Annotated in this window: 65 protein-coding genes and 1 pseudogene (2 of these 66 running past the window's edge); 5 read left to right on the top strand and 61 right to left on the bottom strand. The window is 39.4% G+C overall.

The window, feature by feature from the left end:
* The 8 genes from HMPREF9625_RS01770 to HMPREF9625_RS01735 all read right to left on the bottom strand — a co-directional run.
* On the bottom strand, positions 1–98 hold the 5' portion of the coding sequence (locus HMPREF9625_RS01770) for a YjgN family protein (protein WP_009534997.1). The gene continues 208 nt to the left of window position 1, outside the view; only the first 98 of its 306 coding nucleotides appear in the window; the start codon lies at positions 96–98; its stop codon lies beyond the left edge, outside the window.
* Between the two features lie 148 nt (positions 99–246).
* A complete protein-coding gene (locus tag HMPREF9625_RS01765) occupies positions 247–1,461 on the bottom strand; it encodes an iron-containing alcohol dehydrogenase (RefSeq protein ID WP_009534998.1) in 1,215 nt (404 codons plus the stop codon).
* Between the two features lie 516 nt (positions 1,462–1,977).
* Complete coding sequence (locus HMPREF9625_RS01760; protein ID WP_009534999.1) at positions 1,978–2,427, bottom strand: Hsp20/alpha crystallin family protein; 450 nt, start codon at positions 2,425–2,427, stop codon at positions 1,978–1,980.
* Positions 2,428–2,740: 313 nt separating this feature from the next.
* Entirely contained in the window at positions 2,741–2,977 is a 237-nt protein-coding gene (locus HMPREF9625_RS01755; RefSeq protein WP_009535000.1) for a thioredoxin family protein, read from the bottom strand.
* Between the two features lie 41 nt (positions 2,978–3,018).
* Positions 3,019–3,948, bottom strand: coding sequence for a CobW family GTP-binding protein (locus HMPREF9625_RS01750; RefSeq protein ID WP_009535001.1), 930 nt, complete (start codon positions 3,946–3,948; stop codon positions 3,019–3,021).
* A gap of 98 nt (positions 3,949–4,046) precedes the next feature.
* A complete protein-coding gene (locus HMPREF9625_RS01745) occupies positions 4,047–5,012 on the bottom strand; it encodes a permease (RefSeq protein ID WP_009535002.1) in 966 nt (321 codons plus the stop codon).
* A gap of 94 nt (positions 5,013–5,106) precedes the next feature.
* Complete coding sequence (locus HMPREF9625_RS01740) at positions 5,107–5,796, bottom strand: hypothetical protein (protein ID WP_009535003.1); 690 nt, start codon at positions 5,794–5,796, stop codon at positions 5,107–5,109.
* A 94-nt stretch (positions 5,797–5,890) separates the two neighbouring features.
* A complete protein-coding gene (locus HMPREF9625_RS01735) occupies positions 5,891–6,853 on the bottom strand; it encodes a helix-turn-helix domain-containing protein (protein WP_009535004.1) in 963 nt (320 codons plus the stop codon).
* A 183-nt stretch (positions 6,854–7,036) separates the two neighbouring features.
* Between HMPREF9625_RS01735 and HMPREF9625_RS01730 the strand changes: the two genes are divergently transcribed.
* Both HMPREF9625_RS01730 and HMPREF9625_RS01725 read left to right on the top strand, forming a co-directional pair.
* Complete coding sequence (locus HMPREF9625_RS01730; RefSeq protein WP_009535005.1) at positions 7,037–8,794, top strand: ABC transporter ATP-binding protein; 1,758 nt, start codon at positions 7,037–7,039, stop codon at positions 8,792–8,794.
* Positions 8,791–10,500 carry an ABC transporter ATP-binding protein gene (locus tag HMPREF9625_RS01725; RefSeq protein ID WP_009535006.1) on the top strand — a complete coding sequence of 570 codons (1,710 nt, stop codon included), beginning with the start codon at positions 8,791–8,793 and terminating at the stop codon, positions 10,498–10,500. Before HMPREF9625_RS01730 ends, HMPREF9625_RS01725 begins: the two co-directional genes overlap by 4 nt.
* 111 nt (positions 10,501–10,611) lie before the next feature.
* On the opposite strand, the gene HMPREF9625_RS11270 is transcribed toward HMPREF9625_RS01725, so the two are convergent.
* The 50 genes and pseudogenes from HMPREF9625_RS11270 to HMPREF9625_RS01480 all read right to left on the bottom strand — a co-directional run bounded on the left by HMPREF9625_RS11270 (position 10,612) and on the right by HMPREF9625_RS01480 (position 50,753).
* Positions 10,612–10,971, bottom strand: coding sequence for a DUF8612 domain-containing protein (locus tag HMPREF9625_RS11270; RefSeq protein WP_009535007.1), 360 nt, complete (start codon positions 10,969–10,971; stop codon positions 10,612–10,614).
* A gap of 166 nt (positions 10,972–11,137) precedes the next feature.
* Positions 11,138–12,523, bottom strand: coding sequence for an ApeA N-terminal domain 1-containing protein (locus tag HMPREF9625_RS01715; protein ID WP_009535008.1), 1,386 nt, complete (start codon positions 12,521–12,523; stop codon positions 11,138–11,140).
* 267 nt (positions 12,524–12,790) lie between these two features.
* On the bottom strand, positions 12,791–13,699 hold the full coding sequence (locus HMPREF9625_RS01710) for a nucleotidyl transferase AbiEii/AbiGii toxin family protein (RefSeq protein WP_009535009.1): 909 nt from the start codon (positions 13,697–13,699) through the stop codon (positions 12,791–12,793).
* Positions 13,692–14,297 (bottom strand): type IV toxin-antitoxin system AbiEi family antitoxin domain-containing protein, encoded by a 606-nt coding sequence (locus tag HMPREF9625_RS01705; RefSeq protein WP_009535010.1) that lies wholly within the window; start codon positions 14,295–14,297, stop codon positions 13,692–13,694. The genes HMPREF9625_RS01710 and HMPREF9625_RS01705 overlap by 8 nt, the downstream gene beginning before the upstream one ends.
* A 102-nt stretch (positions 14,298–14,399) precedes the next feature.
* On the bottom strand, positions 14,400–15,260 hold the full coding sequence (locus HMPREF9625_RS01700) for a CPBP family intramembrane glutamic endopeptidase (RefSeq protein WP_009535012.1): 861 nt from the start codon (positions 15,258–15,260) through the stop codon (positions 14,400–14,402).
* The gene (locus tag HMPREF9625_RS01695; protein ID WP_009535013.1) at positions 15,257–15,802 is read right to left on the bottom strand and encodes a DUF1697 domain-containing protein; all 546 of its coding nucleotides are present in this window, start codon (positions 15,800–15,802) and stop codon (positions 15,257–15,259) included. Before HMPREF9625_RS01695 ends, HMPREF9625_RS01700 begins: the two co-directional genes overlap by 4 nt.
* A gap of 18 nt (positions 15,803–15,820) precedes the next feature.
* Complete coding sequence (locus tag HMPREF9625_RS01690) at positions 15,821–16,204, bottom strand: hypothetical protein (RefSeq protein ID WP_009535014.1); 384 nt, start codon at positions 16,202–16,204, stop codon at positions 15,821–15,823.
* Between the two features lie 110 nt (positions 16,205–16,314).
* On the bottom strand, positions 16,315–16,728 hold the full coding sequence (locus HMPREF9625_RS01685; protein ID WP_009535015.1) for a DUF5301 domain-containing protein: 414 nt from the start codon (positions 16,726–16,728) through the stop codon (positions 16,315–16,317).
* An 86-nt stretch (positions 16,729–16,814) separates the two neighbouring features.
* Positions 16,815–18,203, bottom strand: coding sequence for a hypothetical protein (locus HMPREF9625_RS01680; RefSeq protein WP_009535016.1), 1,389 nt, complete (start codon positions 18,201–18,203; stop codon positions 16,815–16,817).
* A gap of 430 nt (positions 18,204–18,633) precedes the next feature.
* Positions 18,634–19,632: a PDDEXK nuclease domain-containing protein gene (locus HMPREF9625_RS01675; RefSeq protein WP_009535017.1), complete on the bottom strand. Its 999-nt coding sequence runs from the start codon at positions 19,630–19,632 to the stop codon at positions 18,634–18,636.
* 122 nt (positions 19,633–19,754) lie between these two features.
* Positions 19,755–20,330 (bottom strand): CPBP family intramembrane glutamic endopeptidase, encoded by a 576-nt coding sequence (locus HMPREF9625_RS01670; protein WP_009537871.1) that lies wholly within the window; start codon positions 20,328–20,330, stop codon positions 19,755–19,757.
* Complete coding sequence (locus HMPREF9625_RS11455) at positions 20,321–20,536, bottom strand: hypothetical protein (RefSeq protein ID WP_009537863.1); 216 nt, start codon at positions 20,534–20,536, stop codon at positions 20,321–20,323. Before HMPREF9625_RS11455 ends, HMPREF9625_RS01670 begins: the two co-directional genes overlap by 10 nt.
* A 374-nt stretch (positions 20,537–20,910) precedes the next feature.
* Positions 20,911–21,138, bottom strand: coding sequence for a hypothetical protein (locus HMPREF9625_RS11450; RefSeq protein WP_009535019.1), 228 nt, complete (start codon positions 21,136–21,138; stop codon positions 20,911–20,913).
* A 2-nt stretch (positions 21,139–21,140) separates the two neighbouring features.
* Entirely contained in the window at positions 21,141–21,365 is a 225-nt protein-coding gene (locus HMPREF9625_RS01660) for a hypothetical protein (protein ID WP_009535020.1), read from the bottom strand.
* A gap of 74 nt (positions 21,366–21,439) precedes the next feature.
* A complete protein-coding gene (locus HMPREF9625_RS01655) occupies positions 21,440–21,649 on the bottom strand; it encodes a DUF3791 domain-containing protein (RefSeq protein WP_009535021.1) in 210 nt (69 codons plus the stop codon).
* Positions 21,650–21,743: 94 nt separating this feature from the next.
* Positions 21,744–22,556 carry a DUF6630 family protein gene (locus HMPREF9625_RS01650; RefSeq protein WP_009535022.1) on the bottom strand — a complete coding sequence of 271 codons (813 nt, stop codon included), beginning with the start codon at positions 22,554–22,556 and terminating at the stop codon, positions 21,744–21,746.
* Positions 22,543–22,815, bottom strand: a complete 273-nt coding sequence (locus HMPREF9625_RS11445) for a hypothetical protein (protein WP_009535023.1) — start codon at positions 22,813–22,815, stop codon at positions 22,543–22,545. The genes HMPREF9625_RS01650 and HMPREF9625_RS11445 overlap by 14 nt, the downstream gene beginning before the upstream one ends.
* Positions 22,781–23,008 (bottom strand): hypothetical protein, encoded by a 228-nt coding sequence (locus HMPREF9625_RS11440; protein WP_009535024.1) that lies wholly within the window; start codon positions 23,006–23,008, stop codon positions 22,781–22,783. Before HMPREF9625_RS11440 ends, HMPREF9625_RS11445 begins: the two co-directional genes overlap by 35 nt.
* A gap of 32 nt (positions 23,009–23,040) precedes the next feature.
* Complete coding sequence (locus tag HMPREF9625_RS01640) at positions 23,041–23,778, bottom strand: CPBP family intramembrane glutamic endopeptidase (protein WP_009535025.1); 738 nt, start codon at positions 23,776–23,778, stop codon at positions 23,041–23,043.
* A gap of 61 nt (positions 23,779–23,839) precedes the next feature.
* Positions 23,840–24,460, bottom strand: coding sequence for a HEAT repeat domain-containing protein (locus HMPREF9625_RS01635; protein WP_009535026.1), 621 nt, complete (start codon positions 24,458–24,460; stop codon positions 23,840–23,842).
* An 81-nt stretch (positions 24,461–24,541) separates the two neighbouring features.
* Positions 24,542–24,613 (bottom strand): SdpI family protein, encoded by a 72-nt coding sequence (locus HMPREF9625_RS11740; protein WP_456319901.1) that lies wholly within the window; start codon positions 24,611–24,613, stop codon positions 24,542–24,544.
* Positions 24,614–24,774: 161 nt separating this feature from the next.
* On the bottom strand, positions 24,775–25,680 hold the full coding sequence (locus HMPREF9625_RS01630) for a ketopantoate reductase family protein (RefSeq protein WP_009535027.1): 906 nt from the start codon (positions 25,678–25,680) through the stop codon (positions 24,775–24,777).
* A 235-nt stretch (positions 25,681–25,915) separates the two neighbouring features.
* Positions 25,916–27,652: an ABC transporter ATP-binding protein gene (locus HMPREF9625_RS01625; RefSeq protein WP_009535029.1), complete on the bottom strand. Its 1,737-nt coding sequence runs from the start codon at positions 27,650–27,652 to the stop codon at positions 25,916–25,918.
* The gene (locus tag HMPREF9625_RS01620) at positions 27,636–29,363 is read right to left on the bottom strand and encodes an ABC transporter ATP-binding protein (protein ID WP_009535030.1); all 1,728 of its coding nucleotides are present in this window, start codon (positions 29,361–29,363) and stop codon (positions 27,636–27,638) included. The genes HMPREF9625_RS01625 and HMPREF9625_RS01620 overlap by 17 nt, the downstream gene beginning before the upstream one ends.
* A 31-nt stretch (positions 29,364–29,394) precedes the next feature.
* Positions 29,395–30,840, bottom strand: a complete 1,446-nt coding sequence (locus HMPREF9625_RS01615; protein ID WP_009535031.1) for an ABC transporter ATP-binding protein — start codon at positions 30,838–30,840, stop codon at positions 29,395–29,397.
* A 16-nt stretch (positions 30,841–30,856) separates the two neighbouring features.
* Complete coding sequence (locus HMPREF9625_RS01610) at positions 30,857–31,537, bottom strand: energy-coupling factor transporter transmembrane component T family protein (protein ID WP_009535032.1); 681 nt, start codon at positions 31,535–31,537, stop codon at positions 30,857–30,859.
* The gene (locus HMPREF9625_RS01605) at positions 31,537–32,115 is read right to left on the bottom strand and encodes an MptD family putative ECF transporter S component (RefSeq protein ID WP_009535033.1); all 579 of its coding nucleotides are present in this window, start codon (positions 32,113–32,115) and stop codon (positions 31,537–31,539) included. Before HMPREF9625_RS01605 ends, HMPREF9625_RS01610 begins: the two co-directional genes overlap by 1 nt.
* Positions 32,116–32,292: 177 nt before the next feature.
* Positions 32,293–33,252: a helix-turn-helix domain-containing protein gene (locus HMPREF9625_RS01600; protein ID WP_009535034.1), complete on the bottom strand. Its 960-nt coding sequence runs from the start codon at positions 33,250–33,252 to the stop codon at positions 32,293–32,295.
* Positions 33,253–33,542: 290 nt separating this feature from the next.
* Positions 33,543–34,004 (bottom strand): hypothetical protein, encoded by a 462-nt coding sequence (locus tag HMPREF9625_RS01590; protein ID WP_009535035.1) that lies wholly within the window; start codon positions 34,002–34,004, stop codon positions 33,543–33,545.
* 37 nt (positions 34,005–34,041) lie between these two features.
* Positions 34,042–35,520 (bottom strand): ABC-F type ribosomal protection protein Lsa(C), encoded by a 1,479-nt coding sequence (lsa(C), locus tag HMPREF9625_RS01585; RefSeq protein ID WP_009535036.1) that lies wholly within the window; start codon positions 35,518–35,520, stop codon positions 34,042–34,044.
* 24 nt (positions 35,521–35,544) lie between these two features.
* On the bottom strand, positions 35,545–36,453 hold the full coding sequence (locus tag HMPREF9625_RS01580; RefSeq protein WP_009535037.1) for a radical SAM mobile pair protein B: 909 nt from the start codon (positions 36,451–36,453) through the stop codon (positions 35,545–35,547).
* Positions 36,441–37,130, bottom strand: coding sequence for a radical SAM mobile pair protein A (locus HMPREF9625_RS01575; RefSeq protein ID WP_009535038.1), 690 nt, complete (start codon positions 37,128–37,130; stop codon positions 36,441–36,443). Before HMPREF9625_RS01575 ends, HMPREF9625_RS01580 begins: the two co-directional genes overlap by 13 nt.
* Complete coding sequence (locus tag HMPREF9625_RS01570; protein WP_009535039.1) at positions 37,127–37,564, bottom strand: radical SAM mobile pair system MarR family transcriptional regulator; 438 nt, start codon at positions 37,562–37,564, stop codon at positions 37,127–37,129. Before HMPREF9625_RS01570 ends, HMPREF9625_RS01575 begins: the two co-directional genes overlap by 4 nt.
* 116 nt (positions 37,565–37,680) lie before the next feature.
* The gene (locus HMPREF9625_RS01565; RefSeq protein ID WP_002586626.1) at positions 37,681–38,448 is read right to left on the bottom strand and encodes a class I SAM-dependent methyltransferase; all 768 of its coding nucleotides are present in this window, start codon (positions 38,446–38,448) and stop codon (positions 37,681–37,683) included.
* A 50-nt stretch (positions 38,449–38,498) separates the two neighbouring features.
* Entirely contained in the window at positions 38,499–40,418 is a 1,920-nt protein-coding gene (gene tet(W), locus HMPREF9625_RS01560) for a tetracycline resistance ribosomal protection protein Tet(W) (RefSeq protein ID WP_002586627.1), read from the bottom strand.
* 640 nt (positions 40,419–41,058) lie between these two features.
* A complete protein-coding gene (locus HMPREF9625_RS11070; RefSeq protein WP_007593623.1) occupies positions 41,059–41,199 on the bottom strand; it encodes a Maff2 family mobile element protein in 141 nt (46 codons plus the stop codon).
* A gap of 2 nt (positions 41,200–41,201) precedes the next feature.
* Positions 41,202–41,513: a single-stranded DNA-binding protein gene (locus HMPREF9625_RS01550; protein WP_007593624.1), complete on the bottom strand. Its 312-nt coding sequence runs from the start codon at positions 41,511–41,513 to the stop codon at positions 41,202–41,204.
* 369 nt (positions 41,514–41,882) lie between these two features.
* Positions 41,883–42,236 carry a cupin domain-containing protein gene (locus tag HMPREF9625_RS01545; protein WP_007593636.1) on the bottom strand — a complete coding sequence of 118 codons (354 nt, stop codon included), beginning with the start codon at positions 42,234–42,236 and terminating at the stop codon, positions 41,883–41,885.
* Between the two features lie 36 nt (positions 42,237–42,272).
* On the bottom strand, positions 42,273–43,667 hold the full coding sequence (gene msrB / locus HMPREF9625_RS01540; protein WP_009535040.1) for a peptide-methionine (R)-S-oxide reductase MsrB: 1,395 nt from the start codon (positions 43,665–43,667) through the stop codon (positions 42,273–42,275).
* 100 nt (positions 43,668–43,767) lie between these two features.
* Positions 43,768–44,532 (bottom strand): nucleoside phosphorylase, encoded by a 765-nt coding sequence (locus tag HMPREF9625_RS01535; protein ID WP_009221188.1) that lies wholly within the window; start codon positions 44,530–44,532, stop codon positions 43,768–43,770.
* A 129-nt stretch (positions 44,533–44,661) separates the two neighbouring features.
* A pseudogene (locus HMPREF9625_RS11620) lies at positions 44,662–45,124 on the bottom strand (GNAT family N-acetyltransferase).
* A gap of 230 nt (positions 45,125–45,354) precedes the next feature.
* A complete protein-coding gene (locus HMPREF9625_RS01520; protein WP_009535041.1) occupies positions 45,355–45,771 on the bottom strand; it encodes a pyridoxamine 5'-phosphate oxidase family protein in 417 nt (138 codons plus the stop codon).
* 93 nt (positions 45,772–45,864) lie between these two features.
* Positions 45,865–46,203: an SdpI family protein gene (locus HMPREF9625_RS01515; protein WP_242822661.1), complete on the bottom strand. Its 339-nt coding sequence runs from the start codon at positions 46,201–46,203 to the stop codon at positions 45,865–45,867.
* Positions 46,204–46,275: 72 nt separating this feature from the next.
* On the bottom strand, positions 46,276–46,812 hold the full coding sequence (locus HMPREF9625_RS01510) for a GNAT family N-acetyltransferase (RefSeq protein WP_009535043.1): 537 nt from the start codon (positions 46,810–46,812) through the stop codon (positions 46,276–46,278).
* Positions 46,813–46,873: 61 nt separating this feature from the next.
* Positions 46,874–47,716, bottom strand: a complete 843-nt coding sequence (locus tag HMPREF9625_RS01505) for an AraC family transcriptional regulator (protein ID WP_009535044.1) — start codon at positions 47,714–47,716, stop codon at positions 46,874–46,876.
* A gap of 129 nt (positions 47,717–47,845) precedes the next feature.
* Positions 47,846–48,235 (bottom strand): bleomycin resistance protein, encoded by a 390-nt coding sequence (locus HMPREF9625_RS01500; RefSeq protein WP_007157256.1) that lies wholly within the window; start codon positions 48,233–48,235, stop codon positions 47,846–47,848.
* Positions 48,236–48,250: 15 nt separating this feature from the next.
* A complete protein-coding gene (locus HMPREF9625_RS01495; protein ID WP_009535045.1) occupies positions 48,251–48,646 on the bottom strand; it encodes a hypothetical protein in 396 nt (131 codons plus the stop codon).
* 29 nt (positions 48,647–48,675) lie between these two features.
* The gene (locus tag HMPREF9625_RS01490) at positions 48,676–49,308 is read right to left on the bottom strand and encodes a class I SAM-dependent methyltransferase (RefSeq protein ID WP_009535046.1); all 633 of its coding nucleotides are present in this window, start codon (positions 49,306–49,308) and stop codon (positions 48,676–48,678) included.
* 147 nt (positions 49,309–49,455) lie between these two features.
* Positions 49,456–50,133: an alpha/beta hydrolase gene (locus tag HMPREF9625_RS01485; protein ID WP_009535047.1), complete on the bottom strand. Its 678-nt coding sequence runs from the start codon at positions 50,131–50,133 to the stop codon at positions 49,456–49,458.
* Positions 50,134–50,216: 83 nt separating this feature from the next.
* Positions 50,217–50,753 (bottom strand): 3'-5' exonuclease, encoded by a 537-nt coding sequence (locus tag HMPREF9625_RS01480; RefSeq protein WP_009535048.1) that lies wholly within the window; start codon positions 50,751–50,753, stop codon positions 50,217–50,219.
* A gap of 151 nt (positions 50,754–50,904) precedes the next feature.
* Between HMPREF9625_RS01480 and HMPREF9625_RS01475 the strand changes: the two genes are divergently transcribed.
* The gene (locus tag HMPREF9625_RS01475; RefSeq protein ID WP_009535049.1) at positions 50,905–51,183 is read left to right on the top strand and encodes a type II toxin-antitoxin system RelB/DinJ family antitoxin; all 279 of its coding nucleotides are present in this window, start codon (positions 50,905–50,907) and stop codon (positions 51,181–51,183) included.
* 6 nt (positions 51,184–51,189) lie between these two features.
* Positions 51,190–51,609 carry a PIN domain-containing protein gene (locus HMPREF9625_RS01470; RefSeq protein WP_009535050.1) on the top strand — a complete coding sequence of 140 codons (420 nt, stop codon included), beginning with the start codon at positions 51,190–51,192 and terminating at the stop codon, positions 51,607–51,609.
* A gap of 10 nt (positions 51,610–51,619) precedes the next feature.
* Here HMPREF9625_RS01470 and HMPREF9625_RS01465 read toward each other — a convergent pair whose 3' ends face one another.
* Positions 51,620–53,116, bottom strand: coding sequence for a carboxypeptidase M32 (locus HMPREF9625_RS01465; RefSeq protein WP_009535051.1), 1,497 nt, complete (start codon positions 53,114–53,116; stop codon positions 51,620–51,622).
* A 248-nt stretch (positions 53,117–53,364) separates the two neighbouring features.
* Here HMPREF9625_RS01465 and HMPREF9625_RS01460 point away from each other — a divergent pair, with 248 nt between their 5' ends.
* A complete protein-coding gene (locus tag HMPREF9625_RS01460) occupies positions 53,365–54,594 on the top strand; it encodes an ATP-binding protein (RefSeq protein WP_009535052.1) in 1,230 nt (409 codons plus the stop codon).
* A gap of 190 nt (positions 54,595–54,784) precedes the next feature.
* On the opposite strand, the gene HMPREF9625_RS01455 is transcribed toward HMPREF9625_RS01460, so the two are convergent.
* Both HMPREF9625_RS01455 and fumC read right to left on the bottom strand, forming a co-directional pair.
* On the bottom strand, positions 54,785–55,957 hold the full coding sequence (locus HMPREF9625_RS01455) for an NAD(P)-dependent malic enzyme (RefSeq protein WP_009535053.1): 1,173 nt from the start codon (positions 55,955–55,957) through the stop codon (positions 54,785–54,787).
* A 161-nt stretch (positions 55,958–56,118) separates the two neighbouring features.
* On the bottom strand, positions 56,119–57,389 hold the 3' portion of the coding sequence (gene fumC, locus HMPREF9625_RS01450) for a class II fumarate hydratase (protein ID WP_009535054.1). Its footprint extends 94 nt past the window's final position; only the last 1,271 of its 1,365 coding nucleotides appear in the window; the start codon falls outside the window, past its right edge; it ends in the stop codon at positions 56,119–56,121.

Genomic DNA, 57,389 nt, shown 5'->3' with positions numbered 1-57,389 from the left:
GGAGTACAAATACCAAAGGTACACAAAATGATTAAAGCCCCCAAAAGTTTCCATCCGATTAACTGTAATAAACCGCCGTCAAAATAAGATTCTCCCATAAATTCTCCTTTTCTTTATACTTAAAATATAAATTTTTACAAAATTATAGGAATATTAAGATAAAAAAGCAAGCTCCCCACTAAAAACATTCGAGGAGCTTGCTTTTAATCATAACGCGTAAATACAAAATAGAATTCGCTTTCTTGTTTAGAAATCCACTTCCGTGTCATAGTAGCAGCACTTTAAGAGCTTTTCCATTTCCTCTACGCTCGGCTGACGGGGGTTGGAGCCTGTGCAGGCATCGGCAACGGCATTTACCGCAATGTCATGCAGTCTCTCTAAGAAAACCTTCTCCGGAACGAATCCCTGCTCTGTAGGATAAGAGTCTGCACCATAGTTCTTGATACAATGCGGAATGTTCAGCTTGTCGTTTAAACCTCTTACATAAGTAATCAATGCCTTTACCTTTTCGTCATCCGAATGTCCGGAAAGGCCAATAACATCGGCAATCTTGGCATAACGCTTCTTCGCCGTCTCGTCCTTTGCATTGAATGCGATAACCTTCGGGAGATACATGGCATTTGCCGCACCGTGAATGATGTGTGCGCCTAAATCCCCGAATGCCGCACCGGTCTTATGCGCCATGGAATGCACGATTCCGAGAAGTGCATTGGAAAATGCCATTCCGGCAAGGCACTGCGCGTTGTGCATCTCATTTCTGGCGTTCTTATCCTCATTATAGGAATCTACCAGGTCATCCCGAATCATCTCAATCGCGTGCAACGCCAAAGGATCCGTGTAGTCGCAATTTGCGGTAGAAACATAAGCTTCAATCGCATGAGTTAATGCATCCATTCCGGTATGCGCAACGAGCTTCTTCGGCATGGTCTGTGCCAGAGCCGGGTCAACGATAGCAACATCCGGAGTGATTTCAAAGTCTGCGATGGGATACTTAATTCCCTTTTTGTAGTCTGTGATAATGGAAAATGCGGTTACCTCGGTAGCCGTTCCGGAAGTAGAGGAAATCGCGCAGAACTTTGCCTTATTTCGAAGTGTCGGGATGCCAAAGACCTTACACATATCTTCAAAGGTGCACTCCGGATATTCGTACTTAATCCACATTGCCTTCGCTGCATCAATAGGAGAGCCACCGCCGATTGCCACAATCCAATCCGGTCCGAAGTCCTGCATTTCCTTTGCCCCCTTCATGACAGTATCCACGGAAGGATCGGACTCAATCCCTTCAAAAAGCTTAACCTCCATACCGGCTTCCTGTAAGTATTGTACTACTCTGTCCAAAAAACCGAAACGCTTCATCGATCCGCCGCCCACGCAGACAAAGGCCTTCTTTCCTTTAAAAGTCTTCAAAGCCTCTAATGCATTCTCTCCGTGATAAATGTCTCTTGGTAATGTAAATCTCATCTTAAGCCTCCTTAAATAGACCTTTCAACTTTTTACGTCCCCCATGCTACTCTTCTATTATTTATATGTCAATATTTTAACAATCTATTTTTCTGTTCTGCTTTTTTCCTCTCTTCCTTTTCCCTTTTATATTCACGCCTCCCTAAAGAATTTAATAGAAAATCCTATTTATCAAAAAATTGAAACAAAATGAATAGTTATAAAAAATATACTGGTAAAAAAGCATATCTAGGTGTGAAAAATATTTAGGGATAAAAAAAGGTCTGTAAAAGTGAATCTTTTCACAAACCTTTTCTTATCCCCCTTCAAGCGGATATTTCTTTTAACAGTCGAAGCTTTATCTAGGAAAGCTCTAAAACTCAGGCTTCTAAATTTACTTCTTAATAGATACTACCGGCTTAATGAGATCCGCAGGTTTATCTCTCATCATAAAGAGTGCCTTCCCCAAATAGAATCTATTAAATTCTATCTTCTTTCTTTACATTTCCTAGCCTTAAATTCCGCAACAAGGCAGCCTTAACCTTCAATCATAATCGGCTGCTTTTCCGGAAGTTTCTTCTCCCCTTCCTTCGGGAAGGAAAGCTTCAGAACGCCCTGTTCAAACTTTGCTTTTACATCTTCCTGCTTAATGCTGTCACCAACATAAAAGCTTCTTTGCATAGAGCCGGAGTAACGCTCCTGACGAATGAGTTTACCCTTCTCATCCTTCTCTTCTTCATTTAAGCCCTTCACAGCACTGACCTGAAGATAGCCGTCATGAAGCTCTACCTTGATATCCTCTTTCTTAAAGCCCGGAAGGTCGATATCCATATCGTACTGTCCGTCCTTCTCATGGACATCTGTCTTCATCAATCTTCCGCTGCGGTCTCCGTAAAGCTTATTCTCTACTCTGCCAATGCCTCCGAAACTCGGAAAATCAAACCAATCATCAAATAAATTCTCTCCAAAAATGCTAGGTGCTAACATATCTTTTTCCTCCTTATACTCTTCTTTTGACTTCTAATCTCTTGTCATTTTTTTCAGCAAGGGGAAGAACCTTCATCATCGTGAGAACCTTTAAAGTCCTTGCGGTCTTCTCTGTTCCTCTGCTTGATTATGATTATACTCAAGTTGTTAGCACTGTCAAGTGTTGAGTGCTAATTTAGTTGTGAAAAATATGTGTCTTTTTTAGTTAAGAATCAGCCTTACGCTTCCGTAAAGCTGATTCTTTGTGCCAAAACATCCACCTTCGCCATAATGCCAAAGGGAAGAATCGCTCTGGGAGTGGCATGTCCCACATTCAGATTAAAGACAAAAGTTTTTTCAATTCTCCGACTCCGGGAACCCGTCCGCTTACGATAAGTTTCCCATCAATCATGAGGGATGGCGCACTGAGTACCCCAAGCTTTACAATCTCGATTAACTCCTCTACTTTTTCGATTTTAGCATCCTTCCCCAGCTCTTTTACCGCCTCTTTTACATTTTGATATAATGTATCACATTCTTTACAGCCTGCACCGATAACCTTGATTTCCATATTCATCCCTCTTTACGTTTCTTTCCAACTTTTCTTACTCTTTAATTCTTTAATTTCATGGGACTATCCATCGTCTTTTTCCAAGCTTCATCAATGCTCCGAATCACCTTTGGTCCAACCTTCGACAAAAATACCAGCTCGGAAATCTCCTTCTCAGGGCATGGCTTATAGTCGATTAGTTCTTCCACCACATCCACTTGCATCCAGCAATTGTCCAAAAGGAAAAAACCTTTAATCCGATAACAGTCCGGCAAAACTGCTTGTAAAAATTGATGAAAACGCTCTTTGGAAACATTTTCCGCACATACCAGAGAAATGGTTTTCGGCTTGTTGTCCACTGTATTTAAGCTTTCTTCCGAATCTATCCAGCTTCCCTTTTCAAAGCCCTCTCGAATAAAGCTAAGATCTGCTCTTCCATTTTCACATTGTAAAATCAGGCAATGGGGATTCACTTCCCGAATCAAAGAAAGTACTTTCTTATATTGTTCCTCGGAAATCAAATCCATCTTGTTCACGATGGCTACATCACAATGCTTTAACTGCCGATCTACCGTTTCCGTATCCTTTACCTGCTTCGGAAAATGTACGCCGTCAATCAGGCAGATCACTCCCTGAAAATCATAGACGTCCCCGGCTAGAACTTCTACACTCTTTAAAATGTCCCGAATATTCGAAGGATCGGCAAGACCGGAGCTTTCCACAAAAAGGTATTCCAACTCTCCCTTACCCATCTCTGCCAGAGCCTCCACAAAGGAAAGTTGCAGGCAGGAGCAAAAAATGGAGCCTCGGTTGATTTCTTTGATTTGTATCCCCTTTTTTTGAAGGATGCTTCCGTCAATCCCGATTTTTCCAAATTCGTTTTGAATGACTGCAAGCTTTTTATCGGAGAATTCTTCCAGGATATGTAGCAAAAGACTGGTTTTTCCGGCTCCCAAAAAGCCCGTTAACACAAATAACTTTTTCTTTTCCATAAATATCTCCTAATAAGGACAATGTAGTAAAGGTAGCACAAGATAGCCTGCACTCCGGCAGTACTGCTTAGTCAAAAGGAAAGCATTTTCCTCTTAAATCATACCAGGAGCACCGCCTGTAATGCATTAAAAATATATCCGATAAGGATAATACCGAGGATGCATATTCCTATAAAAGTCCCCAAGAGCTTCGGCTTAATGACTTTCCTAAGCATAATCATAGAGGGAAGAGAAAGGGTAGTGACCCCCATCATAAAGGCCAGCACCGTTCCCAGCTCCGCCCCCTTCATAAGAAGGGATTCCGCAATCGGGATCGTTCCAAAAATATCCGCATACATGGGAATCCCCACCAGAGTCGCAAGAATCACCCCGACAGGATTCCCTTTCCCAAGTAAAGAAATAATCAGGTTCTCCGGAATCCAGTTGTGAATCAAAGAGCCGATACCTACCCCTAAAAGGATATAGGGAAAAACCTTTCGAAAGGTCGTTTTCACCTGCTCGGCAGCATAAGAAAGACGCTCTTTCCGGGATAATGTGGGGAGTGCCTGTTCCACAGGTTGCAGCTGCAAAAGAATGGGTTCTATCTCATTTTCCAAGGACAAATGCTCTATCACTAAGCCGCCTAGAACCGCCAGCAAGAGTCCCAATATCACATAGACAGAGGCAATCCTTAGACCGAAAATACCGGTGAGGAGCACAAGGCTTCCCAAATCTACCATGGGAGAGGAAATCAAAAAGGAAAAGGATACTCCAAGGGGAATGCCGGCTGCTGTAAATCCCATAAAAATCGGAATGGAGGAGCAAGAACAAAAAGGAGTAATCGTTCCCAGAAGAGCCGCTATGATATTGGCATAGATGCCGTGAAAACGCCCCATAATCCGCTTTGTCCTTTCCGGCGGAAAGAAGCTCTGCACATAGGAAATGGCAAATATCAGGGCGCAAAGGTAAACTGTGATTTTCACACAATCATAGAGAAAGAAATGAAGGCTTCCTCCGAGGCGACTTTCCGTAGCAATCCCAATACGCTCCAAAGCCACCCGAAACAGTCGGCTTAGCCAGTCCATTCTCAAAATTTCCTCTTGTATAAACTGTATCACGCTACTTTTTCCCTCCCCTTTGCCACAACCCAATACATCCTATTTTGTGTCTTTCTGCATCTTATTTTCCTTCTTTTAAAAGCGCCTCCAAATAATCAAAATCTTCTTGCAATTGCTTTTCCGGATACATCCTTCTTGCTTCCTGAATCCCCTCTGCCACGCCCTCCTTTTTTCCATAGCAGCATAGATCCATAAACAAATCCAAAATGGTAAAGTTCTTTTTATAGAACGCATTCTCTTTGTATTTTCTGAAAAGAGATTCACTATCTTTATAAAGAGTCTCCGCCTCCTTGTATTCCTTTAAGTAAAAATAGTTTAAGCAGAGATTCAGCCTTCTCACCATCTCTACAGAAGACATTTTCTTTACCCTCGGTGCCAATTCCTTTAGAATTTCCACCGCAGCACGATATTCTTTTTTTCCTGTTAATGCCGCCGTACGATTCAGCTCTGCAATAGCCCTAAGATGCTTGGATTTTACTTTGTCTCTAATAGCTGTTATCTTTTCCAAATATTCATCATACTTTGCTTCAGCGAGTAAGGGTGTCAGGACGTTGATTTTCCTTCCATAAAATAAATTATAGGACAGGTTTATGATAACGCCGGTGAGTAGAACTGCTATGGATGAATAAATGTAAATGCGCATGGTTTCTTCTTCACTAAGTTGAAAGCGCAACTTAATAAAAAGAAGAATAAGCCCGAATAAGATGCCCAGAGCGATACATATTTTCATGCTTTTACTGATTTTTTTCATATATCTCCTTGTTTAACCGGTTTAGGTAATCTGAAAAAATAACTTTTGCAAGCTTTAGGATAGCAAAAATTGTATAAATAGAAAATATTCTGCCTTATTTCCTCCGTGCCATTTTACGATATTCCGACGGAAAGAGTCCTGTATTATTTTTAAATTTTTCCGCAAATCTTCCGGCATTGGAATACCCGACAGCCGAAGCTACCTGGTCGACTGTAAGATCTGTAGAGGCTAGCAGCATTTCCGCGTGGCTCATCCGTCGCTCTTGGATGTACTCCGAAATGGTGCGTTGATAGACATGCTTAAAAGAGGTCTTCAACTTTGTTGTACCCATACAGGCGATTCGTGAAAGGGTATCCAGCGGCAGTGCCGAGTTAAAATGGTCATGGATATAGGAGGTAACATTACTTAAGGCTTCTATATCCTGCTTGGATATTTTTGCAGATAAATCACTTTTACTTTTCTTTCCGTGTTCATAAACAAGAGAAACCGCTTCTGCGACCTTACCCTCATAAAATAATTTTGCCGGTATGCCTTCTCCTTTATACTCCCAAACTTGGCGTAAAAGACGGGACATCTCCGGAAAGTCAAGCGTCTGCCCGATGCGACGAAACGCCTCATTGGGAGGAAGGTAGTCATCCGGATAGCTTTCCCGCAGATATTTTTCATAATATGCGGGAAATACTTCAATCCCCACGGAACGAATCGGAATATTCTTGTGCATAATGGATTGATAAAGCGCATGCCCTCCATGAAAGGTTTTGACGCATCCCGCAGTTAAACGACGGTAAGGGGTCAACTCCTCCCCGGACACAGAATCATAGTAAGTAATGCTTAAACACTCCGGCGTAGTAAGAGAGATAAAGTGATCCTCGAAAAAATAGAAATCATGGATTTTAATATCAAACAAATCCTTTTCTCCGTAGACCCAGTAATATCCACAGGCTACTTCCTTTGGCGCGAGATACAATTTTCCGGCAGGGCTAAAGTTCTGTGTAGATTCACATTCAACAAAACCGCTGCGGGTAAGCCATTCTCTGTAAAATTCGTTGACTTCCATAGAATCCCCTCAAAATCATACATATCGGACATCATTTCGTACAGTTCAGGCAAACAACGCTCGACTGTATTGTTTCGCTTCTCCTGATTTTTTATACTGTTTTTGCGATTAGCGACATCTAACAATGTATTACCACAGTATCTCTTTCATTTCAATATGTACGGTTAAGGGGAGGGAATTGCTTTGCATAAGAACCGGGAAAAGCCGATAAAATTACTTCTTACATGGGCAGGCAGCGACAAATGGTACTTATTTGCCTCAGTTTTCTGTGCTTTCTTGAGCGGACTGTTTGTAATCGGACCATACGTCGGTATTTACCACCTGATGGACGCCGTTCTGCTTGGAACACTGACAAGGAAAGGATTGACGGACTGTATCGTTCTCATAAGTGTCACTACTGTTTTCCGCATGGTTCTCTTGGGGCTGTCCGGCGTGCTCTCGCATAAAGGGGCGTACAATGCGCTGTTTCGCGTGCGCTGCATGATTATAGAAAAGCTCGCGAAAGTGCCGCTCGGATACGTTAGTGAACGGAGCACAGGCGAAATCAAAACCGTCTTGAATGAAAACATCGAGAAGCTGGAGTTGTGTCTTGCCCATAATATCCCGGAGCTTGTCAGCTATCTCACCGGTCCTGTCGTGATTTTTATCTACCTCATGACCGTGAACATCCCGCTGGCACTGATTTCCCTGATTCCTCTCTTTTTGGATATCCCGGTAATGATGGCGGTGTTTCAAAAAATGTCTGCCCTATTACCGGAGTCCAACGCCTCTCTCGCCGACTTCAATTCCGTCATGGTCGAATATGTCCGCGGTATGCGTCTCATTAAAGCATACCGGATGGGCAGCAAATCCTTTAAAAAATTCAGAGAAGCCATTCTCGACGAAAACAGAGCATGGAACAAAATCGCGAAAAAGACCGCTCCCCTATATGCCGTGTTTATCCTGCTTCTGGAGTCCGGACTTTTACTCCTTGTTCCTCTTGGCGGGAGACTTTTCCTGCGGGGATCTATCCCGGCAAGTGTATTTCTCCTCTTTTCCTACATCGGTTCCTTGTATTTAACGGAACTGCTTCCACTTCAACAGCTTTCCGGGAATTTTGCACAGGCATTTAGCGGCATGAGCAAAGTCAAAGAAATACTGGCGCTTCCCACCTTTGAAGGGGGAGACGATTTCCCCGAAAGCCATGATATCAGGTTAAAAAACGTACGTTTTTCCTATGACGGGAAAATAAACGTGCTGGAAAATGCCAACCTAAGCATCCGGGATGGCGAAAAGATTGCCGTTGTGGGCGCATCCGGGGCAGGGAAAAGCACGGTTGCCGCACTGATTGCCCGTTTCCATGATGTGGACGAGGGAGAGGTTTTGATCGGAGGGAAAAATGTTAAAAGCATTCACTATGAAACGCTCCTTCAGCATATCTCTCTTGTCTTTCAGAAGACTTTTCTGACCCGGGACTCTGTCTTTGACAATATCCGTATGGGGAAGGATGCATCTCTTACGGAGGTGCGGGAAGCTGCAAGAAAAGCGCAGATTGACGATTTCATTATGTCCCTTCCGGATGGATATGATACAAAGGTCGGAAGTTATGGTTCCCGCTTTTCAGGCGGAGAAAAACAACGAATCGCCATCGCTAGGGCAATTTTTAAAAATGCGCCCATTCTCATCCTGGATGAAGCTACAAGTGCTGCCGATCCGGAAAATCAGATGGAGATTGACAAGGCGATTAAGAACCTCTGCAAAGGAAAAACCGTCATCATCATTGCCCATCGGCTTAGTGTGGTCGGTATGTGTGACAGGGTCGTAGTAGTAGAAAATCACACGATTTCCGATATAGGGACCCATGATGAACTGCTTACGCGAAACAGAACCTATCGGAAAAGTTGGGAAAGCTATGAAGCGGCAAGAAATATCCGTTATGGGAAAGGAGGAGACATAAGATGAGAGACATGAATCTTTTCCATAAGAATCCCCGGTTTTACCTCGCGCTGCTATTGACTGTTTTGGAAGGACTGCTTTCCGGAAGTAACTACATTGTCCTTTACGCAGTGCTGAAAATGCTGTACGACGGGTCCGCTGATATAAGGAGCATCACCCGTATATCCTGCCTCGTCGGCGTAATCTTCCTGATACGGCTTGCCATTTACAGCACAGGCTATACACAAAGCCAAATCGGGGGCGCTGAGGTTTCTAAAAATATCCGTCTCGGCCTTGGCGATAAGCTAAGGAGAGTTCCGCTATCCTCTTTTACGGAGAAACAGGAAGGACAATATATCAATATCATGACGGCAGATGTAAACAGTTATGAGCAGATTCTGACGCACAAACTTGCCTCCCTTGTGAAAAACGGAGTTCTGTCCGTAATCGTACTTGCTTTGATCTGTGTTCTCTATTTTCCTGCCGCAATCCTCCTGCTGTTTTCTCTTCTACTCCTCATTCCGGAAATGTTGCTGTCGTTTCGAATTGTGGAGAAGTACGGCAAGGAGAAGAATTCCGTTACGGCGGAAGCCGTAGGACAAATCGTTGAGTACATTGACGGAATCCGGACCTTCCGTTCTTATGGAATGGGTGGTGTTAAAAACAGAAATACAACAGATGTCCTGCGGAAATTCAGCACCGTCAGTTATCAATATGAGGCACACGGAATACCTGTTAATTTCGCTTTTAACATAGTCAATTGGCTGACTGTTCCGCTTGTGATGTGGATTGGATTCATCCCATGGCAGTCCGGAGACATTTCCGCAGTCACTTTCCTGTTTCTCTGCATGATGCCAATGGTTTTCGCTCGTCTTACCGCTGCGATTTCGGTCGACCTGTTCAGTTACAGAAATCTCCTGCTCTCTAAGACAAACATTCAAAACGTGTTGGAGGAAAAGGAAGAAGCAAAAAGCCAAGCTGTTTTTTCTCCCAAAGAGCACGACATCTCCTTTCACGATGTATCCTTTTCTTATGTACAGGGGGAAGTTGTTCTGAAAGAAATGAACTTCTCCATCCCGGATTGCAAGCTAACCGCAATCGTGGGAGACTCCGGCTCGGGCAAATCAACAATTCTGAATCTGATTGCAAAGTATTATGATCCGGATAGCGGAGAAATTGCCATCGGAGGACAATCTATCCGAAATGTCAATGCGGAAGATGTGCTGGATAGCATCTCCATGGTGGATCAGGACACCTTCCTGTTTAATGATACAGTTCGGGAAAATATACGCCACGCAAAACCTTCCGCCACCGATGAAGAAATTGAAACCGCCTGCCAAAAAGCGAACTGTGACCCGTTTATCCGCAAAATGGAAAAGGGCTATGATACTTCCGTCGGGGAAAATGGAAATCTGCTTTCCGGCGGTGAACGGCAGCGGCTTTCTATTGCCCGGGCCATATTGAAACACAGCCCGATTCTGCTTCTTGATGAGGCAACCGCCTCTTTGGACATTGAAAATGAATTCGCTGTAAAACAGGCAATTGTAAGTCTTCTGCAAGAAAACAAGACCGTTGTGATGATTGCGCACACATTGTCTATTATAAAAAACGCGGATCAAATCCTCGTGCTGTCCGGTGGAAAAGTAGTGGAGTCCGGAACCCATGAAAAACTTTTGGCATTGGGCGGTAAATATACTGCCATGTGGAACGCCGAACAATCGATTACGGCGTAGAGGGGGGCACACTGAATTTACTCTTCCGGCGTCTACTTTAGGGAACTTTATGTATTTTCTATTTGCAAAAAGTTCCCTAAAGCAGAAGAAGCACTCGTGATAATCTCTCCACTAAATATACTGAATAGGTAAAGCCAATAAATTCTCTCTAAGATAGGTCTTTTTGTCAATAAGGCATAGGATGATTCCCGTTCTTGACAGAATAGAAATCCAGTTTTTTATGGTCGGTTCACTTACGCCAACATCTCCCGCAATGTTTTTATAATTCAGCATTTCCCCTGTTCTTGCCGCAACTGCTTTTAGAAATTTTGTAAACGTAATACTATCCGCAGCAATCAGTTCATGGATATCTCTTTCCAAATAAGTGGCAACATAGGAGGAATAAAATTCCTGCCAAAGATTCCTTTCATCAATTCCAGCTTTACCAGTGTGGATTTTCCCACCTGTCTTACCCCTACAATCAATGTACATTTGCTGCTTTTACCCTCTTTTTAAAATATCTGAAATAGCTCTTGGAATATATGCCACGCCCGACCTCCGACTAATCTAAAGTCTAATTTTAGATTAGTCGCCACATAAGGTCTTGTTTTGTATTGTCAAAAAGTGAGTGTATCATCCAGTGTTTATTAAATACGGTTTATGATTCTTTCTTTTCGTTCTCTTTCTGATAATAGTTTTGAAATTGTTTCCACCATGCGATGCTGCTAAGACGTTCTCTTACTTTCTCTTGATTATCAATTCCTAATTTCAAACAAACGTTATATTCAAGTAATAAAGCCAGAATGCCTATCACATCAATAAGTTTGTCACCTTTCAACGCTTTTTTCTCTTTGGACTTTCCATAGTGGGTATAATAATGTCTAGTATCTGCGACAGTCTGAGCAAATCCAGCGTCAGTTACATAGTAATCCCTGAACAGCCCATCATTCTTTCCAATGAGGAGGTCATTCAATCTTGACACCAAGATAATATATTTGCAGTTTTTATCTTTTTGAGTATCGCACAATAACAATTTTTCTATATCAGGATAGTTTTGACAGCTCCCAAAACGCTCAATTACGGACGCAAAATATTTGTCTTTACTATTATCGTAAAAAAATCTTGCGTGAAATGTTTCCAATGCCTGAACAATATTCAGAAAAATCATTTCAGGTGGCATATCCGTATACTTGAATAGCGATAAATATAGATTGAATACGGGTTCTAATAAAGTTAATTCTTTATTTATATCTTTTTCTGGTAATAACTGAGCAAGCGTGAAATTGTATTCCCACTGACTACTGTTATAAATGGGAAGATGATGCTCTGACGTATACAAATAGTTCTGGTAATATTCAGTATGCTCATCGAGTTGATAGCTATCATCATAGTCATACAAATACTGTTCGTTTATGTTCACATTATTTTTTATTGCGAATGAAATCAAAGATATTACTTTGTTACGTACTGAGATGAAATACGATGTTTCCTGCTTTTTATCCGCTTCAATACTTACAACCAAACGTTCAACAACCTTCGATTCCTCTTTGTGTGGAAAGCTAAACAATTCACAGTTCAATGAAATATGAAATGTGATTGTTGCGTCAAACCAATGATATACATTTTTATTATCATTTACTTTGAATTTTATTACCGAAAGGTCACTCGTATCTATGGCAGATAATCCGCTCCAGTCCAAAGCATTTTCTAATACACACTCTAATTTATTGTACTTAATATTTATTGCATTCCTTTTTGACCATATCGAATATTCAGCAACATAAACAAGTTTCTGAGTCTGAAATAATCGCGTTTGATTCTGAGTGCAACGATTATGGAAGAGTGTAACTATTATTCCAGAATTAAGAACGCCTGTGATTATATCTAAGTTTCCATAGCTTTTTCCCACAGGAATATCCAATAATTGCTTTCCAAGATTGAGTAAAGTAGTGCCTCTCTCTTTATTATAGATTAACTCGCCAGTTATCTCTTCTTCACCAATTTTGAATGTTCCTGTAAAATGTCTATCAATATTATCCTGCATATTTTCACCTCATATTCTATCTCCATGCGTTAGCTATTTCTTATGGTTTTCCATATAAAACCAATCAATCTTTTCCGCTTTTTAAGGAAGCTTTATGATGGTGGATCTCTCACCTTCAAGAACCCATTTCTGACGTATTATTATCTATACTTTTCTTGACGAAGTACTGCGCAAACAAATAGCACAATGTATTTTTCAAATATCACTTCATTTTCTTATCAAAAATATAAAATATTTAAATCATCTATGATCCCGATAAAAGGTGCGCTACCTTCTGTTTGGATTCCACTTTCCGTTGGAAGCAGTCCAAGTTTCAACAAATTCTTTATCCTCTACGGCTGCATTGTATGGCTCTGACAAGAATTTTCTTATCGTTTTCAGCACCGCAATAAAATCATCGGTCTTTGTATCAATCTTTCGACAGAAGGCTTTCCACTTTTTCTGCATAGCGTCGTCGCTACCGAAGGTCATAATCTGCTCGAACTGCTCCACCGTAAAGTGATGCTCACGATTTTTAAAGGTCTTATTCAGTGCTTTCGTCAGCGTTGCGCCATCGAAATCAAACTTATTTGCGAGGTAATAAAGATCGTAATAGTCCTTCATCCGGCTAGAGAATTCCATCAGAGAAAGGATAGCGTCAAGTTTTTCAGCAATCGTGGTTTCCAAAGAATATGTGTTGACCATTGGGGCGTTAAAATCGTCAAGTTGCGTCGGTATCTTTCTCTTTTCCTGCTTCGGAACGATTACATCACCGACACCGAAGTCTATACTAAAAGGAGTTTTCGTATTCTTGATCTTCGCCACAAGGGAAGCACCGATTCCAGCATATTTCTTTGCCACCGCAATGGGAGCCACATTCTTGATTTCAAAGGTAATGAAATCGTTGCCGGTGTCTGTCGCTATGATTTCTTCCAATATGGCCTTAAGTTGTTCCGGTGTGTTCGGTATCCTCCTGAGCAAGAAATCAACATCAACAGTAACACGGCTATCAAAGTCCGTGAGGGAATAGATGAACAGACCACCTTTTAATACAAGGTTTTCTGCATATTTGGACTTTTCCAGTCTGCGCAGAAACTCCTCCTGACAGAAGAGTTGCAGGCAAAGCTGATAGCTTCTGCCGCTTTCAGCTGCTTTATTTTTGAGTCGTGCGAGCACAGATGTGGAAATATCAGCCATTCAGCAACACCTCCATTAATTCTGTCACTTTTTTATACACATGCAAGCTCTTTGCATATATCGAAAGATTCTGCAGATTTTTTTCCGGATCATTTGCATATGCATTGAGTGCTTTGTTAAAAGTCTCCGTATCAAGCCTTGCGCGATATTTGAAGCAGTCACAGAGCGTTCGTTCACGGTCATATACTGCCAGCATTACTCCGTTAAAAGTATCATATATTTTGCCAAGCTCATAAATGTCTTGCTGAACATAATATACTTGCAAGCGAAGAATGTTGTCTCCGAGCTTTGTTCGTGACATAGAGCGAGGAACGGCAATCGACCATCTACGAGGAGTAAAATCACAGTATCCGTAATGAAATAGTGCCGATTCAACACAGACAATTCCCTTTGGAAAAAGTTTGGCAAGCATCTGCTCTTCTGAAGCGGTATCATGGTTGGCAAGACTGTAATACCCATGACGAACACGTTCAAGAAATCCCACATTGCACAAAGATACTACTTGAATAGCGGAAATACCGGCAGCGACAAAATCAGCCGATTTGGCTATTCCGCCTTGTTGAATGATTATATTTTTAACTTGATTTTGAATATCCATCAATATACCTGCTTCGCAAAATATCAAACACACAATATTCTTCTATGTATCTGATTTTTATTATACTCATAATCTCAAAATAATCAAAAAATACGCACATATTTAGATTCTGTGTGCGCATTTTTTAAATTCCTTCTTTACTAAAACCCCTATCATCAAAGCAACCGTAATATATCCAATAATCGCCGGAAGAGCTGCTTCCACACCAAAATTACCACCTGTTAGTAGCTTATTTGTAGACTGTATGGGAATGATAAGATAGGAATCGTTCCCCATACCATTTACCGTATCCCCTATTCCGAAAACGCCGCCGATGATAAGGATATTCCAGGCTGCATGCGCAAATGCCCCCGGATAGATTGAATCTGATTGTAACGCAAATAAAGTAAACATGGCTGCAACCGATGAACCGGCCAAGATTAAAAGTACCAGATCCGTAAGGTTGAAACTTTCCATATTCATGATATGGGCACAGGCAAATAAAAGAGAGGGTAGTATCACTGCAGCTTTTAAGCCTAAAGTTCTCTGCATATACCTAAAAATCATGCCCCTGAAAATCAGCTCCTCACAGATTCCTGCAGTAATCCCAAAACTAAATATCCCTCTTATCAAAGATATCCAAAAGCTTCCCGGTTTTGCAATGTAAGCTTTACTTGGCAGGATATACGCATAGAAAGCCAGAACGGTGAGTGGTAGGGCTATAGAGATAAGGAACAACTTAATATCCATCTTTTTGAGTTTTAGTCCCAGCTCCTTTGCGCTCATTTTTAGTAGCTTCGACGATACAAAACGAGCAAGGGCAACGGTAACCGCAATCCTTACAAAAGCCGGTATGACAAGGCGCAAATACTGATTGGAAAAACATTCTTGCACTAAACCTTCCACAATAGCACCGATTATGAATACCAGTATGGAAAGCACTATAACTCCTATGTTTTTTCCTATTAGCTTTATTGTTTTCATTCTGAGCTCCTCAAAATTTCAGCAATCTTATCAAAGGTATTTCCGTTTCGAATCGTAATTTGCTTGTAGAAATCCTGCTTCATGAGTTTTTTATGGTAGGTGGTTTTTAGATATTCCGCCTCATCCATTTTCCCCCAAAATACTGCCTGTTTCCCGACATATACTTTCTCATTGTAAAATGTAGAGTTCTCTATAAAGTGGAGAATTCCGGATTTATCCATACCACAGGAATAAAACAAAACATCTCTTCTTGCCAACTCCTCTTCCCACCAAGCCGGTAATGCCGCTTGTTCTTCCAGATACTCCTCTTTCGTAAGTAAAGCAAAGGGAATTGAAAAATCGTAGTTTGTTTCTAATACTTTTCTTATCTTTAAGATACAAGCCTCACGACTTTCCACACTACTGAAAAACAGATTGCCGCTGTTGATATAGGAATCAAGATTTTCAAAACCTGCATTAGCCAATAAGGCTTTTAAATCCGTCATAGAAACTTTATTTTTCCCACCCACATTGACAGCTCGAAGGAAAAGGATATAGCGCAAGGAATTACCTCCTTAAATTTAGTGTTTTTTCTTCCACAACGAACCCAGCAAGATACCGATTGCAGAGATTATCACTCCGGCTACAATCATTCCGAAATCCGGGGCATTTATCTTGTTAACGGCAATGTTGTTTGCCATTTTAAATGTGCCATATTCAGCAAGCATATACATTAGGCCAAAGAAAAGGGTAAATCCCCATTTTCCTTTTCCAAAAAAGTCATTTTTCCCAATCAGCACGGACTCAACAAATGTTGTTACCGGTAGAATAATCCAAAGGTACATCAAGCTGTAGCTCATAGCATCACTTCCACTTGTAAAAAACCAAAATACAATCATGGCAAGTGCCCAAATCAGAAGATATGAGAGTATGATAATGATTTTGTTTCTAATATTATGCTCCATGCTACTGCACCTCCCTAGCATTTTTATTGTAGGGAAAATGCCCCCTGTCGTCCAGCAAATGGCTTTTACATCACTTATAGCGTGTGTCAAAATCCTTTTACATTGTCCCTTTATTGCTTTAATTTACCGCTAATCTCTTTAAATACTTCTTTTTTAATTTTCCAAATCCCTGAATAGGGTTGTTCAGCATAGGTCTTATTTCTATTTTCATATAGATAAACGACTCCCCAGTTCCCTTCCGTATTGTTATAATAAAAGCTAACAGCCAGAAAATTTTTAATGTTTGCAGGCGATTCATGATAACTTTCCCCTCCTGTATCTTTAGTATTTTCTTTGATGTCCTTCACGATTTTAGCTATTTCATCCTGATCCGTGATTTTCACAGTATTTCCGGAAGGATTTTCCGTAATTTCCATTTCTGTTATTTCCTTTGCCTCCGGCAGGCTGATTTCCTTCTTCGCTCCGCAAGCTGTTAAGGCAAATATAAAAATAAAAGCTAAAGCGATTCCCATATACTTTTTCATGTTTTTCCTCCACAAGTTTACTGCTGGATGCGCTATTTGAAAATGAGAATGATCTAGTATAAGATGACTACTCTTTGTTTACATTGTTATATTTCAAGATACTCTTTGTTTAGTAAAAATTCTTCGTACCAGATTACTTTCACAGAATAATACTCCAAATACGAATATGCATCTTTAAAGTTCGACCAACCATACCAATGATTTAAAATTATACTTTTAATATTTTCGATAGCTTTATGTTTTATATCAGAATCTTCTGAGTCAGAAAAAATAATTGATATATTAAAAAGGTCTGGTCCATTTTCTTCGCTAATTAATGTATTCAAAAATGCATCTTTTGTCACTGCTTCCATACATTCTCTTGTGTTTTTTTGAGGTTTATTTACATAATAAGTAAATAACGTCCTCCAAGTAATATTATATTTATTATCTGAAATCAGCATATCATAGTTAAAATTTTCTATCTCTATTTTTCCGTTTAAAAACTTTGCTATTACATGATTTGGTGGACTTAAAAAATTTTTTATTTCATTCCATTCTTTTTCCCAACAGCTTATTCCAATATATCGAGAAATCATTTCTGCTGACAAAAATACAAGAGTTTCAATATTTTCGTAAAAGTTTTTTGCTAGATTAAAAAAAGGTGATAACGGCCACAAAAATTCTTTTTTGTATGTAATCCTTCCATGTGCTATTTCATTTCTCACTTTAATCATATTATCTATAAAAAAATCCACATTATCATCTAATAGCTCATATTGTTCCAGAAAATATTTAACTTTAATTGATAAATTAAGAGCATCACCTATCAAAAGTCTGTTAACCGCTTTTTTATTCTGTTCAACCATTTGCTTTCTCTTTGTCCCTGAAAAGTAATAAAAGTTAAAATGTTGATATAACATACTTTCAATATTTGCTTCAAGTTTACCTTTCAATTCAGTAGCAACACACTCTCCCATTAACTCAAATATATGAAAAAAACTAATTATCGCTTCATCATAATACAAATCAGCATCGCAACTTTCTTCCTTCAAATAAAGTGCTTTTCTCCACCTATCGAGCAAAGTACTAATTAATTCGGGTTCTTGATTTAATTTATGTAACATTGTTATTAAATCTTCTGAATAATCAATACCATTAACTTTTAAATGAAACTTTTGTTTTTCGTATTTTATTGACTTAACAGAAGTGGCGCTACTATGAACATGATAAACAGTCAGTGGAGAACCAGTAAAAAAGGAAATAATTCCTTGTACAACTAAATTATCCTCTCTACTATACCTATTGATTTCAAATACTCCATTGTATTCCTCCAATTCACACTCAGTAATCACTAATAATTCCTTACACCTTGAACCATTAAGTCTTGTCTTCTCGCTAGTGTTAAAAATCACTGAATGATTATACTCAAAATAAACATCAATATTATTTGGCTCACAAATATAGTTATGTGAACTATATGCCTTATGTGACATTTTCTCGCATTCCTTTCAATTCTTAAGCATAGGATTCTAAAGATTTGGAGATAGATCGTTTCATAGCAAAAAATGTAATAAAAAAGAATATAATACTGATAATTATTAAAGTGATGTTATTTCTCCATAATCCAATAATAGTAACTCCTTATGATATGATTACAAATATACTCTAATGACTGATGAAATATATTTTATCCAGCGAATAAAATTGTTAAGTGAAACACAAAAACTCTCAGATAGATAAAAGCTTTTTTCTACTACTGAGCACTGAGTAAAACGATATTCCCATAAATAGTAAATATCATCTATACAATACACTAAATGTCACAAATCAGCCAGCCTTCCGGTTCATCCAGCCAGCTTCTTCACATGATGGAACTGGATAATGAACTCACAGAAAAATACCCTTTTGTTCCCAAGACACAATTTACTTAATTCTCTTTAGAATATCTTCAACAGACGGCAGCTGCTCTTCCAGGGCATTCGGAAGACTGCTCGTAACTTTATACTCACTCACACCAATCGGCTTTGAAATGTCCTTTAGAGAATATTCTGCAATCAAATTATTCTTGCTTTTGCAGAGCAGTAAACCGATGGACGGATTGTCTTCCTCTTTCTTTAGGATTCCATCTACTGCAGATAGGTAAAAGTTCAGCTGACCAGCATATTCCGGTTTGAAATCTCCTGCTTTCAACTCGATAACTACATAACACCGCAAGTTCAAATTATAAAACAATAGATCAATATAAAAATCATCGCCCCCGACATTAAGATGATACTGATTGCCTAAAAATGCAAATCCTGTTCCAAGTTCCAGCAGAAGCTTAGTAACGTCGCGAACAAGCGCCTGCTCAATATCTCTTTCCACCATCTCCTCACGGAATGGGATAAAGTCGAACACATACGGGTCTTTCATGGTCTGCGCTGCCAACTCACTTTGCGGTGACGGCAAGCGACTTTCAAAATTAGAAACCTTATCAACCAACACCTGACGCTGATATAGTCCGCTTTCGATTTGATGCACCAGCACATTGCGAGACCAGCCATTCTTTGTCACTTCTTTCGTATACCATATATGTTCATCTACACTCTTCAGTTTATCCATCAAGGCAATATGATGATACCAAGTTATTTGTGCAAGTGCCTCTTGCACAAATTCTCTATCTGAAAAACGAGCAGCAAATTTTGCCATATACTTTAGATTGCGAACAGAGTAACCTTTGCTTTCCGGGAACGCCATACGAATATCGGACGCAAGGTTATCAATGAATTTGTTTCCCCAAGTTTTGTGCTCATTAATGACACAACCGATGTCATAATATAGGAGCAACATATCTGCGTTTACATGAACAGCTGCCCGATACTGCGCACTCGTAATTTCACTCTTTATCTTCTCAACAATGGAGATATACTCCGACGAATTCATTAACACTCGCTTCACCTCGCTTTCAATGTAATCTGTATTTTTTACAATAATGCGTTGATTCTCGCATCCTTGCTCTTGATATAGTCCCTATCAAATCGCTGAACTTTTGGCAGCAGGACCGCTCAGCCTACTGTAGAGGCATTGTCAGCTTTCATTAAGCTACTTTTTGCCTTCTTTGTCGCATGAACTAACAAAATAGCAGCAACTATACATATTACTTTGGATGCATTCCCTATAATTACATTATCATGAAAAGTAATTTGAGATAATGTATTCATTAGTGCATGTGTCATTACACATATCCATAAACTATTTGAATAGGCAAATAATGCCGATAGTATGAAACAGTTTGTGAATAGTCCCAACGAGAAATTAAGAACATCAACCGTTACAATGCTACCATCAATACAAAAAAACAAAAAATGCCATACTCCCCAGCACACAAAGGTCATCATCGTCGCAACGATATAGGAAAGCTTTTTCTCTAGACAGGGCTGGAAAGAATATCTCCATCCTATTTCTTCTATTCCCCCAAATAGAATGGCCTTAAAGAATAGAGCTATCGGAATCCATACATTTTCAATTTGGAATCCCTTACTTATTGCCACAGAACAAAAGTCTATAATTAAAAACACAATTGCCATTGCATAGATTTTAAATGGCTGCTTTATCTTGAAAAAATCCTTTATTATACGCAAAGGCTTTTTCCCATTGTATTTAATTTGATAAAATGCGCCCCAAAAGGCAGACGACACACCTCCAGTGATAATAAAAACCATCCCCAGAAAGAATGGTAGCCTAATCCATATCCTTTTTCTTTTAGAATTCCAACCAGTACTGCAACTGCTGTTATATGAAGCAATGTTGGAAATAAAAATGCTTTCATTATCGACTTATTATTCATTATACCTTTCTTCCATAACGCACTTCTACAGGCACTGTAATCTGACCGTTTGCTGAAATTTTTGCCAAGTTCATATTTTCTTCCTTTCGCTCTTTATCTTACTTAAATTCTTTAGATTCTTTAGATTTCAAGTTTTCTTTTATTGTTATAAATCAAGCATTATAAAAAGCAAACTTTGAACTATTGTGCTTTAGTGAATCGACAAGAAGTGCAATGCCTCTTCTCTGATTTCCTTATCGCAGGATGCATTTTCAGAAATTCCCTTCAGAATATCTAAATAGACTTCCGCTTGATCTGTTCCATTGATAAGACGATTTAGCATCCATACCGTATGTAAAGTAGGCATTTTTTTTAAGGACAGAAGAAGTTCTTCTTCATATCCTTTTTTTATAAAATCTCTCCACAAAATGGACGATTGGTCCGGGACTTCCAAAGTCTGTCAAAGGATGCCTTTCCATCAGATGGAGCAAGGGCTGTACGGAGTCTAATTGATTATAGTTTTCTTCAATTTCTTCCATGCAGTCCATCATCACGGTTTCAAGATCGTCATTATCTTGAATGCAGGCTTCCATTTTTTGAATGATGCTGTTTAGCCTTTCCATGTCTATTTACACCTCAGATTTTTCTCAGACCTTCTATAGTAGTCCAAAAAATAATCAGGTCCTTCTTTCCACAGTTCGGAATCAAAATCATAAAGACATTTGCATGCATTAGAACTCAAAAGTCTATTTCTCGACTCTTCAATGGAGATATTTTCTTCTTCAGCCATATCACAAATAGCATCTGTAAGTATCATGTCTGCACATGCATTCATTTTTTCAAATGACATATTTTCTTGCCTCCTGAAATTTCAAACAGCCAATTGCTCTTTCCGTGGTAGGCGCATTCCATCTTTTAGTTTCACTAAATCGCTCCCTTCGTCTTTAAAACATTACTGATATCCTCTAAATTGTGCTCATCACCATTAATATGAAAAGTGTCATAACACGACTCTATATATTGCCAGATTTTATGTTTTGAAAAAAGATCATTGGCAGCCGCCCGACTCATTCTATACTTTTGGCAGAACTCTCCTAATAATCTAATTTCCATGAAAATTATTTCGTTAATCATTAGCGTTTTTCTCCTTAAACATTCAAACTTTTCGGATGAGAAGTAATTATACCATGCCTCGATTGTTTCCTTGGAATATAACTATAAAATCTTCTCACATCTCTTCAATCACCGCTATTCTATGCAAGAACACTTTCACCAGTTCCCTTGCTTTTGCAAAGTCTTCCTTACTGAGAACCATCATCGCATAGCTGTCACTTCCTATATCCATGGCAGACAAAACATACTCTGTCCACTGGGCATTCAGAATCTTTCCCCACCTGGGAATATCCTCTTCATCATTCAGTATTTTCTCATCCATCTCAAGATTTAGGCCGGCACTTAATTTACGCACAGCAGGAATAAAGCTATCTTTCCTTGCTTTCCAATCCAGTTCTATAAGCTTTCCTTTCCGCTCTAATGCGAAAAAAAGCTCTTCCCAGGCATGATCCATATCTTCCATACTTTCATGCTTGTGTTTTTTTAAGAATCGCTTCGCCGTTTGGGGATCTGCCAGCAGGAGCTTTGTTAATTCTTCAAATGCGGATTTTACGATTGCATCATCATTTCCTATCACTTCCGTATAAGTCCTTTCATCGGGAAGAACTTCCTTTTTTACAAATGCCCTCATAATCTTTACGGCATCGCTGTAGCTTAAGTCGGAAATTAGATATTTTTTATCCTCTATTTTCAAATATAAATTTACAAGCTCTTTGCTTTTCCCGACTACCGCTTTCATAGACGTACAGCCCTTTATGGCATGGGAGGGGCTTATCTCTGCATAAGTAGTATATCCGTCATGCATTGCTTTTAGAGAATTGTCAATTCCGATGATATGAAATCCATTTCTATCGTAATTGGGGTCTTTCATGTGCCATTCTTCATAAATCTCAAAGAACACTTTCTGTATCCAATTATAGATGCTCATGATTGTTTTCCATCTCCTCTTTCGTCATTCCGCTAAGTTCTTTCACCCACATCCCTACCGTGTCGGAAAGCAGAGAATCACAAGTATATTCCTCCGTACCGTCCATATATTTGCAGAAAAATAAAGGCTCTCTTATCGCTGCTTTATAAAACTGCATTGCCACATCCTGCAAATGCTCAGGATGAAACGGAAGTGACAGTTCTTCCGCTAACGCCCCCCGAATCTTATCCCACCTCTCCTTCACTACTGATAAAGCCAATACTTTCATCCTCTAACAACACAAATTCTCCGCCACTTGCATCATGTGCAAATGCCTTAGCTTGCATAGAATAGTTTTCATTATTCTCCATAAACTGGATTTCCTGAAGCTGCTTGTAAAAGCAAATGTCACACTCTCGCATAAGCATAGTATGAAGTTCCGTATTATTATTGATCTGCTCCCATAATTCCATTCCGTTTTCTCTCCTCCTCTACAAACTGGGAATTATGATTTTGCTTCTCCGTAATACCATATATATATTGAATATATAAGCATAGCAATAACACCTATTATAAGTATAATATTCAATTTAATGATAAACATAGACAAAAGAGTGTTTGTCAATCCATGAAAAACACTACAAGCAAATATGCATTTCGTTTTTTTGTAAATTGTCGCTAGCCAAAAACTGAGTATAATAGCTAATACTAAAAACAAGGTAAACGGCATATTTTGTTGAGATGACCCATTTATAAACCAAAGCGGTATATGCCAAATCCCCCACACTGTGCCTGTAATAATGGCGGATATCGGAGAATTCAATTGTTGCTCTAATAAAGGCTGCATAACTCCTCTCCAACCTAATTCTTCTTCACCACCATATATAAATGTTGCTTGTAGAAAAATTAAAGGTATTAAATACATCTTTAATGCAGCATTAAATTCTCTTGAAGATAAACTTATTGTCAGTATTTCAAAAACAGAAAATAGAAACAGATAGTTCAATGATTTTTTTCTGTGTTCAAAAATGAATTTTACTATAGATTTAATCGTATTTTTTTCTTCCAATACAAATAAAGTTGCTATCGCTGGTCCGAAGCCTCCTATAATATGCAGAATAGTACCTAAAGGATGGGAAAATGGAAAAATATTGAGACTTGTTAACGCAGCAAGCCCACACCATGCTATCCAAGAAATAAGGAATGTAATGATAAGAAATTTTGCCAGCCTCTTAGAATTCAATTTAGTATAACTCCTTCTCAACTTCTCCGTTCCAATTATGGCAAGTAACAGAACAATGTCTTTAATCCTTGATAAATTTACTTGCCAAGTGATAAACCTGTTTGATCTCTTTACTATCTAAGGACCAAGCCTCTACTTCTTTTCGAATGAAATCCGGAAATTTCTTACTGATATCTCGTAAAGCATTGCCCACGGATTTTCTGACATATTCACTAGGATCCTCTTTTAAAGCGGCTAAGCGCTGAATGGCTTCTTCCGGATGATCTTTAAAATAGGCTCTGCTTGTCCAGATTCTTAGCCCTTCCGTAACGGCTCTTCGGGCGTTCGGCTCAGGACTTTGTAGCCATTCCGAAATCGTGGGAAGGGCTTTTTCCATTCCGATTTTTTTACAATAGGTATCAAAGGACTTCGCTAAAATCTCCTGCACTCTCCAGTTCTCATCCTTCGTAACTTCTTCCTTCATAAAATGAAGGATTTCTGTGTCCTCAGATAAGTAGCCGAAAAGAAATACCCCATACATTCTTACTTGATAAGCAGGAGATTGAAAAGCTGCAAATGCCAAAGTCTTGCAATAAGCAAAATCATGGGAGTGAAAATCCTGTAAAGCTCTACTTTCTTCCGTCTTGAAACCGTTTTCTATCGAAGAAAATTCCTGTTCTAACTCGGCAATATATTCTTTCATATCTGCTCACCTCCTTAAGAGATTTGCTCTGCCTTTTTCTATTTTGCACTGACAAATCTCACTCAAAAAGCTCCGTCAATTCTATTTATCTTCTCTAAAGATACCATACTTTCCAAAATATTGATTCGCAAATCTCCATGTTTCCTCATTCATCATTGACCTTTTTGTTCGGTATCCGTATACATAATTAATTTCTTTCGGTGTTTTCCTGCAAAGTAGTCACCCGAAGAAAATCATAGTTAACGGAATAAGTAAAACCATAATGAACATGAATATCCAGAATCCCATTTGAAATTCCTCCATTACTTTTACTTCTAAAGCATTGATTCAGCCTCAGTTATATTTATAACATTTTCCATGTACTCATAAAATTTCTTGTGTAATTCTCTCATTTCATCCGGTGCGTTTATCGAATGTTGATACATGAACTTTTCGCCGAAAGTACTTCTATATACAAACGACATAATAAAAGTCAATATCGGCAGCGGCACAAACAAAAAGATATTCATTTTCCATGGGGATAACTTGCCACAGGTTTTCCGCACAAATTGGAGGTTTCGTTTTAGAGCTTTTGCTGTCTTATGCATAATCTTGTGTGCATAGCCGGCTTTTGCAGGGTTATCCGCTTCATAATATGCATCTGCAATAGGAACTACCATTGCAAGATGACAAAGCTGCCAAATGTGCATATCTTTCACTATCTGATATGGAATAGAAGATTGCTTAAAAATCAAAGAAAGGTGTCTTACTCTATCCGTTCTCATTCCGGAAATTTCTGCAAAGGTAGTCGGTTGAATGATTTTCGGAGTAAGCGTGGCATCCAATACATCATCCTTAATCCTTCCTCCTGCACCCGGAAATGCCGGAAGGATTTTGCCTTCTCCACAAAGATTCTCCCATTCATTGTAGTCATCCATAGAATTTGTCATTGTTACAATGCATTTGCTATTATTGGTTTTCAGTTCCTCAAGTGCCTGATATAACTGATTCTCTCTGACTGTCAAGAATATAAAATCATATTCGTCATCATCCTTGAGTTCAGACAAAACAGAAACATTTGCTTTTGTAACTTTTTCTCTTTTCAAATAAAGTAGACCCTTCTTCTTGAGCGTTTCCAGTCTGGCTCCTCTTGCATAAACAGTAGTATCAAAACCCGCTTCGGCAAAAAGCGAGGCATATAGCGAGCCTATCACTCCCGTACCAAATATGAGTAATCTCACTTACAGACTCCTTTCTGTCCCATACAAGATATCCGCCCATCATGGATTTTATGACAATATCACCTGCTACGGGAAAGGCCTCACAAACAAATTCAATTTCAAAGTCTATAATAACACGGTGAATCCTCCTTTTTCCACCGTGCTCAAAGCAAGTAATCGTAAATTTCCACCGAGTTCCAGTATAAAAAAGGAAATGGCGGCTTGAAATAGTTTCATTTTAACCTTCTCCTTCACACTAATTGGCAATCTTCCAAATAGTTGCTTTATTTTTCATGCTTATCAAGGTTTTATACAAACCTCCCTGCTTCATCAGTCCTTCATGATTTCCTCGTTGTTCTATTTTCCCGTTATTTAAAACTAAAATCTGATCGGCGTTTCGTATGGTAGAAAGCCTATGAGCAATCATAATGATGGTCTTGTTCTTTGTCAGTTCTTCAATGGCAGCCTTTAGTTTATCTTCATTTTCCGGATCAATATTTGCTGTGGCTTCGTCAAAAATGACAATCGGGGCATCTTTTAACATAGCTCTGGCAATGGAAATTCTCTGTTTTTGTCCTCCGGAAAGAGTGGCTCCGCCTTCTCCAATCAACGTATCGTAACCATTTGGCAAGGCTTCTATAAAATCATGACACATCGCCTTTTTAGCAGCTTCTATGACCTCTTCTCTTGTGGCACTTGGCACACCGAACTTGATATTATTTTCAATCGTATCCTCAAAGAGATATACATTCTGGAATACCATAGCAATATGACTCATCAGATGGGGCAGGGTATACTCTTTAATGTTTTTGCCGCCCATTAAGATTTCTCCTGCGTTTACATCCCAAAATCTTGCAATCAGATTGCAAAAGGTCGTCTTTCCGCTTCCGGACGGACCGACAATGGCAGTCATGGTGTTCTTCTTCATCTCACAGGAAATATGATCTAAAATTGTCTTTTCATCATAAGCGAAAGAAACATCTTTAAATTCAATATCCGGGTGACGGATTGGACTTGTTTCAGCTCCTTCTTTTATTTCAGGAATCTTTTCCAAATATTTCAAGCTGTCGATGGAGTTCTCTGCAATTCTCAGTATCGCCATAGAGCTTCCTGCCGCCTTAATTCCTTCAAAAATAATAAAGCCGGCAATCATAGACATAATGGCATCTGCCAAAAGCATATCTCCTTCAATGTAATACTTGGCAGATAAAATAATAATAGCGGCAATACTGATTCCAAGAACAATTCGCTGTAAGGCGATATATGGCGTCATGGTTTTTTCCAGCTTCATTGTAATATTGCAGTTTTCTTCAAACGCATTGCTCAGTTCTTTATTATTCTTGCCTCCTAAATTGTAGGATTTAATCACCTGCATTCCTTGTACGGTTTCCAGTACCTGTTTTGTCAAATGTGTTTGAGCAATACCGATTTCACTCGCATTTTCTCTTGACTTTTTCTCCATAAAATAGGTGACAATAAAAAATGCAAGGATACCCAAAAATGCGGTAATTCCTACCATTATGTGCAAATAAAATAAGGCTAAGGCAAAGACGAAAGTATTGAGTAATCCGCCTAAAACAAGCACAAGTAACATCGGTACCTGCATTTCAATCTGGCTGAGAGTGGTGGTACTCATTGTTGTAATCTTTCCTAAACTGAATTCACTGAAAAATCCCATCGGTACTCTTTTCAGCTTGTTTCCGATACGGATTCTTTTATCCGCCGCCATAAAATAGCCGGCATGCGTTTGCTCCAGCTGAGATATATATTGCGTGATAATCTTTCCGACTAAGCTGATAAGAAGAATCCCCAAGACAATGGCTATATCCTTCATGGAAAGAGTTTCGTCAAATATTTTAACGAGAACATAATACACACCGCCCATTTGCATTGCATTAAATGCCGCACAAAGGAAACCGACAATAATGGACTTTTGTATATTCGACTGTTCCTTTTCCGCAAAGTTCCATATTTTCTTAAACACTGTAATCATAACGCTCCTCCTTTACCGCAGCTTTCCACAAAGAAGAATAGACATTCGATTTTTCTAAAAGTTCCTCATGCTTTCCACAACTTTCAATCTTCCCGTTTTCGACCACAAATATTTTATCTGCATTGACAACGGTTCTAAGCCTATGTGCAATTAAAATTAATGTTTTTCCTTTCACCAAATTACTGATGGCTTCCTGCACAATACTTTCGTTTTCGGTATCCATATAGGAGGTAGCTTCATCTAAAATAACGATCGGTGCATTTTTCAGCATGGCTCTTGCGATAGAAATTCGTTGCTTTTCTCCTCCGGACAAATGTCCTCCGCCTTCTCCCACAATCGTGTCATACCCGGCGGATAACCCTCGGATAAATTCATCACAACCGGATAATTTTGCCATTTCCTCTACTTCCTTATCACTTGCCGACGGTTTTCCGATTCTTATATTTTCTCTGACAGACATATCAAATAGATAGTTGTCCTGTGATACATAAGAGATGGTTTCGGATAACTGTTCCAGCGGAATCTCTTTGATGTTTTTTCCCCCGATTATTACTTCTCCGGCATCTGCATTCCAAAAACCCGCGATCAGCTTCGTAATGGTTGACTTTCCGCCTCCTGACGGACCGACAAATGCCGTTACCTGATTTTCCCCAATCGTCAAACTGACCCCTTCTAATACTTTCTTATCTTCCGTATAGGAAAAATCCACATTTTTCAGTTCAATATCACTGCCGGATAGCGAAACATTCCCTTTACCATGCTCAAGATCAGGGGCATCCAAAATCAATCCGATTTCCTTTGTAATCGTTCCTATTCTGGACAGATCATCCATATAATTGGTCGCCGTCAATATATTTTCCACCGTTCCAAAAGAAAGTACAATGATGGTTATAAAAGTCGCTATTGTTAAGGAACCATTTAAATAGAAATAAACTCCTAACGGCAGGATTGTAAGCAAGGACATAGGTGAAATTTTTCTGTATGCAGATACACCAATCATCGTTTCTTTCATCCAATGATAATAAAATGCCGCATTTTCATGGACTGCTTCACTGTATTTCTGGTAGGAAGTTTCGCTTTGATTGAACATCTTGATGACCTCAATTCCACCAATGTATTCCACCACTGCGTTATTCATTTTCTGATTGATTTCCACCGATTGCTGATACTTTTTCCCATAAGATGCCATCACCGATTTCATACAGAACATTCCAATCACAAGAGGAATCAAGGAAACAAGTGCCAATCTCCAATCCAAAATAAACATATAAATCAGTAAGAGAATCGGACCGATGATATTGGCAGTCATTTCAGGAATAATATGTGCTAAGGTTGTTTCCATAGAATCCACCTGATCCACAATAATATTCTTGAGCTTACCGGAAGAAATATTCATAACCTTTCCAAGGGGCATCCGAAACAGTTTTTTAGAAATTTCTCCCCTTATCTTTTTTAAGGAATAAAACGTTGCCTGATGCGATATGGAAGTGGAAGCCGCCGCAAAGATTTCTTTCAAGACCATTGCAGCTAATACCATAAGACCGTATTGCAAATAAAATCCGAATTCTGTGTTTTTTCCAATCAGTCCTACAATCATTTTTGCTAATACGATATATGCGGCAAGACCGGATACCACTCCTAAAACTGCCAATAGAACGGATTGAATGTAAGTGTTCTTATATTCTTTTACATACTGTTTGATTAAATTCATAATCCAAATCCTCCTCTTATACCAAAAATTTTTATCTTATGGGAGCAAATAAGAAATCCGATATTTTACCTTCATTTCCTTTTACAGCTATCTTTTTATAAGTCTTGTCATCCAGCATCAGCACCGTATTACACACTTCAAAGAGAAGCTCTAAATCATGGGTAATAATAACCACCGGTCTCTTGGCGGCATATCGCCTTATCATAGCTCCTATTTCTTTCATTCTCTTATAATCAAGCCCTGAAGTCGGCTCGTCCAATATAATGATTTTTCTTTCACTTAAAAAGGCAGTAGCAAGTGCAAGCCTTTGCTTTTGCCCACCGGAAAGTTCTTGTGGGTGATCCATTTTTTTATCCCACAAATCAATCGCATGAATATAGTTAGTGACTTCTTTTAAGTATTCATTATCTTTCACTTTATTTTTAGGAATCAGTTCATTTTCCACTGTATCAAAGAAAATTTGATAATCCACATCCTGCATCATATAATACGATTGCTTCAATCTTTCTTTCGTTGTTTTTCCATAGCTTATTTTCCCTTTATTTTTAATTAAGCCTGCCAAAGTTCTTCCTAACGTTGTTTTTCCGATTCCGTTTTCCCCAATGATTGCCATGATTTCTCCATAATGAAGATCAAAGGAAAGATTCTTTATGAGTTCCTGTTTTCGTATATCAATACTTAAATCTACGATCTCGGCAACCTTTTCTTGCTCTTCATCCGAGTTTTGTGCTTTCAGAGATTCGTAACGGATTGCTCTTAATCCATACTTTTTGCAGTCATTCTCAGTGAGTTCTCCTTGAGAAAACACCCTTTCGATCGTCCCGTCTTTCATATAGATTAAGCGGTCATATAAATCATTCAAAAAAAACAATCGATGTTCCGCAATAATAATTGCCTTTCCCATTTCTTTTAAAGTGCGGACAATATCTCTAAACTGAGCAATCCCTTGATAATCCAAATTGGAGGAAGGCTCATCAAAGAAAATAATTTTGGTATCATATAGTAAAGTGGAAGCGATCGCCACTTTTTGTTTCTGTCCTCCGGAAAGTTCCGAAAGTTTCTTATCCATCAAATTGGAAATCCCCATTTTTTCAAAGGCTTCTTTTGTTTTTTGCTTTAATTCCTCAAGGGGCATTCCTAAGTTTTCTCCGACAAAGGCGACTTCTTCTTCCGCAATGGTAGCAAAAAACTGATCCGATGGATTTTGAAATACATTGCCGATATATTTTGCAAGCTCACCTTTTTCGTAGTCCAGCAAATTTTTATCAAATAATTTTACTTCTCCGTCTAAATCACCCTCATAGTGATTGGGAATTAAGCCATTTAATATTCTTGTTAAAGTCGTTTTTCCACATCCTGAAAGTCCTGTTATAACAATCAATTCACCCGGCTCAACACTTAAACTTAAATTTTTCAAGATAATCTCTTTGCTGTTTTTATATTTAAATTTGTTGATTTTGACTTCTAAAATGTTCATTTATAATCCCCTGCATCTAAAACAATCTCCATACTAAATAGAAAGCAACAACCAAACAAATCAAGTCAAAAATATTATATTTAGTTGGATTGTAACTTGTTTTTTTTATTTTATACTCTGCACCTTTTGAAATAATGGAAGACGTTAAAGTTTCGCTTACATGAAGACACTTATACATCAATGGAATAAGATAAAGTTCAAATGAACGGACAGGATGTACGAGGCTTATTCTTAAGCCCCTTACTTTCATACCATTTCGTATTTCTTTAATCCTTATTTCCATCTCACTCATAAATCTGAGTCCCGTAGTAATACTAAGGTTAAAGTCATTTGGAATTCCAATTTTCCTTAAGGAACTCATTATTGTAAGTGGAGATAAAGAAATCAGTATCCTACCTAAAACAAAAATAGGAAAAAGTTTTATTCCAATTAAAAGTAAACCTATAAAAGATGCCACTCCAAGTCTATAAGGAAGTTTCTCCAACAAATGCAAAAGCAATAAAAGAAATAGGTACTTTACAGACATACTAAGAAATGCTTTTTTTGAATGCGTTAGTAACAAAATAAATGAAACGGACATCATAATGTAATAGCCAAGTTTATCAGTAATAAAAAGTGTAATGGAAAATGAAACGATGAGGATAAACAAAACTATACTATTTACTATGCAAGTCTCTTTTACTGTGTTTTTTTGCATCAAAGTATCCCTTTCTCTTTTCTTTTTTCAAAAAATTTATTATTGATATACATTCCGAACAAACCAGCCAAAGTGACCAAAACAATATTTACAATAATTGAAATCAACATTGCTTTAGGTGTAAAAAATGTGTACATATATTGAGCTTGCTCCGGAGAAAAAACAGTAAATACTTCCACTAATTTTTCAGGACCTAAAACTTTAACAAAGGTCATAGCATGCATTGAAATGATAAACATTCCTGTTGCAATAGCTACTGCAACTCGTTTATCACTTTCATAATTTCCTATGATAAGTTCAGCCACAATGCCTGCTACTAAATTTATGATAAGCATCGGCCAGTATCCCATCAGTGACCAAAAAACAGACAACAACATAAAAAAGATAAAAGCAGAAGGTTTTTTCTTAATTTTTTTTGCCATTACAACAAAGGGTGGAGCAATTACAAGGGCAGAAAAGCCGCTTGCAACATAAAGAGAAACGGTTCCCAACATTCCTGTTCCCATTGATACAGCCATACCTAAAACAAAAGCAATAACTGTAAATACAGTGATTTGAATAATGTCTTTTAACTTCATAATAAACTTCCCTCCTAAATTCCAGTTCTATATTAGTTTCAACTAACCCTGATGAAAAAAATTAAGGCACTGGTGTACCAGTGCCTTACATCACCATTTATGTTAATTGTACCTGCAATGTTAGGAGTTCTCTATAACCAATTGGGTATTTTTTAACTCCAAAAAGACAAATTGCTCTCACTTAAATTCACTTGGAGTTTTACCCATAATACTTTTAAACGCCTTTGAAAACTTGCTTTGATTTTCATAACCGGTCATCTTGGCAAGTTCCCCTATACTTAAGTATGGTTTTTTATGCAAAAGAATTGCTGCTTCTTTTATTCTGTTTGTCCTCATAAAAGCACCTATCGATTGCCCCGAAATACATTGAAAGCAATTTTTAAGACTTGATTCGGAAACCGCAAACTTTTTCGCTAAATCTTTTATCTTCAGCCATTCAAAAGGATTTTCTATAATCATTTTATAACACTCTTGAGTTGCTCTGTATACCGGTTCGGAAAATGATGAAAACTGTTCTGTATCTTTTGATTCTATCAAGCTTAAAAACAAAAGTAACTCTATCGTTTTTATAATAGAGTATGGAAGTTTTACTCTTTCATCTACCTCATACAATTCATTGATAATATGATTTATTCCATCACGAGAACGTATAATCAAAGATTCTCCATTTTTACACAATCTGTCTCGTAATCTATGCAAATCAATATTTCCATACGGAAAAAATTTATCAATTGATTTTTGAGCCACATTTATATCAATAAAAAGTGAAAGTCCAACATATTTCTTCATAGGGATACACGACTTTTTAAATGAAGCTTTGCCAAGATCAACAATACTTAAATCTCCTCTCCCTAAAAAGGCATGCTCGTTATTTTCTAAAATAAATTCATAACAACCTTCTAAACAATGATCAATCTGTAACATACCCTCCTTCGGCTCTATTTTTTGATAAGTAGTTTGCATATTCAAAGTATTGTAAGAAAGTTGAATTCCTTCCAAAAGATTATAGCAGCGCATTTCACCCGTTCCTGTATCATTGTTTAAGCAATATATTTGTATATCCTTTGTCTGCTTTTTTTCTGTGAAAAAGAGTTTATCATAAGCATTTTCAATAACATTGTTTTTATTTAACTCCATTTCTTTTCTCACCTCATTTTTTTACATTTAGTAATCAATTCCTTTTCTTAATCAAAAAACAGACTTAGCCATAAAGTGAAGTTGACATAGCCTTATAGTACTTTCAATCCTTCCGTAATTTGCTTAAAAAAATCTGAACTCCAAATATCCAAAATGGAAGTATCGCAAATAAATGGCTCAACATCCTTTCTGGCTTGCAAAAAGTCAATACTGTCAAAGCGACTCTGCCACCCACGGCAAATTACCGCATGGATTCTCCCGGCAAACAGAGAAAGCATGTCATTTTACCGTCATAAAGCCAGCTTATCCCAATCCTGCACGGATTCTATTACCGGAATCCAACTGTCTATTTCGAATCTTTCCTCTATCCATGGTTCCGCATAGCCGTCCAGAATAAGCACCCCATTGCATTTTATATGGGCTTTTGCCTCTACTATATCTAAAACTTCTATCCTGTATTCAATTAGCGGTTCGTTTTCATAAATATAAAAGGAATCTTCACGCTCTTCGCTTTCCTCTACTGTCTTTACTGAAAATGTAGTCCCCACCAATTCCTTTACATCACTCTTATCGGTATCTATGGGATTGATGCAGATAGAAGGGGAAATCTCATTTCCCTCAAAATCCCCGGGCTTAAACCCAATATCTACAGCCCACGAGGCGCTTTCCTCCCGGTCTGCTTTAAAGAACATGAGGCAGCTTCTTCTATCTCCCCAATCGTCTTGAAAGATAAAATCTTTTATTTTTAACATCTTACTCTCCCCTACAAACCGAAAGTTGTTATTTAGTTCATAGTCGTACTATTTTATTCGCTATATCTTCTACAAACCTCTTATCGTGTTCCACAAATATGAGTGTAGGATTTGCTTCTTTTATAATTTCCTCAATCTGTATTCTTGATATTACATCTATATAATTTAACGGTTCGTCCCAAACAAATATATGAGCCGGCTTTGATAAACTTACCGCAATTAAAACTTTCTTTTTTTGTCCATCGCTATAGTTCTTCATATCTGTTTCAAATAATTCTCTTGCAAAATCTAATTTTCTAAGAATTGTTTTGCACAATGTTTCATCAACACCTTGGCTTTTTATATACTCATTTAGGCTAGCTGTTAAATTGGAGGAATCTTGAGGAATATATGATATTTTTAAATTACTTGCTAATTTTACATCACCTGAATACTCATGATTTAACCCTAATAAAATTTTAATCAAACTTGATTTTCCGCTACCATTCCCCCCATATACAGCCACTATATCTCCTTGCTTTATCTCAAAACTGATATTCCTTAATATCTGCCTTTCTCCATAATATAATGATAAATCGCAAACGGATATTAGAGGATTTTTATGATAATCTAACGTATGCAATAATAGACTTTCCTTTGTTTCAATATCTTTTAGTAAATTCTGTTTTTCTTCTATTGCCTTATTTTGTCTATGCTCCAAATTCTTAGATTTTTTCATCATCTTAGCTGACTGATGACCTATATGTCCCTTGTCCGGTTTTACACCTGATACTTTCACAGCGTTTTTAGTATTTTCAATTTTATCAGACCAAATTTGACTTTGCCTTGCAGCTTCTTTTAATCGTTTAATATCTTTTCTTAATTTCTCATTTTGACTAATTTCAAATTGGTCTTTCCTCAATTTATTTTCATACCAGGATGTAAAATTTCCTGATTGGACATCAATAGAATTCCTGTTAAGAGAAATAACATGATTGATACATCCATCTAAAAAAACTCTATCATGCGAAATAAGCAAAAAACCTTTTTTACTTTTCAGATATTCACTGACAATTTTTCTTCCGTCAATATCTAAATGGTTTGTTGGTTCATCTATAAGTAAAAAACCATCTTCTCTTGTAAACAAAATAGCTAAAAGGATTTTTGTTTGTTCTCCTTTAGAAAGCGTTGCAAACTCTCTGTAAACAAGCTTCTCCTCTACATTTAGCAAATTAAGTTCTCTAAATAATTTCCATTCTTCCTCATCTGATATAAGTTCTTTATATAACTCAATCCCTAATTTTGAAGTATCACTTAAATTAGGTGGAAATTTAATAAAGTCAACACTTTTGCTGATTTTACCTTGATAAACTTCTTGGTTTAGAAGTAGCTTAAATAGTGTTGATTTTCCAATTCCGTTTCTTCCTATTAGCCCTGTTTTCCAGTTCGTATCAAATGAAAAGGATACATTTTCAAATACAGGTTTTACATAGCCATAATATGAGAAAGTGAGATTTTCAATTTTAATTGTTGACACAAAAACACCCCCTCAAATTCAAAGTTAGCGATTTCTTTTTCCGGTATTTTCTGTCCCTCGGATTTCCTCATGATAGAAATAATCTACAATCACCGGATGTCCCTGCGGGACTCTGCCATAAGGCATTTCATTATCCACAAAGGGACAATCATACTTCTTAGCCATTTCCGCAGCTTTTACTTCAAGCGCTTCAAAGTAGCTACGGTTATGCTTGTTATAGATCTCATCGTAAAGCGGTACAAGATCAGGATATTTTCCGGCGATATACTCCATAATTGTCTTTTTGAAGCCACCCCGAAGATTGAGGTTTTCGAGCCAGAACAGATCGCACTGATCCTTTACCCGCTCAAAGATGGCTTCAAAGTCCGTGATCCCGGGGAATACCGGGGATACGAAACAGACTGTACGGATTCCTGCGTCATATACCTGCTTCATAGCAGCGATACGCCGTTCAATGCTCGAAGCAGAGTCCATATCGTTCTTGAAATTTTCATCCAGTGTGTTGATCGACCATGAAACGGTCACTCGTCCAAGCTTCTTCAGCAGATCAATATCCCTTACCACAAGATCAGACTTTGTGCAGATCAGAATCTCTGCGTCACTACCAATCAACTGATCCAGAAGTTTTCTGGTATTCCCGAATTGCTCCTCCTGTGGATTGTAGCCATCCGTCACAGAACCGATGACCACCCGCTGTTCGGCATATTTCTTCGGATTTTTAATTTCCGACCAATGCTTCACATCAAGGAAAGTGCCCCATTCCTCCGTGTGTCCGGTAAAGCGCTTCATAAAAGAAGCATAGCAATACTTGCAGGCATGTGTACAGCCCACATAGGGATTGACCGAGTAACCGCCTACCGGCAGACCGGACTTAGTCATGATGTTCTTTGTTTCCACCTCGTCAATGAGGATTCCATCGATTACTTCTGCCATCTTTTCTGTACCTCCAACACTTTATTGAATTCTTCCGGCATTTCCTGAATCATATTTTTATCCCCTATGATAGGGACAAGGTCTTCCTTCATAAACACCGGAATACCAAGCGAGTGCGCCCGGTTCGCAAGAGACCATGCCCATTCCGGCTCCGTATGAATCTTCCTGCTCTGAGCTCCGGTCATGGTGCCGACAACAATCCAGTTGACTCCGGAAAGGTCAACTGGGCCGGGATCATCGAATAACGGCTCAAAGGTAACATGGTAATGTTTTGCTCTGACGTTTTTACGAAGGGCGTCGATACGCCACAGTTCTGCTTTCCTCGTCACCGTAACGCCAAACCATACGTTTTCCAGATCGGTATCAAAATCCAGCAGATCGGGACGTTTGGTAAGAAACAGGAACTGATGCTGTGGATTTTCACGGATTTTTGCAAACACTTCGTCTCTCCATTCCGGCTTCCATCCGGAGAGATCGCTCATTCCGGTAAGAAGAAAGTTCTGCGGACGTTTCTTTTCCATCATCTTGAGCTTACCCGGGAAGAATTCAGGATCAGCGAAGTCATCAATCATATGCCAGCGTTTCACATTATTACGGGCATAGCAATATGTACACCCCACTGTACAGCCTATGACGATGTTCATGTTCTGGATCTGATCTTTGATACAAATACTCATGACTTCTGCCACTCCTCAAGATTCTTTCTGATGCGGTCGAGGCATTCCTCAAACCGGGTAATTTCTTCCTCTGAAAAACCCTTATAGTAAATACTTCCCATCTCATCAGATACAGAATCGTACTCGCCCTTTAAGGCATGTGCTTTCTCAGTCAGAAACAGGAGTGTTTTCCTTTTGTCCGTTTCAGACTGAACACGGCTTATCAGCCCTTGATTTTCCATTCTTTCCAGCATCGTCGTAAGAGATGTTATCGCTAATCCGCATTTGACCGAAAGCGACCTGATTGAGATACCATCCTCCTGCCACAGCACATAAAGAATACGCCCCTGGGCTCCATTGAACGCATCTATATTCTTTTCACTGAGAATCTTCTCAAAAATCCGGTCACCAAGTTGTTTTATTTTGGTGACCAGAAATCCGCCATTTGTTTTCATGCAAAATCTCCTATATAGTAGTTTTCTTTAAACAATACTATATAGGAGATTTATTGTCAACAGTTTATATGTCTTAATAGGTAAAATCCGTTTTTTTCAATACTCCAAACTGGAATTTATTTTAAGCTATCACGTTTTACCTTCTTAAGCCTTACTATCATTACCATAGGAATTTCTTTGTTGGTTTTAAAACATTCTTCATAAAATCCATCAATGACAAATCCAGCTCTAAAACAAAGGTTAAAAATATCTTGTATGGAACGATGATAATAAATCTGCTCTTTCGGTTGCCCTTCAATCGCTATATCATAGTAACTGTGCGGTGTCATATATTTTTCAGTCAACGTGACAAAACAAGGGTGTTGCGTTGCAAAGACAAAAATTCCGCTTTCCTGCAACAGTTCATAAACAGCCATAAGAAGTGGTTCAATATCCGTAATATCCATAATTGCCATATTAGAAACTGCTTTCGTAAAGGCTCGATTTCTTTTTAATTCTAATATACTTTTTCTATCGGTCGCATCCGCCACACAAAATTCAATTTGTTTTGCATATTGTGATTGCCGTCTTTTAGCCAATTCTATCATTTTTTTGCTGTAATCAAAAGCGACAACCGAAGCGCCTCTTTGTGCAAGATACGAAGAATAATTTCCATTGCCACACGCAATATCCAAAATGTAATCCGCAGGATTAGGAGATAGAAGTTCCGTTACTTTGGGACGCACTACCTCTCTGTGAAATTCATTAGATTCGTCACCCATTGCATTATCCCAAAATTGTGCGTTCTCCTCCCAGATTTTTTTACTTTCCTCTGTTCCCATGTTCTCTCCCACTCCCCAAATTTGCTTTTTTGCTTCCATTAAATCTTCCTTACTATATTCCATTGTTACCCTCCATAACTTCTGATTGTTGCCGTCTTGACGATTATGTATCTTTACATTACCTTCTGAAACATATGGCGCACCTTGTCCAGGCGGCTGTTTGGACGGCGGGGCTGGATGACCGGCTGACCGACAGCGGCCTGATATCCTTTCAGCTCTGTAAGGCATACGCTCCGCCCGTTGGTGTAAAAGGCCAGATCAGTACGGTATGCCTGTATACAGCGGGCGGGAATCTCGCCAGTAAAGACAACTTCATCCTTTTTTACCTGGGCCGTTTCGATGGTGGCACAGTATTTCGGTGCATCATGATAAGCCCTGGAAAGGTATTCCTGGGGCGCATAGAGGATGAAGGAGAGATAAGGTTCCAGCAGCTGCGTCCCCGATTCCTTCAATGCCTGTTCCAATACAATCGGGGCCAATGAGCGGAAGTCCGCCGGCGTGCTGACCGGACTGTAATAAAGCCCGTATTCAAAGCAAATCTTACAGTCCGTTACGTTCCAGCCGAACAAGCCCTGCTCCAGCCCGTAACGGATACCATCCCTGACAGCGTTTTGAAAACTCTGGTTCAAGTATCCCAGCGAAACCCGGCTCTCGTATTGTACACCGGAGCCAAGCGAGAGTGGTGTAACAGACAGTCCTATGGATGCCCAAAACGGGTTGGGCGGCACCTCGATATGGATGGTGTGGCTGGCTGCTTTGAGCGGCCGCTCCATATAAATGACGGAGGGTTCCTTTACCACTGTTTCAAGCTTGTATTTTTCCGACAGCAAAGCGGAAACAACCTCCAACTGCACCCGGCCCAAAAAAGAAAGAATGATCTCATGGGTGATGGAATCCACTTCGCAACGCAAAAGCGGGTCAGTATCCGCAAGTTGCGTAAGAGCGTCCAGCAGCCGTTCTCTTTGCGCTGCCGTTTTCGGCGCAATCGTCGTCCGCAGCATGGGGAGGGGGTCCTCGCGCCACCTTTTACGAGGGAGCCGGGTTTGGTCCCCTAATACATCGTTTAACCTCACGCTGTCGCTGGGAAGGATAACAATTTCACCCTGATAAGCGGTGTCTGTCCGAACAATTTCCCCTTTGGATGGAATACGCATCTCTGTGATTTTCAGCTTTTCTCTCCCGGCCAGGGCCACCGTATCCCGCAGGCGCAGCGTTCCGCTGTATAACCGTAGATAGACACGCCGCTGGCCGCAATCGGTGTACTCAACCTTGAAAACGCTGCCGCATAGGGCGGCGCCCCCCTGTTCCCCAATCGGTTGGAACAGCCCTGTCACCGCATCCATCAACGGTTGAATGCCAAGGCCATTTTTGGCGCTGCCATGATAGACTGGGAACAGGGAGGCGTCTTGAACCCGCTGCTGTTCCTCCCGCGCAAGTTTTTCCCGGCTGATTGGTTCTCCTGCGATATACTTTTCCAATAATTCATCGTTATTTTCGATGACCGCATCCCATGCTTCTATGTCGGTATTTTCCTCCAGGACTATTTCCGGGGACAGCGACACCGTCTGCTTGATGATAATATCGGCGGAGAGCTTATCCCGAACAGACTGAACCACGCTCTGCAAATCAACGCCAGCCTGGTCGATCTTGTTGATAAAGATAACGGTGGGAATGTTCATTTTCCGCAGGGCATGGAACAGAATACGGGTCTGGGCCTGCACGCCATCTTTAGCGGAGATCACCAAGATGGCCCCATCTAAAACAGCCAAAGAGCGGTACACCTCCGCCAAAAAATCCATGTGGCCGGGCGTATCCACAATGTTAACTTTACATCTGTGCCACTGGAAGGAAGTGACTGCCGCTTGAATGGTAATCCCACGCTGCCGCTCCAAAAACATGGTGTCCGTCCTCGTTGTCCCTTTTTCGACGCTCCCCGGTTCTGAAATGGCTCCGCTGGCATATAGCAGGCTCTCCGTCAAGGTCGTCTTTCCAGCGTCTACATGGGCAAGAATTCCAATATTGATTATTTTCATGTGATTGTCCTCCCTTTACAGCCCCAAAGGGCATAAAAATCCCCAGCAGTAAAATACTTTTACCACTGGGGATTATAAGTTGCGGACATACACATATACAGCATACACCTGTTTGTGATTGCTGTTTTTGGGGATATGTCAAAATTGATAAGGCAAAAGTATTCTTAAATTGGGTACAAAAAACTAAGCCCCTACAAAAGGAGCTATCATAATCCTTTGTTCCCACTATTTGATTATAGTTTTATTTAAGAATACCTTGCCGCATATTTTTTACTCCTTTTCTGGATTAAATCATTGTATCACATCAGTTTTAGGAAAGCAAGTACCTAAAAGAAATTTTTCTTCCCCTTATATGTAACAATCATACCGGCTTCCTAGCGTTCAGAATGTTTTCTGCTGTCTGCTGTGGTGTTTGGTTGGAATTGTCCAACCAAAAGCCGATCCGTGGTGTTGTCTGCATTTTACTAAATACAAATTCAATGTATACAGAAAGATATAAGGAGTGGGAGGGATTCCGCCGTAGTTGGCATTGTAGGAAAATCCAAAAGTTTAGATTTTCCCACAATGCTTATCTTTTGGTCTTTGGTTCGGAATAGTGTAGTGCTGGCGGTCTATCTCTTGTTTTCGGTTGCTTGCTTCCTTACCGTACATGAGCATTTGCTCCTGGATTATCATTTCCATATCCCTCCATAAGGTTAATGACTCCCCAGGCTCCAAGTCCGGCTCCTACTGCCATAACCAAAATCTGTAATACATTGACTGCCTGAACAAAAAAATCCATATTTATTCCTCCTCGTTTTCTTCCTTCTTTTCAATCTTGTTATATGACTTCACTACAAAGTTTTTGTAAGTCTTTCCCTCTTTTTCACGCTTCTTAAAGTAGCCGAAGATATGAATCAAATCGCCTTTCTCAAAGGCTTTTGCTATTTCTGTCTTTTCTCCATAAGCTGCACAGTTGATATACTCCTTACCCTTACCGTACTTTTTTACAAGCGTAAAATTTGCAACTTCTACCGTTTCTCCGTCTTTTTCAAAGTTTGAGAAAGTAGGTTCCGCCAATAAGTTGGCGTTGATGTTAATCATTTCTTGTTTCATCTTTTTAAATTTCTCCTTTTCATTTCAATAAAAAAAGCGACCAGAAGTATTACTTTTCCAATCGCTGATACTCTTACTATTTAGTTTTTTCTTAGTGGGACTTCTGATCCTTATCATCTTATCTCCTTTATTGTCTTTAACATATTTAAGGGAATTAGCATTTTGTCGTGTATATATTAGTGAAAGGTACTTGAAATACTAGTTCGCTAATTAGTGAGTTTCCCCTATTTATTGATCGCAATATAAATTGAAAATAGGCATGAAAAAAGACGATAGATTTTTTTCTTTTCTATCGTCTTACGCATTTAGTATTCAATTTTTCAGTTCGACAAACTTGAATGTATCAAAACACATTCAAAAAAATGTATTTCATTCGCCTATAGGATCATAATCTGCCGGAACCGGTGCAACGATACTCACAAAAACTATATCCTCTGTTCCTGTGTTCATTGCGCCGTGACATGCACCTTTAGGAGAAACGATAACCTGTCCTTTTTTTAAGGGAATCTCTTTATCCGGTTCGGGATAGAATATTCCTTCTCCCTGTAAAATGATCCAGATATCATCAGAATTGTGGTGACGGTGCTTCTGCAAGGTTTGTCCCGGTTTAATCACCCACACCGACCCTCCTGTAGATTCTGTTTGGTAAAAAGGTGTTTTCTTTGCAGCTTTTTTGTCTTCTTGTTTTACCATGTCCATTTCATAGATTCTTTTTTCTTCCATTGCTATATGCCCCCTTGTATTGATTTTTGATTATTCTTACTCAAAGAGCTTCCGATACTCCCCATACCCTTGTTCTTCCAGTTCATCGTAGGGAATGAATCTAAGAGCTGCCGAGTTGATGCAATAACGCAGCCCGCCGGACTCGCGGGGACCATCGTTGAACACGTGACCCAGATGGGAATCCGCGCCGCTGCTGCGCACTTCCGTCCGGACCATACCATGTGAAGTGTCCACGGCCTCAGTGACAGCATCTTCCGCGATCGGCCTGGTGAACGCCGGCCAGCCACACCCGGAATTATACTTGTCCATGGATGTAAAGAGCGGTTCGCCGCTGACAATGTCGACATAAAGGCCCTTTTCAAAGAAGTCGTCATACTCGCCGGTGAAGGCGTACTCCGTGGCGGCGTGCTGTGTGACCTCAAAGGCCAAATCGCCGATCCGCACCCGAAGTTCATCTGCAGATTCTTCTGCGCTGTTTTGCTGAAGATCAAAGTAACTGCGCGGGATATGGCAGTAGCCGCCGGGATTCTTGTCCAGATACTTCTGGTGATACTCTTCTGCGGGGAAGAAGTTTTCCAACGGAAGCAGTTCAACAGCAAGCCTGGCTCCGGCTTTCTCTTCCTCCGCCCGATAAACCGCTTCGATTTCCGGAAGCTGGTCTTCTTCCGTATAATAGATCCCCGTCCGGTACTGGATGCCTCGATCATTGCCCTGTTTGTTTACAGAGAGCGGATCGATCACCATGAAATAGTAATTCAGCAAATCAGTCAGAGAAATTACAGCAGGGTCATAGTCGACCCGCACTGTCTCGGCATGCCCGCTGCTGTTACAGACGTCCTGATAGGTCGGAGCTTCGTCAGGTCCGTTTGCATAACCTGCTTCTGTTCGGATTACGCCGACAAACTGATCAAAGAACTTCTGCGTTCCCCAGAAGCAGCCGCCTGCAAGATAGATTGTTTTTATATTCTCCGGTATCTCCATAGTAGTTTCTCCTGTCACGATCTCTCCGGACCAGGTGTTGATCCCGCCGAATTCGTAGATGTTGGTATATCCCATGTCCGCAAGCTTTTGCGCTGCTTGCTTGGATCTGTTCCCGCTTCGGCAGTAAATCAGGATGATCTGATCCAGATCCGGGAGTTCTTCCGGCCGCTCCGCTTCAATGCTCTCATTTGGAATTAGAATTGCGCCAGGAATATGGCCTGCATCGTATTCATCTTGCCTGCGGGCATCTACAATCACATGCCCGTCATCCCGGGTCATCATCTGCTTTGCCATATCTTGATCGATCTGATGATAGCTCTCGACCTCTTGCACTGAACCGGCAGTATTTACCAAACAACCAGTCAGAAGAAAAATGGTCATCAAAATCAAAAACAACGGTCTTGGAACACCTGAGCGCCCTTTTTCCACTATTGCTCTCATCTTTTTCATTCTATGTTACCTCGGTAAATTCAAATTTGTCATAGTTTTTACATAGATAAAATTACAATTTTTCCTTCAATTATTATCTCAATAAAATGGAGTATCTTTTTTATATATTGCATATTAAATTCAAAGCAAGGTGTAATGCTCTAGAGTGTGACGAAATTCCCCAATTCCTTTCATCATGTTCAGTAACACTTGCAAGCGAATCCGCAGTAAAAAAGAATTGACCAAATGATGCTCCTCTTTTTTGTGAACACGCAGCAAGTGCAGCACATTCCATTTCGACAGCAGAGCAGCCTTCACTTAATCTATACTGAACCATTTCCCGTGTTTCCCTAAAAAAACCATCTGTTGTCCAAGTTATGCACTCTTCAAATGGTATGTCTAATTTTTCAAAAACATCCTTAATTTCACCAATCATTTTCCGGTCGATTTCAATATATCGTGATGGTGGTAAATAATGGAATGATGTTCCCTCATCTCTCAATGCTTTTGTAGGAATAAGGAATGCATTTTCTTTTATATCCCTCAGAACCCCACAAGAACCTGTTGCAATTATTTTCTTACAACCACAAGCAATCAGCCTGTCCAAAAGCTGTACGGACGCAGGTGCACCAATATTAGGACGGACAAGACATATTCTTTGCCCTTTATACTCAATCACATATATATTTGTAGTTCTACAGCAATTTTCAAATTCTTCGGCAATTATTGCATTACTATTCATTGCGAATTCATCTACGCAGTCTCCTAAGAAAGCAAACACACACTTTTCCGGAAGTTTCAACTCCTCGCAACCATGATTTGGTTTAATTACCTCTATAGAAAAATTGTCATATTCAAGTATAGGAATTTCATTTTTTATTATCATCTTCAGCATTCTCCTCTAAATATTAACTATTCATCTATTCATTATTTATTAGTCCAAACGAGTGGGAAATAAAATTTATCAAACCGGCAAATTTATTTTTTAAATCTACAAACCCGGAGTTACCATAAACTAAAGTTTACAAAACATAACATAGTCCTCTTCATTTTCACGAACAACTTCAAAACCTACTTTTTTATACATACTCACTGCATAGTTTATCTTTTGAACCGATAATGAAACTTGCTTATATTCTCTCTCTTTCAATGTCAAAAGAATTTGTTTCATAAGTTCAGTTCCAATTCCCAAATTCCTATATTCCTTGAGGAGAGAAATGGAAAGAGAGGGTGTTGTGTCATCAATAATCATTGATGATACGAGTCCATACAGCTCCTACTACCTTTCCATCAAAATCCGCCACATAACATAAATCATCTTTCTTGCCAAAATCAGCAACATATATTTGTAAATCGGGATGTTCTATAATATCTTTGGATGGAGCTTGTACTCCTTCAGGAATAAAAATAGCTTCATATAGAAAAGTATCCAATAAATTAATTTCATTCTGCTTTAATTCTCTAATTACATAATCCATTATTGCCTCCAATCTATGTTCTGTAAATTTATTATTTTATAAATCGGTATAAATTCCACACATACTATACCTCCATACTTTTTGAATTGTTTCTGCTACTTCTAATTTTCCATTATACTAATCATCTCGCAAATTCAAATTTGTTTGCACTATGTCAGCAAATCATAATCAGTACATTTCCTTTGGCTTTCGATATATTTCCTTTAGCTTTCAATATATTCGATTGCAATTTATAGCTTTAACGTTTTAATGCTGTGTAAATCCTTGGTAACTACAGCCGTATCAAATCTGATCTCAAATAAAATCAACGATTCTCCTGCATATTCTATCGTGTCTTTGTAGCCCTGAATTTTAGCAATAAATTGCTCGGCAAGATCAAAAATCGTCTTGGAACTTTTTTGCACTATCCCCTTAGCTTTGACATGCTCATTTCCTCCGTGAGGAATGGTGGTAAATGCCACGTTTGGATTTTCATTTATTTCTTTCACTTTGTCGTTTCCTTTGAAAGACGAAAAGTAAAGTATATTTTCAGCCGGCTCAAAATAAAAATTTACTATTCTTACATTGGGAACATTATTTACAGATGTTGCCAAGGCTATTTCCGTTTGTTCAGCCATAATTCTTAAAAATTCCGCTTTTATATCCATTTAAGGAGACCTCCTTTTTCGATACCTTACTTATTCTATTCTTTTTGATATTTTGCTAGTCCTTACGAATAAAATATAGAACAACTCTTACATTTACTTTCTTGTGTTATAAAACTCTTTATACTTCGGATCATCGTATTCAAAATATCTGTAGCCAACTCCTTTTTGTTTTACAAGTACAAGGGCAATAGCCATCACAGAAAGAGGCACTGAAAGCAGTCCACAAAGATACCATAGTTTTCCAAAATATTGATTAGCAAACTTCCATGTTTCTCCATTCCTCATTGACCTTTTTGTTCGGTATCCATATACATAATTGATTTCTTTCGGGGTTCCCCTGAAAAGTAGCCAGCCAAAGAAAAGCATAGTGAACGGAATAAGTAAAACCATGATTAGCATGAATATCCTAAATCCCATTTGAATTCCCTCCATTCTTTTACTTCTAAAGGATCAATTCAGCCTCAGCTATACTTGAAAATCATTTTTCTTGCTCTTCTTATGTAATCATGAATAGTTTACTAAATCCAGGTTTATCCCATCACACATTTTTTCCATAATGACTGCTACGCCCTGCTCATTTTCTTTTTCTACACCCGTATCCGTAAAACCGCATTTTCTCCAAAAGTTCCTGCTTTGCATATTTCCTTTCATATAGGCCAACCTTACTTTTTTATAGCCTGCTCTTTTCCATGCAGTGAAAGCCTCTATAATAATAGCGCTCCCTTTCCCTTTTCCGGACTCTTTACTGTCCATCATAAACAAACCGATGAAAATCGTATCTTCTTCAGGAAAGGAGAGAATAAAGTCCATAATGGCAATTAAGCTGTCATTTTCAAAAAAGCCGATATAGAATTTATCCTCAAGGCTTTTCCCCTCCGGTAAGGCTTTTAAATCATTCAGCACCGTTTCCCTACATGGCTTTGGTGGGCAATACGCAAAGTATTGGGGATTGCCATTCTCCAGATTCAAAATCCTGGAGATATCCTCTTCCTCCATTTTTTTAATTCTATACTTTGTAGACAGTTGGCTGATGTTCAGCATACTTCTTCTATCTCCCCAATCCTCTTGAAATGGAATCTCTTTTATTTTACAAACCTGTTTTTTAAGCTTTAGTTATCGGAATCCACAGCTCCATTTTATAATCATTGCTGTGCATATCACCTTCATAATAATATTCAAAGTCAGGTTTTCCTGAATGAACATAGCCATGCTCAGGGAAAAAGACTTCCATCGCATATTTCCATCCATTATGAATGCAATCCGGAACACTTCCTATTAACTCCACAACTGCATACTCTGCTTCTTCCACTTCCAAAACATCTAATCCCATACTTCTTGCTTTGTCTGCACCTGTAACAATATAGCCTGCCATATAGTTTATTGTGCTTGGGTTTTCCACATCATGGCAAATTCCCACTCTTTGACCGCTTCCCAAACTTGCAAGTTCATCGTGGCTATATTTTTCATACAGCGTATCCCAGACACTCGGACATAATGATGAATTGATGCTTTGTTTATTTATCCCTGCAACCGTAAAGGCTTTTTTCTTTTGAATTGTAATATTCATGCTTCTTCCTCCTCTTACACTTAGTGCTAACTGCACCCGTGATACTAATTTGAACGGTTTCCCGTTTCTTACCTCAGAAGGAGTAAATCCATGAAAATTCTTAAATGCAGTTCCAAATGAATCCGATGACTCATATCCGAATTTTAAGGCAACATCAATAATCTTTTCGTCCGTATCCCTTAATATAACGGCAGCTTCCGTCAATTTTCGGCTTCTTAAATATTCTGATAGCGTTGTTTCGGTTAGAATAGAGAACAATCGGCTGAACATAGAATAAGAGTATCCGGATAGCTGAGTTACTTTCTTTTCGTCAATCTCATCATCAAGAACTGTTTCAAGATAATCAATCGTATTGTTAAATGACTTGATAATATTCATTTCAATCCCTCCTTTCTTTCGGTTTATTTTAGTATAGAGGAAGACTTATTTTCCTACCCTACAATATCTGTACAAGTTTTATAGGTCTCATCTCATAATACCTTGCTAAATTCAACATATTGGCATTTATCAATTTGTAAATCTTAATAAATATCCATTGGGATCTTGTATTAAGAACTCAATTTGTGTTTCTTCTGCACCATTAACTTGATATTGATTTCTTGTTAGTTCTCTATATATTTCAAAATTTAGAGTTTTCACTAATTTATAAATTCCTTCAACATCTTCGACTGCTATTGAAAAATTTATACCTCTTCCCAAGGGATAACTTAATTCGCCTGTGTTCCACCCATCATCATGAATTTGTTCAAACATAAACTGACTACCTTGAAAAGACATGAAAACAAACCTTTCATCATTGCGTTCGTATTCTATTTTGAATCCTAATCTGCTATAGAATTTTTTTGTTTTATTAATATCAAAAACCGATAATTCCGGAATCATCTTATTAAAATCCATCTCTGTCTCCCATACTTATATCCCTAATTTTCCTAACCACTCCTCAATATCTTCCACGGAGGTATTCGCAGAAAGCATCAGTGTGTCCTCATTATTTTCATCACATAAGATTAATTCCTGTTCTTGATCAAAAAACAGGCTTAGCCATACAATAAAGCTTGCATAATCCCTCATTCTATTTTCGGAATTAAAATACTCTATGGCAAAGGTGGATCTTTTTCTGTCCATTCGTAAGGTAAACTGATAGGACTCCGAGTAATTTTCCCAACAAACATCATAGGAAAATGACGCAGTCCTACTCAGCTCTATTCCTGTCCCCGGGTACTTCTTTTCTATTTCCCTACTAAATTTTCCTAAATCAAAATCATCATTTTCCGCTTTGTTTACATGTATAAAACTTGTTACAGACATTTCTACTTTACCTCAAGGCCAATGGTTTCTTATAAGACAAAATTTTCTCCTGCTAATATCAGTATGCCGGAGCAGAATGTCCTCTTCTCAAAAATCAGATTCGGAAATTCTGTTCTTAGTTCATCCGCAACGCAATAGATTTCATCATTATCCCACTCATCCGCATATTCTTTTTTGCATTGATCCAATGCCTTGCGATTTGAAAAAGCGACATCTCCAATTAGAATCTTTCCGCCATCTTTAAGATGTGCAAGCAAATCTTTTAGCAAAACAACCTTTTGTGCATCCGCTAAGTGATGAATAGAATACGTCGCAATAATAAAATCAAAGGACTCTTGCTTCAGTTTTTCCGCTAAGCCCTTTGAAAAATCTCCCTGATAGAGATGTGCACCCGGCATCTTTTCATACGCGAGCTCTATCATTCTTGAGGAAAAATCCTGTCCGTAAATAGTGCATCCGTTTTTATATAGCTTTGTGGTTAATGTGCCTGTTCCGAATCCAAGGTCCAAAACTACTGCATCCGACTTTTCCATTATGATTTTATAAATATCCCCCAGAATCTTTTTGTACCCAGCAAAGGGATAACGATTCTCTTCTTCCGAGAGCCCGACTGATTTGTCATAATCATCCGCCCATAAATCAAAACCTTTACTATTTAACATTTTTCCTCTGCTCCTCCTACTTTTCTATTTATACTCCTGCTTTTACCGCCTTTACCCTACCGGACAAGATGCATCTCTCGCTCAAAATACTCGGTTTATTTCGCGTGATAAAGCAACCGGACTTCCCATAATCCCTTGCATCCATATTTATTGCAAAAGCTCCAAAATCCCTTTTGCACAGCGGAGATTTACATCTTGAAAATGATTGCCCGGATTTACCTCATAAGTCGTCTCTATTCCCATAGATTTAAAATATTTTAGCAAGTCTTCGGTGTTTTCCTGCATGGTTTGTAAAATGGGATGTCTTGTTTTAGACTCTTTATCTCCAATAGACAAATAAAGCTTTTCCGGCAGAATTTTCATCGCATTTTCTTTGCAAAATTCCTTGATTCCCGGAAACCACAGAGAGCCCGACATGCTGGCCACACGGGTAAAGACATCCGTCTTATACAGGGCATACAAGGCAAATAATCCCGCCAGAGAATAGCCGGCTATGCCTATAAAACTCGCCTTTCCGTGAATTCTTTCCGTAGCCCAAGGTAAAATAGCGGACAGTAGGCTTTCCAAATATGCATCCGCGCCTCCGGAAAAATCCTCTCCGTCTTTCGAGAGCGCCGCAGCCGGCCAGGGAGACATCTCCCTCTGCCAGTCATGAATGGCAATGGATAGAAAATTACACTCCGCTGCATTCTGTTTCCGAAGCTCCTGATACACCGCCTCCCCCTCATCGGAAAAGCTGTGAAAAACAATCAGCGGACAGTCCGCTTTCTCCGCCTGAAATAAGCTTAGTTTATGATTACACAAGGTAAAATCTTCTCTATGCATACGCTATTCTTGCCTCCTCCGATAGAGCTTCTTTAATGATAATGTCTTTCATAATATCTTCCCTGCAAAATTTCTAATATTCTTTATTTCTTAAACGAGCAAGTCCGTATAAAGTCCTTTACCTCTGCCCCGGCTTCCAGATAACGAAGCAAAATCTCCGCACAGGCATGACTGTCGCTGTCTGCCTGATGGTGATTGAGAGAAATTCCGAAATGCTCGCAGACCATATTTAACTTATGGCTCCTGTCGGGAAAGAGGCTTCTGCCCATTTTCACCGTGCAAAGATAGCGGGCATAGGGCTTCCAGTCAATGCCATAATCCAAAAGACAGTTTTTCAACACATTCATATCAAAAGAAGCATTGTGGGCTACCAGCATTCCATCGGAAAAAAGCGGTTCAATCTGCTGCCATAATTCCGGAAAGGTGGGAGCATCCTTGACACTGGCCTTACTGATTCCGGTAAGCTTTACATTGAAATAATCAAAGTCCGTTTCCGGATTCACAAGGGAATAAAATTCCTTGCTGATTTTTCCTTCTTCCACCACGGTAATGCCAACGGCACTCATACGGTTGTTCTTTCGGTTCGGTGTCTCCACATCAAAAACAATAAAGCGTGCCACAAAAATCTCCTTTACTCATCTTTCGTTAAAAAATCAAATCGTAATTATTTGTAATCATTAGTAATCGTATAATTGTTTTTCCGGTTTCTGTCTGCTATACTAATACCACAAGAAGATGTTTAGTATAAATTCTACGAATGGAGGCGAAAATATGGCAAGTACACTGGTTCAATTCAGAACAGAAGACACAGAAAAGCTAAAATCCATACAAATCTTAGAAAAACTGGGACTTTCTCTTCCTGCCTATCTTAGGATGTGTATGTCTAGGTTAAATCAGGAAAACGGTATACCGTTTAGCATGACCCTTGACAAAAAGTATTCCCCCGGAATTTATGCTTTGGAGAAAGCCAGCAAAATTGCGGAAGAATATGGTATTTCCGATATGTCCTTAGATGAAATCAACGCAGAAATTGCAGAAGCACGGAAATAGTATCTTATGAAATATTTTGCTGTCATTGATACCAATGTACTCATATCTGCAATGCTCAAGCATCAATCCGTTCCCGGCAACATTCTCGACATGGTATTTTCCGGTATCATTACACCCGTTTTAAATTACAATATCGAGTCAGAATACCGGGATGTATTATCTCGCCCCAAATTCCATCTTCCAAAAGACTTGATTGATGATATTATACAGACTTTTCGTCTGTATGGTCTCTATATAGATGCGGAACCGCTATCCGTGAGTCTTCCCGATCCGAAAGATTTAGTTTTTTATGAGGTGGTAATGGAACAACGAAAAATGGAAGAAGCTTGGCTTGTCACTGGTAATATAAAGCATTTTCCTGAAAAAGTTTATGTAGTTACCCCTCGTCAGATGTTGAACATCATCTTAGAAAACACCGAACTTTAAATTTCCTCCCCTACAACTGATACAGCTTCGTGTACTTCTCCTCAATGTAATCCAAGAAATACTTTACATTAAACTCTTCCCCGGTCACCATTTTCATCAGCTCCGGTGCCTCATAGCGGAAACCGTAGGTATGGATATGCTCCTTCAGCCAGTTCATGATTTCATCAAAATGATTTTCTTCCAAAAGGCTGTCCACATCCAGGTCCTTCCGCATAGCCTGCATGAATTGTGCTGCAAAGGCTGTTCCTAAAGCATAGGTGGGAAAGTAGCCGAAGCTTCCGTCGGACCAGTGCACATCCTGTAAGATGCCCACTTTATCATTTGGCACATCCACGCCCAAATACTCCTTGTACTTTGCATTCCAGGTCTTATCCAGTCCCTCTGTAGAAATGCTTCCGTTAAATAAGCCCTTCTCAATTTCATAACGAATCAGGACATGCAATGGATAGGTCAATTCATCCGCTTCCGTACGGATAAAGGAAGGCTTGGAACGGTTAACAGCCTGATAAAACTCTTCTAAAGACACCTCTCCCAGTTGCTTTGGAAAATACTTTTGCAGCTTAGGATAATGATATTTCCAAAAGGCCATGGTTCTTCCCAGATAATTTTCGCAAAGGCGTGACTGGGACTCATGCATACCGGAAGACACTCCCTCGGATAAAATCATTCCGTCATACTTCGGGTTGATATTATGCTCATAGTAGGCATGCCCTACCTCATGCACTGTAGACAAAATGGCAGAAATCACATTGTTCTCGAGATACTTCGTAGTGGTACGGCAGTCATTTTCACAGGTCCAGGAAGTAAAAGGATGCTCGGACTCATTTTGATAACCCCAGGAGGAATCAAAATGCAAGTACTCTAAAAGCCCTTCCATAAACTTCTTTTGCTCTTCCACAGGGAAGCTCTGCGTAAGAAAATCCTCCCGAAGCTGCTTAACCTTTGTGACCTTCTGAATGAACGGCACCAGTCTTTCCTTTAAAGCGGCAAAGAAGGCATCATACTTTTCCTCGTCCATCCCCGGCTCAAAGTCATCCAGCATCTGATTGTAAATGGACAGGTTGCTGTTCCGATAGCCATAAAGCTTCTTCTGGCTCTCAATTACCTTTTTCAGATAAGGGGCAAAGAGAGAATAATCCGCCTTGGACTTTGCTAAAATCCAGGCATCAAAGGACTCATCACAAAGCTTTTTAAAAGCTACAAACTCCTCCTTAGGAATGCAAAGGGTATCCAGAGCCTGCTTATAGTAGAGCTGAATGGCCCGCTTATTTTCCGCGTCCACCTCAGGATCCTCCTGCAAATCCTTTAGTAGTGCCACAATTTCCGGATCGGTTTCCAGACTGAAAAGTTCTCCTGCTAAAAAGGCGGAACGCGCGTCTCTATAGCTTGCCCCTGCCTCCGGCGCCACCGTCTGCTTATCAATGCCAATGATATTTAAGGCCATTTGATAGGCAGAACATTTGAACAGCCAGTCCTGATACTTCTTTAATTTTTCTTCGGTAGTCATATATTTTTTTCCTTTCTATCTGCTCTACCTGATATGACATATACCAGTGCAGAGAGCACCATATATTCAGCATTTTCATAATACATTTAATAATAACACATACAGATGTAGAAAAGTCATACTATTATGATACTAGATGTTTAACGTTGGTGATTTTTCATTTTTTTCAAAATCGCCAACGTTAAACTTGATATTTTATGACAATTTTGTTAGTATAGGCTAAACAAACTTAAAAAAGGAAAGACAATATGAATTGGTATCCTCGTGAAAACTACCTTAAAAAGATTCGTGATTTTTACCATGAAACCGATATCATTAAAGTAATTACCGGTGTCCGAAGATGTGGTAAATCCTGTATCATGGAGACAATTGCCAGCGAATTAAAAGAATCCGGAATTCCAACTGACCGACTCTATTTCTTTGACCTAGACAGTAAAGCCTATCACAAAATTCTAAAGGCGGAGCAGCTAGAAGCGTTATTGGAATCAATCCCTCCGGTCTCCGAAACAAAATACCTTTTTATTGATGAAATCCAAAATGTTAAGGGCTTTGAAATAATTCTTAATAGTTTACGTAGGACAAATGAATGGTCAATCTTTATCACAGGATCAAACTCGTATCTCCTAAGTGGAGAGTTAATGACAAAGCTTACCGGAAGATACATTGAATTTGAAATGTTTCCTCTTTCTTTCGAGGAGTATGAAGGCATCAAAGAATTCTATGGTAAAGCGATTGCTTCCGACCGACAAGAAGAATTACAAAATTACATCCTTGAAGGCGGATTTCCCAGAACTATACAAATGGATAGTATTTCTGCAAAAAGGCGATATGTTCAAAGCGTTATCGATGAAATCTTTGAAAAAGACATTAGAAGAAGGCTGAAAATCCGTAACAAGAATACATTCGAAACAGTCCAAAAATATATTATCAATAATTTTGGTGCAACAACCAGCCTAAAAAGTTTGAAAAAAGCCATTGAGCAGAGTGGAACAGCTATCAGTGAGGCCACAATTGCAAGATACATTAAAGCCTTGTTGGACTCGAAAATTCTTTGCGAATGCCCAAGGTTTGATATGAAGTCCAAAAAGTCCTTAAGCGGAGAAAAAAAATACTATCTGGCAGACACTGCTTTTTATTTTGCACAGAATACCGATAATAGAATTAACTTCGGTCCTGTTCTCGAAAATATCACCTATATATACGCAAGATCTCACGACTACTCTGTTAGCGTTGGACGAGTTGGAAAACTGGAATGCGATTTCATCTTAAGAAATGATGAAATGCGATATTCCTACATTCAGGTTGCGTATACCATTGCATTATCAAAGGAAACGGAAGACCGTGAGTACAGACCGCTTGAAGCAATTAAAGACAATTATCCAAAATATGTAGTTACTGCTGACTCTATTCTGCAACAACGTAATGGTATTGAACATATTAACCTTGTTGACTTTATGAGAAATGGAAAGGCTTTTTAATTCTATATTATGAAGCATATTTCCAAACGAGAAAACGCATGCTTTACTAGCGATACTTACTATGCATAGCACAAAAACCGGGGAAAATCCCCGGCTTTTGTACTTGCATCATTCATTCGCCCTTATTATTACAAAAAAGTTCTATGTAGCATCTTCATGCAGAACTGCAATGTAATATTTCCATACAGCACTATAGTCTTGCTACACCGCTTTTCTTTGCCGCTTCCGAAACGGCTTTAGCCACGGCATCTTTCACTCTTTCATCAAAGGCCGCCGGCAGAATATACTCCGCATTAAGTTCCTGATCGCTCACCAGTTCCGCTATAGCGTAGGCTGCGGCAACCTTCATTTCATCATTGATATCCTTTGCCCGCACATCAAGGGCTCCTCTAAAGATACCCGGGAAGCATAGTACATTATTGATCTGGTTGGGAAAATCCGACCGTCCTGTAGATACTACTGCAGCACCGGCCTCCTTCGCATCTTCCGGGAAAATTTCCGGAATAGGATTCGCACAGGCAAAAATAATGGGTTTCTCCGCCATGCTCTTCACCATGTCTTTGCTTAGGGTTCCCGGTGCGGAAACACCGATAAAGACATCCGCATTCTTGATAACATCAGAAAGACTTCCCTTTTCCATGGAGAGATTGGTAATCTCTGCCATTTCCATCTTAATGGGATTTAAGTTCTCTCTCCCCTTATAAATGGCACCTTCCCTGTCTGTCATAATCACATGTTTAGCGCCCATGCTTATGAGCAGTTTGATAATGGCGATGCCTGCTGCCCCGGCTCCGGAGGTCACAATCTTCACTTCTTCGATTTTTTTCCCGGTAAGCTTTAAGGCATTAATCAGACCTGCCAAAGTTACTACTGCAGTACCATGCTGGTCATCATGGAAAATCGGAATATCGCAAACTTCCTTTAGCCTCTTTTCAATCTCAAAACATCGGGGTGCAGAAATGTCTTCCAGATTCACTCCCCCAAAGCTTCCGGCGAGGAGACTCACCGTCTTTACAATTTCCTCTACATCCTTCGTTCTTACGCAAAGCGGAATGGCATCCACATCTCCGAATGCCTTAAACAGCACACATTTTCCTTCCATAACCGGCATGCCTGCCTCCGGCCCAATGTCTCCCAAGCCTAGAACCGCAGTTCCGTCCGTTACCACTGCAACCGTATTCCAGCGTCTGGTCAGCTCATAGCTTTTCTCCACATCCTTCTGTATCACTAGGCAGGGTTCAGCCACTCCCGGGGTATAAGCAAGGCTTAGTGCTTCTTTGCTGTCTACCTTGGCTCTCGGTGTAATTTCCAGCTTTCCCTTTAATTCATAATGCAGTTTCAATGATTCCTTCGCATAGTCCATTTTTCTTCCTCCATACTTTATTTCAATTCTATTCTATGTAATTTCTGCCTTTTTACTATTTCTGACTTTTTATTACCTCTGCCAATGAATACTTCTTTCCGGTATTAGTCGCTCCTGATAATGTGCCTGTCTTAACTCATTGTTTCTTATATCATTTCTTCTTATATCATTTTTTCCGGTTGAAACACTTCGTCAAATTTCTCTTCCGTCAAGAAGCCAAGCTGTAGGCAGGCTTCTTTCAAAGAGATATTTTCCTGAAAGGCCTTTTTCGCTGTCTTCGCCGCATTTTCATAGCCAATGTAGGGATTCAAACAGGTTACCAGCATCAGAGAGCGATGAAGATTTTCCTGCATTTTCTCCTTGTTCGCCTTAATCCCCGAAACACAGTTCTGATTAAAGGATAACATGGCATCGGAAAGTAGGCGTACAGACTGCAAAAAATTGTAGATACATACCGGCATATATACATTTAGCTCAAAATTCCCTTGAGAAGCCGCCATGCCCACCGCCACATCATTGGCCATAACCTGAACGGACACCATGGTAAGCGCTTCGCATTGGGTGGGGTTTACCTTTCCCGGCATAATGGAGCTTCCCGGCTCATTTTCCGGAAGGAAAATTTCTCCAAGACCGCATCTTGGGCCGCTGCCCAGCCACCTGATGTCATTGGCTATTTTCATTAAATTCGCTGCCAAGGCTTTCAAGGCGCCGTGGGCAAAAACAAGCTCATCCTTCGCAGTAAGAGAATGAAATTTATTGCTTGCGGTTTTAAAATCCTTCTTCGTAAGTTCAGAAACCGCTTTTGCCACTTCCAAATCGAAGCCTTTAGGGGCATTGAGTCCCGTTCCCACTGCAGTTCCCCCAAGAGCCAGTTCTCGAAGTCCGGGAAGGCTTAATTGCAGCATCTCCTTCGATTTTTCGAGCATCACTTTCCAACCGCTGATTTCCTGAGAAAAACTAATCGGGGTGGCATCCTGTAAGTGAGTCCGGCCGGTTTTCACAATGCCTTCATTTTCCTGCATAAGTCTTTCAAAAGACTGAATGAGGGTATCCAAACTTGGAAAAAGCCTCTCCTCGATTTCCAAGGCTGCTGCGATATGCATGGCGGTTGGGAAGGTATCGTTGGAGCTTTGGGACATATTGGCATGGTCATTGGGATGCAAAAGCTTTTCTCCTGCCACTTCATTTCCCCGATTGGCAATGACTTCGTTCACATTCATGTTGGACTGGGTTCCGCTGCCGGTCTGCCATACCACAAGGGGAAAATGCTCATTGAGCTTCCCCTCCAAAATCTCATCGCATACGCCGGAAATCAAAGTTTTTCGTCTTTCATCCAGTTTGCCAAGGCGATTATTGGCGATTGCCGCCGCCTTTTTTAAAATGGCAAAGGCACGAACAATCTCAGTGGGCATCTTCTCCGTTCCTATTTTAA

The sequence above is a fragment of the Oribacterium parvum ACB1 genome (assembly GCF_000238055.2).
GTDB classification, from domain to species: domain Bacteria; phylum Bacillota; class Clostridia; order Lachnospirales; family Lachnospiraceae; genus Oribacterium; species Oribacterium parvum.
Note: the sequence above shows the minus strand (reverse complement) of the source record. Positions and strands in the feature narration are given on the sequence as shown.

Bases quoted from the DNA above. Each gene is read 5' to 3' on its own strand.
- HMPREF9625_RS01470 (WP_009535050.1), top strand. From the start codon at position 51,190: ATGAAATATTTTGCTGTCATTGATACCAATGTACTCATATCTGCAATG.
- HMPREF9625_RS01455 (WP_009535053.1), bottom strand. From the start codon at position 55,957: ATGGACTATGCGAAGGAATCATTGAAACTGCATTATGAATTAAAGGGA.
- HMPREF9625_RS01675 (WP_009535017.1), bottom strand. From the start codon at position 19,632: ATGAATTCGTCGGAGTATATCTCCATTGTTGAGAAGATAAAGAGTGAA.
- HMPREF9625_RS01715 (WP_009535008.1), bottom strand. From the start codon at position 12,523: ATGCAGGATAATATTGATAGACATTTTACAGGAACATTCAAAATTGGT.
- HMPREF9625_RS01765 (WP_009534998.1), bottom strand. From the start codon at position 1,461: ATGAGATTTACATTACCAAGAGACATTTATCACGGAGAGAATGCATTA.
- HMPREF9625_RS01590 (WP_009535035.1), bottom strand. From the start codon at position 34,004: ATGTTAAAAATAAAAGATTTTATCTTTCAAGACGATTGGGGAGATAGA.
- HMPREF9625_RS01495 (WP_009535045.1), bottom strand. From the start codon at position 48,646: ATGTCTGTAACAAGTTTTATACATGTAAACAAAGCGGAAAATGATGAT.
- HMPREF9625_RS01735 (WP_009535004.1), bottom strand. From the start codon at position 6,853: ATGGAAGTCAACGAATTTTACAGAGAATGGCTTACCCGCAGCGGTTTT.
- HMPREF9625_RS11455 (WP_009537863.1), bottom strand. From the start codon at position 20,536: ATGAATAATAAGTCGATAATGAAAGCATTTTTATTTCCAACATTGCTT.
- HMPREF9625_RS11440 (WP_009535024.1), bottom strand. From the start codon at position 23,008: ATGGAATTATGGGAGCAGATCAATAATAATACGGAACTTCATACTATG.
- HMPREF9625_RS01610 (WP_009535032.1), bottom strand. From the start codon at position 31,537: ATGCAAAAAAACACAGTAAAAGAGACTTGCATAGTAAATAGTATAGTT.
- HMPREF9625_RS01500 (WP_007157256.1), bottom strand. From the start codon at position 48,235: ATGGATTTTAATAAGATGATTCCGGAATTATCGGTTTTTGATATTAAT.
- HMPREF9625_RS01465 (WP_009535051.1), bottom strand. From the start codon at position 53,116: ATGACTACCGAAGAAAAATTAAAGAAGTATCAGGACTGGCTGTTCAAA.
- HMPREF9625_RS01520 (WP_009535041.1), bottom strand. From the start codon at position 45,771: ATGGATATAAAAGCGGAATTTTTAAGAATTATGGCTGAACAAACGGAA.
- HMPREF9625_RS01740 (WP_009535003.1), bottom strand. From the start codon at position 5,796: ATGAAAAAAATCAGTAAAAGCATGAAAATATGTATCGCTCTGGGCATC.
- HMPREF9625_RS01515 (WP_242822661.1), bottom strand. From the start codon at position 46,203: ATGGAGGGAATTCAAATGGGATTTAGGATATTCATGCTAATCATGGTT.
- HMPREF9625_RS01700 (WP_009535012.1), bottom strand. From the start codon at position 15,260: ATGAAAACAATAAAGCTAATAGGAAAAAACATAGGAGTTATAGTGCTT.
- HMPREF9625_RS01680 (WP_009535016.1), bottom strand. From the start codon at position 18,203: ATGTCACATAAGGCATATAGTTCACATAACTATATTTGTGAGCCAAAT.
- HMPREF9625_RS01550 (WP_007593624.1), bottom strand. From the start codon at position 41,513: ATGAAACAAGAAATGATTAACATCAACGCCAACTTATTGGCGGAACCT.
- HMPREF9625_RS11450 (WP_009535019.1), bottom strand. From the start codon at position 21,138: ATGGAAAGGCTAAACAGCATCATTCAAAAAATGGAAGCCTGCATTCAA.
- HMPREF9625_RS11070 (WP_007593623.1), bottom strand. From the start codon at position 41,199: ATGGATTTTTTTGTTCAGGCAGTCAATGTATTACAGATTTTGGTTATG.
- HMPREF9625_RS01660 (WP_009535020.1), bottom strand. From the start codon at position 21,365: ATGTCATTTGAAAAAATGAATGCATGTGCAGACATGATACTTACAGAT.
- HMPREF9625_RS01635 (WP_009535026.1), bottom strand. From the start codon at position 24,460: ATGAAAGAATATATTGCCGAGTTAGAACAGGAATTTTCTTCGATAGAA.
- HMPREF9625_RS01545 (WP_007593636.1), bottom strand. From the start codon at position 42,236: ATGGAAGAAAAAAGAATCTATGAAATGGACATGGTAAAACAAGAAGAC.
- HMPREF9625_RS01570 (WP_009535039.1), bottom strand. From the start codon at position 37,564: ATGAAAACAAATGGCGGATTTCTGGTCACCAAAATAAAACAACTTGGT.
- HMPREF9625_RS01625 (WP_009535029.1), bottom strand. From the start codon at position 27,652: ATGATTACAGTGTTTAAGAAAATATGGAACTTTGCGGAAAAGGAACAG.
- HMPREF9625_RS01485 (WP_009535047.1), bottom strand. From the start codon at position 50,133: ATGCATAGAGAAGATTTTACCTTGTGTAATCATAAACTAAGCTTATTT.
- HMPREF9625_RS01620 (WP_009535030.1), bottom strand. From the start codon at position 29,363: ATGAATTTAATCAAACAGTATGTAAAAGAATATAAGAACACTTACATT.
- HMPREF9625_RS01760 (WP_009534999.1), bottom strand. From the start codon at position 2,427: ATGTTAGCACCTAGCATTTTTGGAGAGAATTTATTTGATGATTGGTTT.
- HMPREF9625_RS01565 (WP_002586626.1), bottom strand. From the start codon at position 38,448: ATGGAATATAGTAAGGAAGATTTAATGGAAGCAAAAAAGCAAATTTGG.
- HMPREF9625_RS01755 (WP_009535000.1), bottom strand. From the start codon at position 2,977: ATGGAAATCAAGGTTATCGGTGCAGGCTGTAAAGAATGTGATACATTA.
- HMPREF9625_RS01535 (WP_009221188.1), bottom strand. From the start codon at position 44,532: ATGATAATAAAAAATGAAATTCCTATACTTGAATATGACAATTTTTCT.
- HMPREF9625_RS11270 (WP_009535007.1), bottom strand. From the start codon at position 10,971: ATGTACATTGATTGTAGGGGTAAGACAGGTGGGAAAATCCACACTGGT.
- HMPREF9625_RS01490 (WP_009535046.1), bottom strand. From the start codon at position 49,308: ATGTTAAATAGTAAAGGTTTTGATTTATGGGCGGATGATTATGACAAA.
- HMPREF9625_RS01505 (WP_009535044.1), bottom strand. From the start codon at position 47,716: ATGAATATTATCAAGTCATTTAACAATACGATTGATTATCTTGAAACA.
- HMPREF9625_RS01725 (WP_009535006.1), top strand. From the start codon at position 8,791: ATGAGAGACATGAATCTTTTCCATAAGAATCCCCGGTTTTACCTCGCG.
- HMPREF9625_RS01600 (WP_009535034.1), bottom strand. From the start codon at position 33,252: ATGGAGTTAAATAAAAACAATGTTATTGAAAATGCTTATGATAAACTC.
- HMPREF9625_RS01615 (WP_009535031.1), bottom strand. From the start codon at position 30,840: ATGAACATTTTAGAAGTCAAAATCAACAAATTTAAATATAAAAACAGC.
- HMPREF9625_RS01605 (WP_009535033.1), bottom strand. From the start codon at position 32,115: ATGAAGTTAAAAGACATTATTCAAATCACTGTATTTACAGTTATTGCT.
- HMPREF9625_RS01650 (WP_009535022.1), bottom strand. From the start codon at position 22,556: ATGAGCATCTATAATTGGATACAGAAAGTGTTCTTTGAGATTTATGAA.
- HMPREF9625_RS01750 (WP_009535001.1), bottom strand. From the start codon at position 3,948: ATGGAAAAGAAAAAGTTATTTGTGTTAACGGGCTTTTTGGGAGCCGGA.
- HMPREF9625_RS01475 (WP_009535049.1), top strand. From the start codon at position 50,905: ATGGCAAGTACACTGGTTCAATTCAGAACAGAAGACACAGAAAAGCTA.
- HMPREF9625_RS01685 (WP_009535015.1), bottom strand. From the start codon at position 16,728: ATGAAAAAGTATATGGGAATCGCTTTAGCTTTTATTTTTATATTTGCC.
- HMPREF9625_RS01580 (WP_009535037.1), bottom strand. From the start codon at position 36,453: ATGGCAGAAGTAATCGATGGAATCCTCATTGACGAGGTGGAAACAAAG.
- HMPREF9625_RS01705 (WP_009535010.1), bottom strand. From the start codon at position 14,297: ATGGATATTCAAAATCAAGTTAAAAATATAATCATTCAACAAGGCGGA.
- msrB (WP_009535040.1), bottom strand. From the start codon at position 43,667: ATGAAAAAGATGAGAGCAATAGTGGAAAAAGGGCGCTCAGGTGTTCCA.
- HMPREF9625_RS01655 (WP_009535021.1), bottom strand. From the start codon at position 21,649: ATGATTAACGAAATAATTTTCATGGAAATTAGATTATTAGGAGAGTTC.
- HMPREF9625_RS01690 (WP_009535014.1), bottom strand. From the start codon at position 16,204: ATGGAGCATAATATTAGAAACAAAATCATTATCATACTCTCATATCTT.
- HMPREF9625_RS01745 (WP_009535002.1), bottom strand. From the start codon at position 5,012: ATGGACTGGCTAAGCCGACTGTTTCGGGTGGCTTTGGAGCGTATTGGG.
- HMPREF9625_RS01575 (WP_009535038.1), bottom strand. From the start codon at position 37,130: ATGAGTATTTGTATCAAAGATCAGATCCAGAACATGAACATCGTCATA.
- HMPREF9625_RS01710 (WP_009535009.1), bottom strand. From the start codon at position 13,699: ATGGCTGATATTTCCACATCTGTGCTCGCACGACTCAAAAATAAAGCA.
- HMPREF9625_RS01460 (WP_009535052.1), top strand. From the start codon at position 53,365: ATGAATTGGTATCCTCGTGAAAACTACCTTAAAAAGATTCGTGATTTT.
- HMPREF9625_RS01510 (WP_009535043.1), bottom strand. From the start codon at position 46,812: ATGCTGAACATCAGCCAACTGTCTACAAAGTATAGAATTAAAAAAATG.